The organism is Synechococcus sp. 1G10, assembly GCF_002252625.1.
Classification (GTDB): Bacteria; Cyanobacteriota; Cyanobacteriia; order PCC-6307; family Cyanobiaceae; genus Regnicoccus_A.
The window spans coordinates 53,753-109,813 of record NZ_NQKW01000008.1 but is presented as its reverse complement, the minus strand read 5'-3'; the positions used below and the strand labels follow the sequence as shown (position 1 = coordinate 109,813).

Below are 56,061 nucleotides of genomic sequence, written 5' to 3'. Positions count from 1 at the left end.
CAGCGAGCTCACCGTGGTGCGCTTCAAGATCCCGCAGTTCCAGCGGCGCGATGGCTCCCTCTCCGAGGGGCCCCGCATCGTCGATGCGAAAAAGCAGTCCTGGGATGGGGCCGCCATCGGCAACGGCTCCAAGGTGATCATCGCCTTCGACATCTACGACTGGGACGGCGAGAACGGCTGCGGCATGACCTTCCAGCCGCGGGCCATCCAGGTGGTCGAGTTCGTGCCCTACGAGCAGGTGGATCCCACCGACGGCTTCGACGAGCTCGACGGCTACTCCGCGGTCAACACATCCACCGGCTCCGGCACCAGTGACTGGGCCGCCGATGACGACGAGGAGGCACCGTTCTGATGACCCACCTCCACAGTGTCCGCGGCGGTGTTGGCGGCGGACGCCTCCAGGGGGGCAAACCCCAGCTGCCGGCCTTCTGCCGCACCCGCCGGCCCACCACCACCGTCTATGTGAGCAGCCTGCGAGACCTGTACCGGCTGGTGCTGCTGGTCCTGGTTTTCCAGCTGAGCACCCTGCTGCTGGTGATCGCTGGGCCAGTCCCGCCGCGGCTCACGCCGGCACCAACAACCTCTCGCACCTTCATCACCTCCGCAGCTGACATGGCCACCGGCGGATCCACCCCTGTCACACCGAGTCAGGTCCCATGAGCAGCAACGAATCCCCCCTGGTGCCCTTCGAGTTCGAGGGCCTTCAGGTCCGGGTCATCACCGATGAGAAGGGCCAACCCTGGTTCGTCGCCGCCGATGTCTGCAGCGTGCTGGGCATCGGCAATCCACGTCAGGCCATGAGCCGCTTGGATGACGACGAGAAGGGTGTCATTTCAACTGACACCCCTGGCGGCGAGCAGGTCATGACCACCGTCAACGAGCCGGGTCTCTACAATCTGGTGATAGGCAGCCGCAAGCCGGAGGCCAGGCGTTTCAAGCGCTGGGTCACCCACGAGGTGCTGCCCACCATCCGCCGTACCGGCCGCTATGCCATCCCCGGTGCTCTGGCCGCCCTGCCAGCAGCGCAGCAGGACAGCGTCAGCGCCCTGCTGCTGATCGGTCAGGCCGTGGCCCAGGTCCCCGGCGTGAAACCCGGCATCGCCATGGCTGCCACGCTCACCTGCATCCAGGAGAACACCGGGCTGGCGACCGAAACCCTGCGGCGGGCGCTGCCGGCAGCGGAGCAGCCGATCTGCTCCCTCAATCCCACTGGGCTCGGGCAGTTGCTGGGCATGAAGGCCAAGGACACGAACCAACACCTCGCCGCCTGCGGGCTGCAGGTCCGCAACCAGCGTGGGGAGTGGGAGCTCACCGATGCCGGCCGGCACTGGGGAGAAGCACTGCCGTATTGCCGCCAGGGGCACAGCGGCTATCAGATCCTCTGGAACCCCGCCGTTGTTGACGTGGTGCGGGAGCTGGGCTGATGGAGAGTCAGACCACACCACCCACATCTGGGCGCCAGAGGGTCTGGGTCACGACGGCAGAAGCCTGCGCAGCGCTGGGCATGAGCCGCGAAACCCTCCGCCAGCTGCGGTTGCGGGGGGTGCTCACACCCGGCAAGCACTACCGCCGCTGGGGATGCACCCAGGGCCGGGGCCCGCTGCAGTGGCACCTTGAAAACGTGGAGGCCACGATCACCGGTTGGAGCCGGCGGCATCTCCAGCGCTGAACCACTCAAACTGGATGTAGAGTCGTGTATCTACAACAGGCCGACTGCGGCCGAGCTGGCTCCTTTGGCGCAGTCCCAGCCCAGTGACCATTCTGTTGATGCCGGCCGGCACTTCCAGCAAGCGATCCGCCGCTGGGGCAACAGCCTGGCGGTGCGGCTCCCCGCCGATTGCCTGCGTCAGGCCGGCCTGCAGGAGGGTGATCAGATCGAGATCGTCGTCGGGGCCGACGGCCGACTGAGCCTGGAGCCTTTGCAGCGGCTGGATCGCTCTGCTCTTGCCGCCGATCTGCGCCAACTGCAGGCCACCATGCCCCTCACCCCATCGGTGATCGAGGAGTGCCGCGCCGGTGAGCGCTGGTGATGGCGGGCCATCAATGATTTACCTCGACACCAGCGTGGTGGTGGCCCTGCTGACCCCGGAAGAACGCAGCCCCCTGGCGCTGAACTGGTTTGAGCAGTGCCGCGAACCATTGATCAGCAGCGACTGGCTGATCACCGAGACCCACAGCGCCCTGGGCATCAAGCAGCGCCAGCATGGCCTCAGCCAGGAGGCTCGAGCGGCCGCAGGAGAGCAGTTCGAGCGACTGCTGCAGGGCGGCGTTGAGCTGCGTTCGCTGGACCGCGGTCGCTTTCGCCAGGCGGCCGAGCTGCTGCAGGATCCAGGGCTCGGCCTGCGGGCCGGTGATGCCCTGCATCTGGCCGTGGCCCTCCACAGCCGCTGCTCCCACCTGGCCAGCTTCGACGGACGGATGCAGCAAGCCGCCGCTGTCCTGGGCCTGAGTCCAGCACTGGCTTAGGGCGGTGGCCAGCAAGCGCACCCTCAACGCCAAGAACCTGGAAGCCCTGGGTGCTGCAGCGCTGGCTGAGCTGTTGATCGAGGTGAGCGGTGGCAACGCCGTGATCCAGCGGCGGCTGCGCCTTGCCCTGGCCGCTGCCGAGGGGGTCGATGGCGCCGTTCAGGAAGTGCGCAAACGCCTGACCGCGATCGACCGGGCCAGCACCTTTGTGGATTCGGCCAGACGCAAAGCCCTCGTGGCTGATCTGGAGGCGCAGCTCCAGGCGATCATCGGTCCGATCGCGGCCGGTGATCCCAGGCAGGCATGCGATCTCCTACTGCGTTTCCTTGAACTCTCCGAGGGTGTGCTGGCGCGCTGCACAGACACCACCGGGGCGGTGATCGGGGTATTCGAGCGGGGCGCCGAGCAGCTGGGCCCGCTGGCCCAGGCCGCCCAGCTGGAGCCGGAAACACTGGCGCAAGATGCCGCTGAGCTGCTGGCCGAGAACACTTATGAGCAGTTCGATGCGTTGGTGCCAGCGCTGAAAGACGCCCTGGGCGACTGGGGCCTGAAGCTGCTGGGGAGCTACTGCCGCCAGCATGGCGCCCACGACGGCAACACCCACCTTCTCCAGATCGCCGTGGCCCGCGGTGATGTGGATGGCTACCTGGCCCAGTTCACTGCGGAGGATCTGCGCTGGCGCGACATCGCCGCCACCGTGGCCCAACACCTTCTGACTTCCGGGCGGGCGGAGCAGGCCCTGGAGATCCTCGATGAAGCGACAGAAGACGCCGCAGGTTTTGAGGATTCGCAGTGGCACGACAGCCGCATCGCCGTGCTCGAGGCCCTGAATCGCCAGGTGGAAGCCCAGGAGATGCGCTGGCAGTGGTTCAGCAGGACCCTCTCGATCCCGCACCTGCGCGACTACCTCAAGCGCCTTGAAGACTTTGAGGATGTGGAAGCGGAAGAGCGGGCCCTGCAGGTGGCCGAGCAGCATCCGATCAGCCTGCTAGGCCTGCACTTCCTGGTGGAATGGCCGGCACTGGCCCTCGCCGCACGCCATGTGCTGGCCCATGAGGACGAGTGGGAGGGGGATGCCTACGCGATTCACAGCGCCGCCGCGGAACGCCTGAGTAAGGACTATCCACTCGCCGCCACGCTGCTGTTGCGGCCGATGGTGTTCTTTGCGTTGTGGATGGGGCGAGCCAAGCGCTACCGCTACGCCGCCGAGCAGCTGCGCAGCTGTGAACAGCTGGCTGCCCGCATCGACGACTGGCAGGTGCATCCCGATCACTCGGCCTACGTGGAACGCCTGTACGACATCTATGGGGCGAAGTGGGGGTTCTGGAAGCTGGTGGAGCGATGAATGATCTGATCGGTTCTGAATCGCGACCAATCAAGGAATACAAGTATGTGGCGATGTTGGCTTCAAGGCTTGCCAGCAATGCCCGAAGCCTCAGCCGGCTTTGAGCTGCTCCATCCGCTGGGCTGCCCGCTCAAATGCTGCGTCCACTTCATCGTCTCCGATCCAGCGGCTGTAAGCGGCGAGGTGTGTTTCAAGGCTATGGCCCATGGCAGCCGCCACAAACTTGGTGGGCAGCATTGAGCAGAGGGTGTGGGCGCGGTGCGCGTAAGCATGGCGGCAGGAATAGAGCACCAGCTTTTCTCCTTCGGCCTCATACCGCTGCCGAAGTTCAGTCCAAAGTCCTCGGCGGCGCATGTAGAGGCCCATGGCATCGGCTCCGAGTCCGGGTTTCATGGGCGGCAATCGATCAGCTTGGTAGTTGGCTTCAAGGTTCCACTCAGCTGCCCATGGATCGCAGGGCAAGAGCCTGAGCGGCCTGGGTTCGGTCCTGCCACGACTGGAGATCTTCGAGTAGGTGCACCACAGTCGCCCACCACGAAGTTCAAGGTGCTGCAGTTCTTCCGGTCTGAGCCCATAGGCGGAGAGCAGTTGAAAGGCATAGCGCCACTTCGAATCGGGGATCGTCTCCACAAGGGCCAGGATCTCCCCAACGGCAAGAGGCGTCGTGACGGCAGCAGCCTCCCGTTTACGCCCCACATAGGGGCTGAGATCCAGCGGCGGTGCCCACTCAGCCGGCAGGCGGCCCGTATCGACTCCCCAACGGAGGATCGCGGCGGTCTGCTGCACCTGGAGTTGCCGACCGCGACAACCAGGCTGGCTGGCCCAAGGAGCCGTGATGGCCTCCAGCAACTGCACAGGCGTCTCGGCTCGATCAACCGCAGCCAGGATCACCTTCATGCGCCGGGCGTAGATGTTGGTCCACGTCGTTGGCTTGATCTCGCCACTGCCCAGCTTGCGCTCGCGGAACGCCTCGATCAAGGCGGGCCAGCTGATGGGCCCAGCGTTGCTGATGCCGGCTTCCGGCTCCCCTGCCACGGCTTCGATGGCGACCTCAACTGGCTGGCCAGCGACAAGGCCGCGATAGATGGCGAGGGCGGCTTCTCGGATCGCATCAACATTCTCTGGTGCCCAGTCGATCGGCAGCGGCACCTGCCTGCGGCGGCCATCGCCCAGGGCCTCGGAGATATTGACCCGGGCCTTACCCCGCTTCTCATTGACCGTGATTCCGGAGCGGCAGCCCTCCTGGGAGAGGCTGTGGGAGAGACCAGCCCTCAGGACCGTTACCCAGACACTCGGGCGGGGCATGGGAGAGATTCTGGGAGAGATTCCGCCCCACAGGTTGGCATGCAGCGGCATGGACTGCCAAGAGTTGGCAGGGTGGAAAGCAGTGCTGGCAATGCTTTTTGGGCAAGATCCGAGACTGCTCCTGGCTTCTCACAGAAAGGCAAAAGCGAGCTTTGGGAGCACTAGGTCGCAGGTTCGAATCCTGTCGCCCCGATTAGTCACCGTAAGGGTTCTCGGCGAAACCGGGGGCCCTTGTTTTTTGACATGCAAGAGAAAGTGCAAGAGAAACTCGCCTCCTGTTGGCCTTTCAAGGGTTTTAGGCCGCTCAGCGGAGCCCGTCGGTGGTCGCTGGGCACGTAAGCCGGTGATTGATCTGCCTGAAGCAGCCCGGGACTTTCTCTTGCATCTCTTGCAGTTGGCCGCTCAAAAAGAAGGCGCCTCAAGAGCAGAAGGACTGAGACCACCCGGCGGCGGGGATGCAGGGTGTCACGCGGCGCAAGGGCAGGCAAGTCGGCTGCGCCGACCCTTGCGCTCGCGTGAATCTGATCTCCCCTCGCCGCCGCCGGGATGGGCTTGCTCAGGTCACGCCTGCCCAGCAGCTTTCCCGCGGCTGCGGTGCCGCCACTCATCCGGCCGGTAGGTGATAGATCAGGAGCGCCGGTGGCCTTGGGATACCTCGCGCGGCTGCGCGGCTGTCCATCAGGCCTGAGCCCCAGGCCGGCCGCAAAGATGGCCAGCTGGCTGTCACCCATTCGAGGTCCGTGAGCATGAGCCAGAACCCCTCAGATCCAAGTCATCGCAGTGTCTCTGCAGTGTCTAAAGTGCATTTGTACTGGTAGAATGTGGGTCGCGCCAAAGGCCCCGAGCCCATCGCCTGCGGCAACCTCATCCCCTGATCTCGCCATCACCGCCGCACTCTCACAAGCGGCATGATGCCCCGATCAGTTGTCACCTGCGGCAACTGATTCCATGGCTTTTTGTACTTCATCCGGGCCCGCAAGGAGCCCCGGTAGCTCCCTTGTGATCGCGGCTGGCGGCGGCCGTGATCTGGCCTGGCCCCATCAGCGGGTCGCCGCTGAGCTGCTGGCCCGCAGTGGCGGCCGGCTGGTTCATCTGCTGCTCCATGGCGGAGCACGAGGAGCTGATGCCGCCATTGCCCGTGCCGCCCATCAGCTGGGTTGGTCGGCGCTGGTCATGCCAGCCGAGTGGCAGCGCCATGGCCGGGCTGCCGGTCCGATCCGCAATCGGGAGCTCATCGAGCTGGCCGTTGCCCGGGCCGTGGCCCACACCTCACCTGGTGTCTCCACCTCGGTGCTGGTGGTGGCCTTCCCCGGCGGGCCCGGCACGGCCTCGCTGGTGAGAGAAGCCCGCCGCATGGCCTCCCGCTCCCCGGTGCCGATCGCCGTGGTCGAGGTCAGCCCATCCGCCGCTCGCTGGGCCAAGCCCGCTTCTGCCTCTTGCCCCTGAAGCCTTCCGCGCCTGTTGGCGCTTCGTTCCCCATCCCCTTTTCACTGTCATGCCTGTTCTCACCCCCATAGCCGTCGCTCCTGGCATTGCCCCAGCTGTGGCTGCTCCAGAAGCCGCCGGTCCCGCCACCTCCATCCGCCGCTCCGGCTCCCTCTGGCAGCTGGGCATCGAGGCCCGGGAGCTCACCACCGTCATCAGCCAGCTGGCCGAGCAGCTGGAGGCCGATGAGCCCGAGCAACGCAGCCGCGCCCTCGCTGAGTTGGAGGCCGCCCTTCTCGCAGACGAGGGCAACAAGCAGGCCCTGGCGGCCAAGGCCGATGCCACCTGCTGGGTGATCGAGCACCTGCGCGGCCAGGCCGCCTACCGGCAGCAGCAGGCCAAGCGGCTTACCGATCTCGCCCGCTCCGATGCCGGTCGGGCCGAGTCCCTTGAGGACTCCCTCGTTCTGGTGCTCACCCGGCTGCAGCCGGGGGCCACCCGCTTCTCCTTCCCCAACCACGAGCTGAGCAGCCGCAAATCCCAGGCCGTTGAGATCGACGACGAGCAGGCCCTGGCACAGGAGTGGCTGGTGACGAAGACCACCAGCCAACCGGATAAGGCCGCCATCAAGGAAGCACTGAAGGCCGGCCACCAGATCGCCGGCGTCCAACTGGTGTCGCGCCGCAGCTGGCGCATCCACTGAGCGGGGAGCCAGAGGCCACCTCGATACGGGTCCGCTGCAGAGGCGGGCCCATGTCATCCATTGCGAGCCATCACCACTCAGTCCGTCGCCACCTCACACCACGACAGCTATGGATCTCTCCCCCTACGTCAGCGCCAGCTCCACCACCACACCCACCAGCCCCAGGCCCAGTGGTCACATCTGGTCCACCCGCCTGGCCAGCTGGGTGGTGCCGATCACCCGCCAACCAGGCCGCCGGCCCTCCCCGGATCACATCCACTGCAGCGAACCGCCCTGCTGGGTGCTGATCGAACCGCCGCAGAAAACCGCCGCCCACTGATCCCGAACCCTGTTCCCACTCACCCCCTCGATGCCATGACCTGCACGTTCTCCGCCGAGCAGATTCAGTCCCTCTCCGCCCCCCTCGATCGCGCCAAGGTTCGCCAGCGCGAACAGGGCCGCACCAAGGTCAGCTACCTGGAGGGCTGGCAGGTGATGTCGTACTGACATGCTTTGTTGCTAGGGCGTTGCCTAGAGGCGCCACTGGCGCTCGGTCAGGCACATCGCGAAGCAAAGCAGCGCAAGCGGCAGGAGGCGGCCACCATGCCATAGCCCGGAATGCCGAGAGTAGTGATACCTACCTACTGTTACTTGTAGTGAGCAAGGATAGCCGAGGGGGTGGCACTTATAGGTTCTTCCTGAGGGTTTGTTACATGCGGGGCCCCGGCTCCTCGCTTTTTCGCTAGTGCCAGACTTTTCCCGGTTAAACTGGCCCAGTTTAACTTCTGGGTGTTAAACTGGGGAGAAGCGAATCTCCGAGGATGCTTGCCATGACTGGCCAGCTGCAGATCCCGGTCAACCCGCTGCTGAATGGTCGAGTGGATGCAGTGGCGCCGCCTGACTGCATCCAGCAGGCAGTGGTGAAACGACCGATCCGCCGCAGAAATGCGCAAGATTTCCGGCACGAGTCTGCCGTCGAAATCGTGAAGGAGCTGGAGCGCGACGGGATGGAGCTGTTTGGGTTCACCCGTGGGCAGTTCAGCTTGTCCGATCTGATTGAGGCGCTACTGGAGAAGATCGGACCGGCAAGAATGGAGATCAGCACATGGACCGCTGCCCATGCCGACGTAGAGCGGATGATGCTGCTGATGCAATCAGGGAAGGTGACCGCCTGCCGGTGGTTGGTGGATCAGACTTTTGTGAGGCGAGTGCCGGAACTGGCCGCCAGGATACGGGAGACGTTTGGAGATGACAGCATCAGGGTGACCAGGACGCACGCCAAGTTCGTGACGCTGCGCAGCGAAGAATGGGCCGTAGCGCTGCGGAGCAGCATGAACCTGAACCAGAACCCACGGCTGGAGAGCTTCCAGGTTGGACATGATCCTGAGCTGTGCGACTTCCTGAGCGCTGCCCTGGATGACGTCTGGAGGAGGCAGGACAAGAGCCTCTCCCTGGCGTCAACCAGCGACCAGCTGAAGTGTTATAGCGATCATGGATGAAATCAGCGAAATCACTGTCACTACGCCAGCCGAGCCGCCGCCGGTGGAGGCGGTGATCGAGTGGCTGCTGACTGGAGCAAGTGAACGGCAGGTAAAGGAGGCGCTGGCCCAGACCTACCCGGACGCCAACTGCGGGGCAGTGATGACAACCGTGCAGCAATATCTAGCGCAAGCTGGACAACCTAACGCCAACTCAGTGCGCGGCTGGGCGCTGCTGAGTTACAGGAGATTGTACCAGGAGATGCTGCGAGTAGGTGACTATAACGGCTGCCGGCAGGTGGTGAAAGAGATTTGCGCACTGGTGAAGACTTAACCATGCCGTGGATCAGCCAGAAACTGTTTGCAGAGAAGGTGGGATGCACCGCTGCGAACGTGACAACCGGCATCCGGCGAGGGCGGATTGCGCCGGAGTGGGTGAAACGCCAGGATCGCAGCGTATTGATCAACACCGAAGCCATACCCGACTGGCAGTCAACAACCAAAGGAAAGAAGACCGGAAGCAAGCAGCCAATGCGGCCACCATTGCCACAGCCAACAGCACCGGCAACACCCGGCCCATGGCCGCCACCGCCACCGGCAACCACTCAGCGGCAGCCGGATGAACCGCTTGATGCGGTGCCATCCCTGCTGTGGGGCCAGGTGCCAAAAGACGGGGATGCAGAGAAGCTGGCGGCTGAGCTGGATCAGGCGCAAGCGCAGGCGGATGACAGCAGCGCCAGGCAGCCACGAGCTGAATCAGAGCGCCGGTCAGCGGAGCTACGTGCGCGACTGCTGGAGATCGACCTGGCACGGGAGGAGATGGAGCTGATGGATGCGCGGGCGATCAAGAAAGCATGGTTCGAGGCAGGACGGCAGATCCTGCAGCGGCTGATGGGACTGCCGGTGCGGCTGGCGTCAGACCTGGCAGCGATGGATGACGCCGCAGAGATCGCGATCCTGCTGGAGCGCGAGATGACAACTGCATTGGAGAGGCTGGCCGGTGACATGCCCTGCTGAGGATGCAATAGGTGCCCTGATCGCAGGGCTGACGCCTGACCCGCTGCTGCCAGTGGACAAGTGGGCGGATCAGTTCCGCGTGCTGAGCACTCGGGCGAGTTCAGAGCCGGGGCCGTGGCGCACAAGCCGGACACCGTATCTGGCGGAGGTGATGCGGAGTCTCAGCCGCTCCGAGCCGGTGCAGGAGGTGTGTGTGGTGGCCGGGGCACAGCTGGGGAAGACGGAATGCGGGATCAACTGGATCGGCGCAACGATCGACACCTCGCCGGGGCCGATGCTGTGCGTGCAGCCAACGGTTGACCTGGCGAAGCGGTTCAGCCGGCAGCGGGTGACACCATTGATCGAAGAAGCGCCGCGACTGAAGGCGAAGATCCGCCCGGCGCGGGAACGGGACAGCGGCAACACCGTGCTGAGCAAGGAATATCCGGGCGGCATCATGATGATCACCGGCGCAAACAGCGCAGCGGGGTTGCGATCAATGCCGATCCGCGACCTGTTCATGGATGAGATTGATGCCTACCCGGGCGACGTGGATGGGGAAGGCGACCCGGTGGACCTGGCGATGGCGAGAACCAGGACGTTCACGCGGAAGAAAGTGCTGCTCACCAGTACACCAACGCTGGCGTCAAGATCACGCATCTGGTCGATCTGGGAACAATCCGATCAGCGGGTGTTCCAGGTGGCTTGTCCTGATTGCGGGCACCGGCAAGTGCTCGAATGGAGCCGGATCCACTACGACCCGAAGGACTTGAGAGCAGGTGCAACGCTTGCCTGTGAAGGATGCGGCGTGCTGATCGAGGAACGGCACAAGCCACGAATGCTGGCGGGCGGCCAGTGGAAAGCATTGAATCCCGGCGCCAAGATTCACGGCTACCACATCAACAGCCTTTACAGCCCACTGGGATGGTTCAGCTGGGCGGATGCTGCGGAGCTGTATGAGAAGGCGAAGGATGATGAGCAGCGGTTACGGGTGTTCACCAACACCGTGCTGGCGCTGCCGTGGCAGGAAAACGGCGAGGCGCCGGATTGGGAAGCGCTCTACCGCAGGCGAGATACCTATCAGCGGGGCAAAGTACCTGCCGGTGGCGTCGTCGTCACCGCTGGCGTTGACATCCAACGGGATCGGATTGAGCTGGAGATTGTGGCATGGGGTCAGAACCTGGAGAGCTGGAGCGTGGATTATGTGGTGTTGCCGGGTGATACTGCTGTGATTCAGATTGACCCGGTAGTGCCGTGTGTTTGGCGTGATCTGGCGGCGGAGTTGGGGCGATCGTTACCGACTGCTGTGGGAGCTTCGCTGAAGATCAGCAAGGTTGCGGTTGACTCTGGCGACCAAAGCCAGACGGTTTACAGCTGGGTGCGTAGCCAGCACGATTCAAGAATCATGGCAACAAAAGGCCGCGACAACCTGACCAGCATCCTGGGAATACCGACACCGCAGGATGTAACGATCCGGGGCAAGAAAGTGCTCCGTGGTATCCGGCTGTGGCCTCTGGGTGTGTCCGTAGGGAAGCAAGAGCTCTACGGCTGGCTGCGGCAGCCGCCGCCGCTGAACCCTGGCGACCCGTTCGCACGTGGATTTTGCCACTTCCCTGAGTACCCGGAGGAGCACTTCCAGGGGCTGACGGCGGAGGAGCTGCGCCAATCCCTGCACCGTGGGTTCCCTGTCTACCGATGGGAGAAGGTCCGACCGCGCAACGAGCAGCTCGACTGCCGGATCATGGCAAGGGGTGCCGCGGCAGCGCTGGGAATCGATCGGTGGCCGGAGGAGGAATGGAGGGCCAGGCAAACAGCACTGGAAGGTACGGCAGTGCCAGCCACCGAGCACGTGGTCGCGGTGGCGGAGCCCGATCCCCAGGAGCCTGAGGCACCCAGCAACGCTGGCCCGGAATTACATCACGCCCCCGAGCAGCGGCCAGTTACTCGGGGGCGATCGAAGAGTTCAGGCTGGCTGCAGGGGGGCAGCGGCAGGCGCGGCAGGGGCTGGCTGGGGCGGTAGGGCAAATCCTTGGCAGGCAGCTTGAATGGCGGCTCAGTGCCAGCATCGTCCTCTGGATTTAGTCCCTCAAGATCGATGCCAACCGCAGCGGCTACCAGAAACTGATCCGCTGGGCTTATGGATTCGGCAGCTGCCCGGGGTTTGCCGTAGAAGGCACCGGTTGCTACGGCGCCGGTCTCTGCCGCGCCCTGCAGACAGCAGGGTTGGCAGTGGTGGAGGTGAACAGGCCAGATCGCTCTACCCGGCGTCGCATTGGCAAGGACGATACGATCGATGCGGAGGCCGCAGCACGGGCCTGTATCGCCGGAACGGCCAGCGTCATCCCCAAGGCGGGCGACGCTTTGGTGGAGATGATTCGCATGCTCAAGGTGGCCAAGGATTCGGCCACCGCGAACCGCACTGCTGCTCTCAATCAGCTGCACGCCATCGTGGTGACGGCGCCGGCAGCGTTGCGGGAACGGCTGCAGCGGCTCAAGAGAAAGGAGCTGGTCGAAAGCTGCGCAGGCCTGCGTTCTGGCGAGATCACCACCCCTCTGGCGGCCGCCAAGATGACCCTGCGCACCCTGGCGCGCCGCATCCAGCAGCTGGATCAGGAGCTCAAGGACACCGTGGCGCAGCTGGATCAACTGACCATGCAGCTCTGCCCCGAGTTGCGCAACACCTACTGAGTGGGTGTCGACATCTCCGCCACCCTGGTCGTGGCGGTGGGCGACAACCAGGAACGGATGAAATCCGAGGCCTCGTTCGCCGCCCTCTGTGGTGTCAATCCGCTACCGGCCAGCTCGGGCAAAGTGGTGCGGCACCGGCTGAATCGCAGCGGCAATCGTCAGGCCAACTGCGCCCTGCACCGCATCGTCATCTGCCGGCTGCAGCGGCATCAGCAGACCAAGGAGTACGTCGAGCGCCGCACCGCAGAGGGCCGCTCGATGAAGGAGATCATCCGCTGCCTCAAGCGGTTCGTCGCCCGCGAGGTGTTCGGCATCCTGCGTGGTGGTCCCGCCGTTCGCACGGCAGCGGTCTGATCAGCAGCGGGCTTACTGCAGTCGCCCAGGCTCCCGGCGGAGCCGTTTCCTGCCCTCCATGGCAGGCGGCGGATCCGCCGGAACCAGAGCCGGTCGGCGGATCAACTGTCAACGGGGATCAGCACGTCGAGTAGCTCGGTCCGCAGCGGCTGACCAGCTTGCTCTGGCACGACCAGAACGACGGCCTTGGCCTCGATCAGATCGCTTTCGTCAGCCATGGCCTCGCCACCAGCATCCCAGCTCTCCAGCGCCGCATCCAGCCAGCGGGTCTTTGTTTCCAGGAAGGCGATCGCGTCGTCGGGGCTCCAGCGGGCCTCGCTGCCGCGACAGGGATAGCGCTGCAGAAGCTCCAGGATCCCGATCTCCTGCAGCTCAGGGGTGCTGGTGGGATCGCGCACCAGCACGGTGTGGGCATCGGTGGCGTTGTCGATCAGCTTCTGGATGTCGCTGCGATCGTCGTCATCTTCCAGCACCTGCCAGTCCAGGAGATTCAGCGCCCTCTCCTGAACGGCCTGCACGTCGACCACAGGAACCTGCCGAGCGGCGCTCCCTTGGCTGGGATCGTCGGCCAGGTGCAGCAAGCCATCCGCCGCTCTGCAGATCTGCTGCAGCGACAGCGATGAACCCAGAGCGGCCATCACACTCTCCGCCAGCTCATCCATAGAGAGATCAGTACCGTCTTCTGCCTAACGGACTTGGTCGATGGCCTCCCAGAGCAGCAGCTCAGTGGAGGTGGTGACGTGTTCCACGGCGTGGCCAGCGCTGGTTCACGGCCATCGTGGCCGAGCTGGTCAGATCCGGCTTCTCCTGACCCATCAGCCGAGGGGCACCCAGGGCTTGACAGTCCATAGGAGTGTCACACGGGGAGGCCCCAATGCCGGCCTCCAACGACTTGAAGTGGCGCTACCCGTATTGCAGCCATCTACTGCAGGGCAGCCAGGACATCCGCACGATCAATGAACGACTGGGCCACCAGGACGTGAGCACGACCATGATCTATACCCATGTTCTCAATCGTGTGCAGCTTGGGGTACGCAGCCCGGCGGACATTGTGTAGAGTTGTGAACAAGTGGTTCTCGGGTCCGAGAACCACGGCCAAGCTTTTGGAGATAAATGTGATAGCCTTTGATGAAACGGGGTTCTTGCTAGGCGCCCGATGCCCTTGAGCCGTGGTTCTCGGAAAGGGGTGAGCATTTCGCGGTGGTTCACTGAAGCCATCCAGTAACAAGTTAGGCCTTCAACACTTACCGGAGAGGAGAACACCGGTGGCATACAAAGTTGAATTTGTCGAAAAAATCGATAAGAATACAATGAAGAAGAACACTGACGGGAGTAATAGCAATACCCTTGATCCAAGGCGCGTTGATAATCTTACTACCCTCTGCTGCTGGTGCTATAAGATCACAAAAGAGCCTCGTGATCCTTGGTCTGGTCTTTGGGCAATCGATGTACCAAAGACAATTGACGTTAAGAATCCAGATGAACTGAAAGGATGTACTGAGTGCAATAAATATGAGCGCGTACCAGGCCAAGGTGCCGATTCTGACAAATGGATCATACTACCAACTCCGAAAACGACACCGCCTGACACTCAAAATGAGATCACAGTCTGCTTTGTGGCACCGTGTGGAGAAAACACCACAGGAGCGAATTTCAGTGCAGAGCTTCTTCCAAGCGGTGGCCATTGGACGAAGCACGGCGAGAGCCATGTGGTCGTTTCACCCCTAGCGTCCTTGCCCAGTCGGCCTGGGAAGCTCCAGTCGCCTAGCGAGGTAATGCTTGCTATCGTTGCTCACTACGAAGGCATGAAGCTTGCGAGCCTCCTGAACGAGGTACGCCAAACGGCTGAAAGCGTCCCATACAGCCTCGATCAGAGATTCGTCGACCTGGTGAGGCAGCCGGAGGCGTCAGGCGGGATGGGTGAGGGTGGTCTGGCCGAGCTGGCGTAAGCTATTCAGCTTTGCCTGGTCTAGGCGTTGGTCAAAGCTGATACTCGGCACCATGTCTCAGGAGCCGTGGCCCGGCCTAACGAACAAGGATAGATCGTGCGTAGCCACGATCTTATCCGGTGTTGGATAAGCCCTTTGACGCTTTTGAGCAGTCGCCTACGATAGATACGTCTCGCCGGAATCCAGGTCTTGTTCGGATTTTACAATCTGGATCATGGCAGGCCGTCGGTAGCGGGACCATCGTCCCGACTTGAGATCATGGATGTCAGACGCGAGTCACATCTGCACGTGCAGAGGATTTTCTTGTGGCTTCTCAAGGTTGCCTTAGAAATGGCAATATATCGAGGTCCAGAAGGATGGCCCTTGCAAATGCAACATGAAGATAAAATCCTAGACCTCTGAGAGAGGAGGCACTAGATTTCCATATTCTGGATCTGAACGATGCCACAGGAGCATGGCTTCTTCTCCGGCGAGCCCAGCACTCGGTGGATGACGGAGATTGGGTCTGATAGGAAAATGCAACTGCTTGAAGACTTTGCATTTACAGACCCTGCTGGTTTTGCCTGGGAGGTTCCATCTGGCTACAAAGTTGATGGAGCATCAATTCCCAAGGCTTTATGGTCTCTTGTGGGATCGCCATATACAGGCGACTACAGGCGTGCAAGCATTGTGCACGACAAGGCCTGCAATGATGCGGTGGGAGACATAGCGTTACGCAGAGCCGCTGATCGTATGTTTTATCATGCCTGCAGAGCTGGAGGTTGCAGCCCAGAGGAGGCAAACACTCTTTATCTTGGTGTCCGGATTGGTGCACTCGGAGATGTAGTGCCACTATGGTCTCTCGGTATCGAAAAATCATTCACACCTAAGCCGCGAACATCAATTCCTCCAAGCGAGAAACGCATAGAGGCCGACTTTCGTGTAGCGTCTGAGTTGCTTCTCAGGCAGGGAGTTACAGATGATCCATTCGAGCTTGAGCGGCGAGTTGATTCAGCAATCAATGCCGTAAGCGGACAATAGACTGCACGCCCACTAAAAGGCCCTAAGTTAGATTCCAGGTTTGCGTTCCACTTCCTGTCGCCTTTATTCTTACTAGCCTCATTCCCACAGTAAAGCCAGATGTTGAAGCTGTGCCCCAACACCAATCAAATGCTTGCAATGGCAAATTAGTGTAGTATTCTCCGCGCCAGTGGCGACCATCATCTGCCTCAGCGTAGTATGTATGGTATATGTTGTTCGTCTCCAACACCAAGGCTGACTGGCCTGGAGATAGACGGTACCAACCTCGTTTTGCCCAATCTCCCCCATCAGGGCAGCCTGGCTTGTAGTAGCCGACGACAAGCCAGAGTGCGGAAGATGATTGATTGTTGAATTTCACGTACATGATCGTGGTCTCTTACTCGTCACTCTGAAGACGTACTGAAATTGGCGCCTTTTCAGAAGTATCACCAGATGAAGATGGGGGTAGCACTTCTGTAGGCCTTCTGTCAGCAGGAACAACGTTGGTTTTTCTCGTGCCTTTGTTCGTTTTTTGAAAGAACTCTGCTCGCTCCTCTGCTTCAGCGTTTGTGCCCATAGCGGAATGTCGAAAGCTAACTGTTGGCGCGAATTCCAGGTTTTTTGAGTCAACCTCTGACGCATCTACATCATTTTTCATACAGCAATGTGCATACTCTCTCTTATGAATGTAGTCTTGCCTCTTAGGTCCGAGAAGCGCCTGTTCATAAAGCTACATCGGATACGCTGAACTGCTCATTCAAGCGATGCAGAACTATCCACACTGAGCTCCGGGCAGAGGTGCTGCTGCTGGGACGCCAGGTCGTCACGGTAGCTAGTACCAGCGGCCAGGTACCAGCGATATAAGCCATCAAGCCGGGCTGATCCAGCGGGAGGACAGTCGGCGACCCGGGATGCGGCGGCCTTGCCCCCGCTCACCCCACTCACGAGTGCGGTGGCCAGCAATAGACGCTGGGCTGTGGAGTGCCAACGCATCGTTCCTCTGCTGCCTCGTCAATTCCCTTTTCGTCGCTGAGCCACGGAATAGATGACCGCCTCGGCCACACGAGCCAAGAACTCCGGATGGTGGTTTCTGCTCTTGGGAATCGTCAGGAGCACCAGATGTGGTGGTCTGGCTGAGCAAGAGATTATCCATTGGCCTGATCCATGAAAGCCCGCCCCCCCAGCCTCCCCCTTCATGCCTGTTGACACCAGCAAGTACAGCGGCTAGTACTGATGTACTTGCTGCTCTGCCATGAGCCCTGTTTCCTCCCCATACGCAACCTTTCGCGCCGAGGATTGGATGCTTGTCGACTACGGAGTCCTCACGCGGTCACAGGAGTCCTCGACATCTGCGCATCCGTCATTTCCATCCACTCCCGCTTCCTTCAGCAATCACAGGGATTGGGGCATGAAGAGCAAGCCAGTGAGCGGGTCATCCTGAGGCGCCGCCATGGTTGATCCCCTACCCCGCCGTCTTCAGCACGGCGACATCGTGGCGGTGGCGTCCAGTCGCTGGTGGCCAGAGATGGTGGCTTGGCTCGACTTGATCCACTGGAGCACCAACCCGATCTGGGCGTCGGTGATCGACGTCGATACGGGCCAGCAGCACTCCATCCAGATCCAGCACGTCATTGGCAGGATGGACGCTTACGACCCAGCCCCAAGGGCCATGCCTGAAGCATTGCTTGGGCAGGACAAGCCAGAGGACCCGCCTGAGATTGGGGTTGTGCTTGCGAGCTGATGGCTGCTACGGCCCGGTGGGCTTCATGCACTCGCAGCGGAACTCATCCATCCCAGAGGTCGTTCACGGTTTAGGGATACCGCTTCTCTTACAGGAATTCTCGTGCCTCGACCTTCTGCTTGATTCCGCGCAGCAACTGACGGATCCAGTCGGTGTCGATGTCGCCAACGCCGCATGCCCGGGAGATTGAGTTGGTGTGGGGGCACTGGTTGAACCGGAGCATCGCCGCTCCTGCCATGCGTCTGGCCGAGGAGCTCGGTGAGTGCATCAGCGCCAGGGGTTGGGTGCTGCTCACCGGCGGGCGCGCGGTGGAAGTGATGGCGGCGGCCAGCCGCGGCGCGGCTCGGGTGGAGGTGCACCTGGTGGTGGGGGTATTGCCCGATGTAGGGAACGGTGAGGAGCGGAAGGGCACCGCGGACCTGGATCTGGCCCTGTTCACCGGCATGGGCAAGGCCCGCAACGTGATCAACGTGCTCAGCGCCGATGTGGTGGTGGTCTGCGGGGGCGAGGGCCCCGGCACAGCCTCAGAAGCCGCCCATGCGCTCAATGCGGGCCAACCGCTGATCCTGCTGGCGGTGCCGCCGCTGTGGCACGACTTCTTCTGCTCCCTCGCCGAGGGGGTGGAGAGCGCGAGCGACGTGCAGGAGTGCTGCCGGTTGATCGAGGCCCGGCCCCACGAGGCATGAGCCGACCATCACCTCGAGTCCCCCTGACCCCAAAGGAGGGCTGGTTGAGCGACGGGCGCCAGGTGCTGCGCTTTCGCCCGACCCGCTGGGAGCGCACCTACCAGCGGCTGGAGATCACCACCGGCGAGTTGCTCCCCGATCAGGAGATCCCCTTGCTGAAATCACGCCGGGAGCTGAGCCGGGCTGAGCTCATAACCGATGGCCACTTCATTGCCGATCAGCAGCAGCCACCAGCCACGGCGCTATCGCTTGGTGGATCACCACGGCCAACCCCACTTTGAGCTCGATGAGCACTTCGAGTCGATCGAGGAGGCCTGGGCGTTCGCCACCCACTGGTGGCAGCAGCAGCAACCCGCTGGCGAACCGGCCACCCTGGTTGGCCTTGGCCTGGAGGTGAGCACCGAGAGCGGCAGCTGGCGCACCCTTCGCCACCCGCAAGGCTGAAGGCTGCAAAGGTGAGCCCACAGGCCACTTCCGCCCTGACACGCCCGTCTCCCACCGATTCTGCCCAGGCCAGTCCGCAACCCACCGAGGTGCTGGCGGGATCGATCGAGCGCGTCACCTTCCACAACGCCGAGAACGGCTTCTGCGTGCTGCGCATCAAGGCCCGCGGCCATCGCGACCTGGTGACGGTGGTGGGCCATGCCGCTGAGATCAGCGCCGGCGAGTGGGTGACGGTGAGCGGCACCTGGGTGAACAACCGCGAGCACGGCCAGCAGTTCAAGGCCTCCTTCCTCAAGGCCTCGGCGCCTACAACCGCCGAGGGCATCGAGAAGTACCTGGGCTCGGGAATGATCCGGGGCATCGGCCCGATCTATGCCAGCAAGCTTGTGGCGGTGTTCGGCGATCAGGTGTTCGAGGTGATCGAGCAGGCGCCCGAGCGCCTACGAGAGGTGCCGGGTATCGGCCCGGTGCGGGGGCAGCGGATCAGCCAGGCATGGGGCCGATCAGAAGGTGGTGCGCGAAATCATGGTGTTTCTGCACAGCCATGGCGTCGGCACCGCCCGGGCCGTGCGGATCTTCAAGACGTACGGCAACGACGCCGTGCAGGTGATGGCCGAGAACCCTTACCGCCTGGCCCGAGACATCCGCGGCATCGGCTTCCGCACCGCCGATGCGATCGCCGCGCGGTTGGGCATCAAGCCTGAGGCGATGATCCGCCTGCGGGCCGGCGTCAATTACGCCCTGCTGGAGGCCAGCGGTGATGGCCACTGCGGCCTGCCCAGCGCCGAACTGCTCGAGCTGGGCGGGGAGCGGCCCAGCGGGGCGGACACAACACTTAGCAAGCTGGAATCCCCCAGCTGGGGGATGCCCATCGAATGCCGGTGCGGTGAGAGTGTTTATCAGTGTCGTTACCTGATTTTAAGCTGCAATGCGAATCAGCAAGGTATTGCCTAGAAAAACAGCAGATGGCTTGAAATCTGCTGTGACCGATCACAAAACATCTATCGCTGATTTTTCATCAAGGGGTGATGCAAAAGCACTTTGGGAAGAGTTACGTGTCGACGAGGCAATTCATAAGGAACCGTCAAGCCGACGCTTCCTTGGCTCAGCGCGGATAGATCCTACGGAAGCGAAGAGATTAATCGAAACCGTAGGTGCAAACTTTTGCCGGCTAAGCCCATTTTCTTCCTGCACATGCTCAAAAGAATATGACGTGGTCGATCCGGAGGGATATTGGTGCCGTCTAACTACCCTCGCCCTTACTGAGTTTGCCTATCAGTCTGATGACATCCGTGGCTTTTGGACAGCGCTTCAGGAGCACATGGGTCTGCCAGTCTCGCAGCTAAGTCTTCAAACCTTTCAAGAGATTCTTCGCCGAGGTTTCAGGTATCTCGACTTGGTGAAAGCCAAAGGCGTTGTCGAGGATAGAAACCTATATGTTAGCACGCTTAACCTGCAAAATGGTGTACCGGTAAAGCATCAGCAGTGTTTCGCCACCTTGCTAGGCGAACTCCGTGATGAGTATGGCTGGTGGGAAATAGCCCATGCCAGTCCGGAGGCGGTGGCTCAACTGCTCCTCAACCATTGCACCCGCCATCATCGTGGCTGGCTCACGATCAAGCGCTTCCTAGAGATGAGTTGCCCCAAGGACGATCAACCGGTGCATCCTCTCTCGGGAGAACTCACTAGCAGCCTGGCTACGATCGCCACCGAACTTGATCGTCGAGGCCTCGATGCCCGTGTCCTAGCCAACAACGCCGAGCGGGAAAGGGTTCTGGCAGGGTTCGATTTGCCTCATGCTTTCTTCCTTCGCGACTGGGCCTCTCTTGTTCCGTTGCTGCGCTTTAACCCAAAACCCGTTCATGGTCGGCGCATCAGGCTTATGCGCAGCCAGCCCCCAAAGCTTCGTATGGACCCGAATGACTGGGAAGAACTTACACTGGTGTTGCCTCCACAGCAGGTGAATGCCCCCGAGTGGAAGGCTTTGTCGAGCGGCTATGGCGTACTGGAGCCAGCTGGAGCGGAGTTCGACATCGATATCTTGCAGGGTGTGCTTGATATACCCATGGAAGTCAGCTACCTAGTGAAAGAGGCCCCTGCTCAATGTAACTGGGACTTCCGTCTTGGCTCTCAGGACGGCTCTGTTGCCTACAGCTGGTCATGCCAGGGGCCGGATCCGGATCGACCCGTGCTGATCTTTGATCCGCTCAGCGGTGAGAGATTAGACCCGGGTGCCGAACTCGGTGATGCGCAGGAAGTGGTTCTGTTTACGCCAAGGCAGTTCACACTTCTGCCTAGCGATGATATCCAAGTGATCGAGAGAGTGAGCTCATGCAGCCTCCGGGGCTGGCACGGGTTCCATGTTGAAAAAGTCTCAGCAGAAGCCTGCCTCCGATTATGCTCTAGCGACATTAAGTTCCAGCTGGAGTGGTGCCACCAGGACAAGCTCTCCCCTGAACTGCGCGGAGCTCGCCTCCTCGGCAGGCAGCAGGTTTTTACCATTGCACCCAAGTTGTGGATTCCACCGCTCGAAGAATCGGCCACGCTTCGCTTACGCATTGAGGATCTCGACAATCGGAGCTGGCTCACCAGGGACGACGAAGTCCACATCATTCCGAGAGCGGACGCTTGGCAAGCAATTGATCTCGATGCGTTTCTGACCCACTCGGGGCGCTACTCCATTGTGATTTTGGTCGAGGAAGATCACGAAACACTCCCTCGCCGTTGGCAGCAGCAGTTGCGGCTGGAACTGGATGACACGGCAAACGATCTAGTTGGCTTGTCCCAGCTGACAATCCAAAAGCTCATCAATCCCCCAATCATTGAACCTGTGATTCAAGCGTTCAACACCTCGTCCACTCCGGAGCGTGTTGATGATCCTGCCAACTTTTGGTTGTCCGTGTGGAAGGTAAGTGGGCTGTGGCCCTTTGAACAAATGCGCGTTGAGATTCGCAACGGAGAATCCAGTCATTCTTTCCTGCAAGCAGCAACGGCACGCGGCGAGGTAGTTGTTGAGACAAGTATTCTCCGCTATAGTCTTGAACCTTCTGACTGGTATCAGCTCAGCTTGCAACGCATTGGCGATGCGGCGGCGGTTCCCTTGGCTGTTCTTGGCGAGCCTGAAGCTGAGAGTATCACTTGGGATTGCAAGAGCGGAGAGCTTGGCGGCTTGCGATCAGGAGTAGTCTACGAGCTTCATGCTTGGAATCTTCTCACCCCAGAAAGGCCCTCCCAGCGGATTGCGATCCTTGCTGAGTCCCCACTCATGCTGCTTGAGTTGGAGAAGCTGCTTCCTGATCCAGAAGGGATCTTCGTCTTGGAGCTGTTCCTTGGGCAACAGCGCCTTCGTCAGCTGGGTTGGTGGTCGGGTTTGCGTGATCAGCATGATCTGGTACCCATCGGTGCAGATTCTGCCCTGCTTGAACAGTTGCTGCATGGAGCACCAGTGGAAGACTTCCCACAAGTCGCCAAAGACATCACCCCCACCTTGCCTAGAGATCGTCTGCAAGAGGCCATCTCGAATCTGAAGAACAACAAGACGCTGCAGCCCTGGATCGATTCAAGTCGTCTTGCCCTACAACTCATGTACTGGGCACAGCCGAGCGATACAGCTGGGTCTCCATCAGCTGAGCTGAAACCACCCGGCCACCGAGGAGCTGAAGGCCGCAGGGGATCCCGACAGAGAGGACCACGAAGAGGTCTCACGTATTCGCTGAGGTTTACTCCACCCGTAACTCAACTCGTGAACAAAATCAAACTTCATAAAGACTTTGAGGCTGTCATGACAAAGCTGAGGCAGGCTGAGGGGATACCAGCTGATGTCATTCGAGTCCAGAGGATTGATCATCAACTCTGGATTGAGCTTGATCAGGCGAGCCATAAGGAGGATCTCGACGGCCTGATTGTGGCGGCATCTGAGATGCTCTCCTGGGGTATCGATCTGGAGAAGATAGCGTAATGGCTTTGCAAGAAGAGTTGATTGATATCCTCTCTCGCCATAGGGCCGAAGCCGATCGGTATCGCCCTCGTCCTGTGCCTCTGCGCAGCCTATGTCTGTTGCTGCAATTGGAACGAGGCCCAGGTAGAAAGCCCCCGCAGGAGGAAGAGATTCACGATGCACTAAAAGAGCTGGTGGCTCGCGGTGAAGTAACCAATGGGCCGCGCCAGTGTTTCAGCGCTGCCCGTCCAGCCGTGGTGTTTGACGGTGAAGGCTTTGGCGAAGCCCGCTTTCTTGGAGATCGCGCCTATCTCGCAGCTGTGCATCGACAGTTGGAGACCGATCAAGAGGTAAGTGAGCCGCGCATTCGTAGCCGGCTTCCACCTGTCCGAGCCAGGGAGCGGCTAGATAACATCGGGGTTCCACTTCAGTCCTGGAGTGAACTCATTGAGGTGCTTCCGCAACCAGAACTGCCGACAGATTTGGCACTGCGTGACGGCCACTGGGACCACGATCCCTTCCACTTGTTCGATCGCATCGCCCAGTACGTTCCCACGATCGGAGCGACCCAAGTCAAACGCTGGATTGATCTGCACCCGAGGGAGAAACCGCGCTCAGCTTTACTACAGCTACCTGACCGCACTTTGCTATGGCAGGTTCAAATGAAGTATTTCTGCCTTGGACAAGAGACTGCGCTGCTTGCGATGTTTGAACTTGATCGATTGGCCTGCTGCCCCTTGTCAGTGCCATGGCATGAGTCCAGCGGCACCCTTGATCTGCAGAAGGTAGTGCTACCTGCTGCCCATGCACGCCTACTGTGGGCGCTTTCGGATCACCATCCAGAGCTCTGGCGCACACGCGTGGTTCGTCCACGCAACCGTGCACTGGTACGTGCAATCCTCAACAGTCTTGGTCTCATAGCTTGAGCAGAACGTGACAACAACTATGACTGCAGGTCTGGACGCGGTGCAGGCCGCCACAGAACCCAGGGAGAGCCTGATTCGCTACTTGCTCACCGCCTACCCCCTTCGCGACCCCCACCTGCGCTACGGGTTTGAAAAACTTCTACGGGAGCCAGGAGCTGTAGCGCAGGATCCCTATCTCGAGGGCACTCAGCCCTATCAGAATGGCGCAACCCTCCTGCAGCTCGTTGAGCAAGGTGTACTCCATCCCGGTCTGCTCAAACTTTTTGATCCCAATCGGCCTCTCTATACCCACCAAGAGCGAGCGATTCGCTCGGCTGTGCAGGATGGAGAGAATATCGTTGTGGCCACAGGTACGGGGTCAGGCAAGACCGAATGCTTTGCCATCCCGATGTTGGATCACCTTCTTCGAACACCACGACGAGGTGTTCAGGCACTGATCCTTTATCCGATGAATGCCCTGGTCAACGATCAGGTCAAGCGGCTGCGGCTGCTTCTCTCCCGCCAGAGCAGCGACCATGAGCTGATCCGCTTCGGCTTCTACACGAGTCGCACGGAGACGAAGGAGACCGATGGCGTTGCCTCGTTGAGGGCTGAGCTTGTTGCTAGCGATCGTGAAGAGCTACTGGAGCTACTGCCAACCCATGAGAGGGAGGCTTTGGCCCGTCGCCCATCCAGCGATCTTGTCGAAGCTGCGATGCAGCGCATCCTCAAAATTCAGCTGGTCTCGCGTGAGCAGATCTGGGCAAACCCCCCTCAGATTCTCGTCACCAACTACTCGATGCTTGAGCATATGCTCGTGCGGCCGACTGAGCGCACGCAGATCTTCGAGCGCTCTCCTGACTTCCGCTTGCTGGTGGTCGATGAGGCACACACCTACAACGGCTCTACCGGCACAGAAGTATCGATGCTGATCCGCCGCTTCAAGGTTGCGGTAGGCCTGAGTGAAAGCGGCGTGATGCAGGGCATAGCTACTAGCGCCACCTTGGGTGACCCCAGCCAAGCTGATACGCCCGTGAGGGTTAAAGACTTTGCTAGTCAGCTCTTTGACGAACCCTTTCAACAGGTGATCTGGGGCGATCGTATGAGTGTGGAGGAACGCCTACGTCCGCCGAGCACACTTCCTGATGGTCTGGATGAACGCGAGCTTTATGAGGTAGTCGCAGATCTCGAGCTTCCTGCCCTTGATGCGCCAGTCGAAGTCTGGTGTGAAGTGCTGAAAGCCTTCGTAACAGAGACAGATTTGGGTGCTGCCAAAAGCAAGGCAGGTGGAGATCTCAACCGGTTTCTCTGGGAGGCTTTTGTCAGTCATCCTCTGATGCACCGGCTCATCGCATGCCTTGCCATGGGCCCAAGGCCTTGGCGTCATCTAGCCGAAAGCCCAGAGCTTTGGCCGGTGCCCACATGTCTCGATGGTGCGGTGGTACCAGAAGAGGTGCCAAGGCTCGAAAAGGCATTGTCCAACCTTGTACAGATCGGTACTCTCGCCCGCATATCAACAAATCAACATCCCCTAGTCCCGGTCCGGCTTCACTTGCTGTTTCGCAGCATTGAAGGCCTACATGCCTGCGTTGATCCCAATTGCTTCGGGGCCATTAAGGACCCGAATCAAACGGAATTGAGTCCGCGCTGGGGGCGGCTCTACCTAAATAGCAAGGAGGCCTGTGAATCTTGCGATGGCCCGGTCATTGAGCTGTCCAGTTGCCGAAAGTGTGGAGAAGCTTTTGGACTAACCCTCGCCAAGGCACAGCTCCTCCAGACGCTTCCCCGCTCTCTCGAAACACTTGAGATCAAATCTGATCTGCGAGTGCTAGTCACGGTGCTCCCCGAGTCGATCACTAGTGATGAGGACAGTGGGGAGGAGGTCACTGATGCGGCAGCCGATGCCGAATCAGGCGATGTGGTGCTCAACGGTGGATGCCAGCCAACACCCGTCATCCTGACGGGGGCAACTCCGCCTGAAACTGGCTGGACGCTAAGGATCGGGCAGAAGGGGCAGGTTGAAGCAGCCTGGCCTCTCCAGTGGATTCGGCCTAAGAATGCCAACCAGCAGGAAGGCGGCATGGTGTCATGTTGCCCGGCCTGTGGTGCCAGCCGAGGACAGAGCAGTCCTCTGAGTCGCTTTGTCTCCTTTACCGATGCACCTTTGGAGGTGATGCTGGACACACTCTTTGAATTGCTGCCTGAGTCAGGCCCAGCCTCAGCAAAAAGCAGCCGCCGAAAGATGCTGACCTTTTCCGATGGACGGCAGGACGCCGCATTTTTTGCCTCTGACTTTCAGCGCACCCATACAGAGAACCTGTATAGACAAGTGGTGTGGCAATCTTTCCAGGAGGTTTGTGAGAAGGGAGGCGCATCGATCAGTGAGGTTGAAGAGGAGATCGTTCGCAAGTTTCTACGAATCTCAATTCCCCATCCAGATCGTAATGAGGAGCTTCACCACCGTAGCTATGTCACCTATGACGATGAGCATGAGAGCAGGAGACTCAGTCCAGATCGCTGTAGCAAGCTGGCGAGGCAAAGGGCCCGGGAAGTCCTGCTTAGGGAGTTTGGCTTGCCATCAGCAAGGCGCTTTTCGATGGAGTCACTTGGAATGCTTGCCTGCCACCTCTATGGATTCCGTGACACACTCGTTGAGAATGTTGTCAAGGCCTTTGATCTGAAAGGCGAGCAGGCCGAGGCGATAGCCCGCATCTTCCTGTTTACTTTCACAGATTTGATACGATTGCTTGGTGCCGTTGACATTGAAGGCTCGTCGCGATATTTTCCCGAAACAGGCGGTCAGCCAGCCCGAAGGATCCCCGCTACGTTGGACGCCGAGGGCCGCCCGCTTCTCTATCTGAAATTCAAAAGAGAATCGAAAGCAAGCGAGCCGAACGCAATGACATTGGCTCCACGGCCAACAGCAAAGGGCGGATGGCACAGTACTCAGAACAGATTGCTTACCTATGCCTCCCGCTTCTTTGGAAAGCTTCCCTCAGAGCAGGCCATGTTTGCTCTGCATGAGGCACTGGTAGAAGAGAAAATCTTCAGTCGGCGCGGGGAGCGTTTGCAGTTGAACTGGGATCTTCTCAGGCTTACCAACCAAGAAGACGGCTGGTTTCGCTGTCCCAACTGCCGGCATATCTTTCATATACCAGGCTTGGACGCCATTAACCGCAGCAAAAGCGCCAATGCATTCTCCTGCCCCTCCTACAAGTGTCAGGGCAACCTGTTGGAGCTCCAGCGTGATGCACTGCCGTCCAATCACTACAAACTGCTCATTCAGCGTACCCCGCTGCCACTGCGTTCGATGGAGCACACGGCCCAACTTGAGACTGATGAACTTTCTGACCGTGAAAACCGTTTCCGCCGCGGTCTGATTAACCTGCTCAGCTCTTCAACCACTCTTGAAATGGGAGTTGACATTGGCGAACTCCAAGTCGTGGCGATGCGAAATTTCCCTCCATTTGTAAGCAACTATCAGCAGCGTGCTGGTCGAGCAGGCCGTCGCACTGATGGTGTTGCTGTCACCTTGATGTATGGCCAACGACGGCCCCACGATCGATATTACTTTGACAATCCAGGCAGATTGATTGATGGCAGCAATCAGGTTCCCAGTCTAGACCCTCGAAACTTCGACATTCAGCAACGCCACATCCGCGCTGAACTCCTAGCTCGATTCCTACATACCAGCCTCCAGCGAGGAGCTGAGAAGGTAGATGTCATGGAGTTTATTGGTCTGCCGGAAAATCTTACTGTTTCTGAGATTGGAGTTCAGCCATCACTGTTGCTTGAGTTTCACGAGTGGCTGCAGATGCCCGAGGCCCTCAAGATGATCCGCTTCTGGCTTGACAGGCTCGGGGCGAGTGCAAGTGAGCAGAAACTGATCAATGCCTTTCGTGATGTTCTAGAGAACTTCTGCAAAGATCAGCAAGAGGCTTGGAATGATCTTGCGAAACTTCGGATGGACTTGATCAAGGAGCTGATGGAATTACTTAGCTCAAGCGATAAGGAGAGTGCAAGAAGGCAGAACGGAATGGTCAGCCGCAAGGGTGCCTTAGAGGCACAACTCCGGAAGGTGGGGGAGCGCCAACTTCATGAGCAACTGGCTACTTCCAGCATCCTGCCGATCTACGGGTTCCCTGTAGATGTTGTCCAGCTCCTCACCCAGGGCAGCTCAGATACTTATCGAGGGAAGGGGCGTCATCGTCTGCAGAGAGATCGCCGCTTGGCTCTGGGTGAATATTCACCAGGGCAGGACATTGTCGTGGATGATCGAGTCCACCGCAGCGTTGGCGTAGTCCGGGCAGGAGATATAGAAACCAATTGGTATTGGATCTGTTACGCTTGCAACTACTTCACTGCCGCCAGTACTTCTGAGGCAATTGAGGAGCGGCTAGAGCTGGATGGAGAGCGTTGTTGCCCTGTGTGTCGGGTCATGCTGACCAAGGGTTCAAGGAAGCCCAAGGCGTTCAAGGTGCCACGCGCATTCACCACCGACTGGAATGCACCGCCTTCTGTAACCCCTCACCGTAAGCCTGTTCGCCAATCCACCTCTCAGGTCTTTCTAGCCCAAGCCAACCAGGATGCCGAGCCACGGAATACTGATTTCATCGAGATCGTTACAAGCAAAGCTGGTGAGTTCTTTCTTTCCAACCAGGGGCCCAACAAGGCTCTCGGAGGATTCCAGCTTTGCACGCGCTGTGGCTTGGATCTATCCCAGCAGATCCTTCAGCGAAGGGAGGAGGCCAAGAAGAAGCGAAAGTCGGGAGCGGTAGCTGGAAACTCCACACGAATTAGCCACACAAATCCAATTACCCAGAGTCCATGTGAAGGCCGCTATGAGGAGGTGCATCTAGCCCATCGCTTCCGCAGTGATCTGGTAAGAATTCGCTTCGCAAGGCGAACCAATGCTCCAGGTCTGTACGCAACCGTCCGCCACCTCGAAGGTGGTGATGGGATTCACTCTCAACCAGATTCTGAAAGTGATGGCTCGCCTGATGAGCTAACCGGTGGGGTGGGCTTCTGGCGTTCGCTGACCTATGCCGTACTGGCAGCGGCCGCCCAGGTCATTGATGTGCCAAGGAGTGAACTCGATGGACTCTTCCGTCCTGTTGAAAATCAGGATGGAGTAACAGAACTCATCATTTATGACAACGTACCCTCCGGAGCTGGGCATAGTCAACGAATAGGTGATCGCTTCGAGGAGGTGTTAATGAGAACAATGGAGCTTGTGAGCTCTTGCAGCTGTGCGAGCAGTTGCTACGACTGCTTGCGGACCTACACCAATCAACTGTTTCACGACCAGCTAGACAGGCGAAGTGTGCAAACCTTCTTACAGCCAATAGTCGCACAGCTCTTCCCTGATGAACGGCAGATCAGTTTTGCACCGCACGCCAGCCGCATCAATCCAGACCGAATCTCAGCTGTTCTCAATCGTGCAGCTCAGTTTGCAGAACATCAGACCTTGCTTGCCCTCCAGAATATTCAGACACCCTTTTCGTTTTCGTTCTTGACCAAGACAATTGACCGGTGTAGAGATGGTAACCCACCTACATTGATACTGCGCAACCTGCCACCCTCGGGTGGCGACGAGGTTACGCGCGTGCTGCGAAAACGACTTTCACAGTGGATCGATCAAGGCCTGCTCGAATTGTTTTGCTTTGACCTGAATGTTCCTGACACGGTGGTCTTAGGATCAGATGGACCACATCGCGCTGCCATTCAACTCGTCCATCCTAAGAAGGGCGAAGTGATCGATTGTCTAGAAACTCGCAGCCCTGAAGGCGTGAATATTGTTCTCAGCAGGCTCCTTGAATGGCGCAGCAATGCTCGGATGGTGGGTATTGATGAGCTTGCAGATGAGGATACCCGGATTGTCTTCCCTGGCCCCAGATCAGAAGAGCTTAAACCCTATGTCACGGCCGCACAGTTGGCTGACTTCATCGGACTACCATCCCTATTGAAAGGACGGAGATTAGTACATGCTGAGTACACCGATCGCTATCTTGACAACCAGGATACTGGGTCCGGCGAGCTGCTTGTAGGACTTCTTAATGGCCCCTGGCTTAACAAAGACACGACAATCCTGGTACACACTGCTGAAACGGAGGAAGAACATCGTTATGGAGTCACGTCCCGTCGAACTAGGCTCAATACAGCGCTTCAGTCGTTTCCACTCTCTCTCTCTGCTCATCTCGATTGGCGGCACTACGCACGTCGACGTTATGAGCCACGACTGAAGCATGCTCGTGAACTATCACTGAAGGTCGCTGGGGGCGAATCATTCCGAGTACTATTCGATCGGGGGCTTGACTTTGCTCGACGCCATAACGAAGGTTACAAGGTACGGGACGAGTCCTATGTGGTTATCACAAGGGATCGGTTGGGGTGATAGCAGTGGACTTTCCCCGGTTCAGTAAACAGGTCGCTAATTGTCACGCCATGACCACCGGACTGTCCATGAATGACCAAACCCACCAAGACCCGGCGCCGGTTCACGGCGCAGCAGAAACAGGAGTATGTCACCTTCTGCCTTCAGGAGGGCCTTCCCTGCTCTGCTGTTGCCCGGCGGCTTGACCTTCCCTCCAGCAGCCTGGCCAGCTGGGTTCGCCAGGCCCGGGTCGAACGTGTTGACAGTGGCCCGAGGGACCAGGGCCTGCTGACCACTGAGGGGAGCGTGCTGAGCTCAGTCGGCTCCGCCAGGAGAGCCGAGAGCTCAGGTGGGAGAAGGATTTTTTCAGGCTGGCGGCAGCGCACTTTGCAAAGGAGCAGCTGTCTGCCCGGTGTCAACTACGTAGGCGGGCAGCTACCTAATCGTCGCCGAACAAGCTGCCGCCGAGAGGTTTCGCCTGATCAACCACCTGGAAGGCCGCTGCTCCGTCTCCTGGCTGTGACGGCAGATTGGCGTGGCCTGCAGCGGTTACTACGCCTGGCGACAGCGGCACAAGGCGCCGGGACAGCGGGCGACCCAGAACGCCGATATCACAGCTGAGATGCAGGAGGTGTTCCAGCTGCACCGAGGCTTCTACGGCTCCCCGCGCGTACACCAGTAAACCAGGAGCTGGCTGCTGCCGGCTGCAAGGTCGGGCGTATGGCGCCACCGTGTGGCCAGGCTCAAGCTGCAGGCTTCCGCGCTGCGGTTGCAGCCTTCCCAGCTGCACAGAGGCATTTATTGCCACATCGGAGCACAGATCCCCATCCGTCTCCCTGTCATTAGGTCGCTGGATGCCGTAGCCGTAAGTGAGGCCATTCAGCAGGCCAGCCTCAGGATCCCCCTGTTCGCCGACAATCACGTTGAGCGCCGGACAAGGGGCTTGACGCGGGACATCCCCCTATCGGGGGATGCACAACTGGCGGTGGAGCGGAGATCGTGAAGAAAGCAAGGGGGTAATGGGGCACCACGACCCACTCATGCGCCGATAAACGATGGGACCACCAAATCGTTGGCGCGACGCCTGATCACCCCGGCCCGCCCTCGAGAGCATCGGGGCTTCCACCCATACCAACCTTATGACCGTGCCAACTGACAGCCGCTACTCAGAGCTCTGGGCGCTCCAGCGCCAAACCGTCGCCTACCCAGCAGGGATGCTGCTCGTTCCCAGGCCGAACCCTGGTCGTGCCTTCTCCCCCGGCGGCTACGGCCGCTTCTCCGCCAACGCCTGCTTCACCGCTGGCGGCGTGATGGTCGTCGGACAAGACTTCGGCAACGAGGTCATGCACAACGACGCCCTGGCTCAGGGTGCCGAGCCCAGCAGCAACCCCACCTGGCAGGGCATCCTGCCCCTGCTTCAGGTGGCAGGCATCAGACCTCCCATTGCTTCTTCAACAACTTCTCCCTGGGTCTTCGCATTGGCAACTCGAAACCGACAGGTCCGTCGCCAGGGCAGATATGCCCCATCTTCACCAGGCACTGCGGGCAGGTGCTACTGGAGCAGATCCGCACCCAGCGCCCCCGTCTCATCGTGCTGATGGGCGTCGAGATTCCACGCTTCATGGCGCCCATGTCGCCCGAACTGGAGTGCATCGTCAGCGCCAGGAAATTCGCTGAGGTCGATGCAGCTGGTCCACTTCAGCGGGGCGTGACGTTTCCTGGGGTTGATGGGTTGCGCTCAACGGTGATGGTGCTGACCCACCCGAGCCTTCGCCATCTGAACATCGACCGCAGGAGGTATGCAGGGCAGCAAGGGCATTCTGCTGAGCTGGCTCTGCTGCGCGACGCCACAGCCTGAGCCACCACCACCATCGCCAGATCATCGACCCATGACCCGTACTTTCGTCTCATCCCTCATCGGCGCCCTGCTGCTGTCCGCCGCAGCGCCAGCTATGGCTCGCGGGTGGCATCACTCCCCCTATCACTCCCGCTGCTACGCGTGCTCCCATCGCAGTAGTTCAGCCCGCACTGCCTTCAAGCATCAGACCGGCTGTCCCCACGGGTGCCCTGGCTACGTCATTGATCACATCGTCCCGATCAAGCGTGGTGGCTCGGATGCACCGAGCAACATGCAGTGGCAGACGAAGGAAGCGGCTAAAGCAAAGGACGCCGGGAGTAATCCACCAGCTGGCAGAGCCTGCCCAGAACCAGACAGCGCCACCTGCGGAGGTTGAGCAGATAGATGCCGCGCAGACGTTTCAAAATTGGGAACCCGACGGTGATGCGTTCAATGCGAGTTGTAGACACACTCGGTCCCGACGCTTCCAAGGCTCGTAAGTACAGCAACCAATTCACACCACTCTCTACTACAACCTCCACCCAATTCTCAATCATGACCCTCACCCGTTACCACGACCCCACTGAGGTTGAGCTAATCAACCCCTACGACACTGAGCCAGGCGAGCTTGAAGTCATCATCCACCGCTACTTGAGTGGTGAGACCCCCGGCCATCTCGCTGAGGTGTACGGCGTACGCGCCGCCGTCATGGCAAGCCGCATTGCTCGGGCTGGCTTTTTACGTGCCAACACCGGTAAGCACAACACTATGCAGGATGTGCTCGACAGTGCTGGCCGCTTCAAGGTGTCCTCTTGACTTGAGAGACCTATCTGTACCTGTTCAGGATGAGGCGCTACAGCGACACCCATTGCAAGGTTGGCATTTCATTCGATCCTGCTACCAGAGCCGCCAGATCACAAGGGGAGTACGGAGATGAGCAACTGCGGATCTCTTTAGCCAGCCGCCGCGATGCATTCCTCCTGGAGCAAGCGGGCCTCGATGGCACCCGTGACAGTAAAGAATGCCCAGCCGACATGACCCGCTGGATTGGTCCCAGCGAGATCCGCACCATACCCACCGAGGACATGGTGCTGGTCATCAAGTGGCTGCACAACGAGATGCAGAAGCTGGGCCCTTGGGAGTTTTCCGCACGCTACAACCGTATGTGGCCGTCTCAGCTTGTCATCTGCCAGCAGAAAGCCGTTATGGCCACCACGCCATAAACCGCCTCATCCACCCAATCCACCCAACCATTCACCATGCCGCTCTCAGACTCACAGCTCATTGCTCTCAACTCCAGGGTGTTCGCCTCATACCAGGTCGCCAAGCTCAACAACACACAGCGCACCATTGACCTCATGTTCCATCGGCTGATGGCCCATGGGCCTCTGACCGTCATGGCGCTGTCAGCAGGTCTCAACCACCGAACCAACAAGGTGTCACTTCAGGGAAAGCCACAGGCCACCATCGACAGGTCATTCGTCAGGTATGCCGTCAACCAGCTCAAGCTGTTCCGGGCCATCTGACACCAGCTGGCAGCGCCTGCCCAGAACCAGACAGCGCCCCCTGTGGAGTTTGAGCGGGTGGATGCCGTGCAGAAGGTTCAAGAGTGGGCACCCGATGGTGATGCCTTCAACTGGGTGCGGTTGCGGCCCGGATGCAGACTCATCCAAGGCTCGTAAGCCCAGCCCAGCCACCAATTCACTCCCAATCCCATCCAATCCAATCCACGATGAACATCGACTCTCTCGATGAATGCCCCCGTACCCCTGGATTCCACCGGGAGAAGGCCGAGCTTGCCTGGTACGCCATGCGCCCCAGCCCCGCCGTCGCCTTCAAGGCCGCGACCCACGGCGTCATCAAATACGCAGGTACGATCCACGACTACTTTCACTGCTGCGAGCAGCGCGGGCAGTTCAAGAAGGACTGGCGCCAAAGCTACCGGAACCCATCCGGTCGACCAACGCTTACGCCTCCTGGGAGAAAGTTACTGACCTCCAGCAACGGTGGAGTAGTGAGTGAGTGAGTGAGTGAAGCAATTACACCTGCAATAGCGTCGGCAGCTTTGGCCGTGCTCAGGAGCTGCTGCGGCAAGGCCACATCTATCTGGACCGCAATGGGGATGGGGGGGTGGCCTGTGAATCGCTTCTCTGATCAGCCTGACCTGTGGGATGGGAGTGGTTAATGATGAACGAGCTAGACCTACGGCTGGCCCGTCTGACGGTGTTGCGCCAGCGCCTGCCTGGACTGGTGCGGGGGATTCAGGAATCTTGGATCACACCCGAGCGGAAGGCTGAGCTGGCAGCCGACTACGAGCAGACTCTTGGTGATGTGCTGGCCCTGGCTGAAGAAGTGGAACCGCGGTGATCGAACGTCCAGGCCAGCCTCATGAACCACGAGCAGAAGCCTTGCTCAGCGCTTCTGAAGCCGAGGCATCCCCCCAGAGGCTGAAGGCCGGGCCGGTGTTCAGAGCAGCTTCCAGTGAAAGGATCCCCAGGGCCACGCCCAGCACGGCGGCATGGGTGCGGTCGCGGGCCTGGAGCTTGCTGATCACATTGCCGACGTGGGTCTTCACCGTTTCCGCGGAGACGTACAGCCGCTCGCCGATGTTTCGGTTCGAGAGCCCGAGCATCACCCCGGTGAGTACCTCGACCTCCCGCTCGGTGAGGCTCTCGAGCTGGGGAGCATCCTCCCTGCGATGGCTTTGCTGCCGCAGGACAGCGGCGGCTTCCTTCGGGTAGTAGACGCCGCCGCCGGCGACGATCCGGAACACGGGTGTGAAGTCTTCTGTCTCGAAGCAGATCGCATCGCAACCGGCCTCCAGCGCCTCGCCGATCACGGCGGTGGACTCCCGGTTGGTGATGAGGATGGTGCGGGTGTCTGGGTGGAACCGTTCGGCCCGCCGCACCAGCGACACACCTGCCCCCTCATGCAGGCTCTCACTCACGAGCAGGAAGTGGGGCCGGTGCTGCAGCACGTGATGGAAGCCCTCCTCCTCGGTGGTGGAAGCCCCCACCACGTGCTCAGTGATCGGGTTGATGCAGATGAAGGCGCCCAGCCACCTGGTGTTGCCGAGGCAGGCCACGATGGTCTTCCCCTCAAGGAGCTTGCCGTACTCATCCAGCAGCGTCGGGATGTTCTGCAGGAGAGGGGTCAGATCCATCCTTGGACCAGGATTTCGCGGATCCTAGGAAAGGAAGCGGCGGAGCGATGAAACCATCCTTGTTCCCACCAAGCTGGCAAGGGCCACAGAAGGTGATTCACTCCCGTTCAGGCCTCCCTAGATATTCAGCCTTGGCATGCAGAAGCGCCATGCAACCTGGTTACAGGTGTTGATAAAGCACTAACGTGTTGGACAGCAACAGTGTTACCACTGATCGGACACGACCTCATAGGGGTATCAATTCGTCCGTCAGAATACCGGTCCCGGATCAGCTTCCATGTCTTCAGACTGCTGGATGTCTAAATCAGCAATCAATGGGTCACTCCGCCGGCAAGACTCAATATCCCCCGAATGGGGGATGTGGCGCAACCGCTTGGCGGAGATGCTTAAGGGGACAACGGCAGTACTGCCTTCACACTTCAGGAGCAACTAATCTGTAGAGACAAGACTCGAATATCTAACGTTCCAATCACCATTCACACTACCGTGAGCATCAACGCCCCTTACAAGATCTCTTCACCTCGCGAGTACCTGACTGATCACGCTTGGAAGGAAGAAGAAGAGTTGTTGTACTACGCCAGGCGCGAATCCTTCATACAGGCAGTCAAGTACTCAACCTGCGGGAAGATGCCATACGGCACCCACAGCCACTTCATCGGCCGTGCGCAGTCAAACGACTGTTGGAAGCCGGCCGGCTGCGCCAACGCTGCTCGCGCCATTGCCAGGCGAGGACATCAGATCCAAGCTGCCAAGAACTTCCACGGGCTTTGGCTGCAAGTTCAGATGGCGCTCACTTCTGGTCCAAATCAGCATATGAGTGCAGCGAGCGCAGCGAAGTCAGTCTGCGTGTTCGACATCGCCCTCTGGATTGGGTCCTACCTGGGGCTTCAGCCTGAGTATGTCTACCTCCATGCAGGCACCCTTGCCGGTGCTGAGAGGCTGCTAGGACGTTCGCTGAAAGGGTGTTCCCATCTACGAATGTCAGAATTGCCGGAGGAGTGGTGGTCCCTACGCCCGTACCACGCAGAGACGGCATTATGCGCCTACAAGTCCTGATAACCATTAGATCTATTCGCAGACTCTAACCATGCAGGATTACAAGGAGGGACTCAATTCGGAGCAGCTGGCAGCGGTCACTTCCTCGTCGCCAAACATCGTGGTTGTCGCTGGAGCTGGTACAGGGAAGACAAAAACGATGGTGGCACGGATTTGCCACCTGTTGGAATGTGGATCAGCACCGGAGCGCATTCTTGCCATTACATTCACGCGCAAGGCAGCCGCAGAACTTGTAGGACGAATCGCCCTTTATGCCGGCAGTGATATTGGCAAGAGGGTCAACGCGTCTACATTTCACTCTTGGTGCTCACGCATCATTGCGAATGATGCCAATGGCTCATACACAATCATTGACCCCGAAGATCAGAAAGACATGATGAGCATGATCCGCGGGAGGAGACCCAAAGATTTTCCTAAGGCCCCTGAAATGCGCTCTATCTATTCCTTCTGCCGAAACTCATCCAAGAAGCTTAGTGATTATATTGATCAGTATCTACCTAAGCACAAGCAGTTGTATGAGCAGATCAAGCAAGTCTTTATTGAGTATCAGGCTGCAAAACGTCGACAAAACCTTCTGGATCTCGATGACGTCTTGGATGTTGTTGCTAAAAATCTAGAAAGCCTAGACGTGGCCAAGGCCATTGGAGCTTCTTATGATTCTATCTTGGTTGACGAGATGCAAGATACAAACCCGCTCCAGTGGAGACTCCTCCAACCTTTGATTGGCCACGTCAATCTCTTCTGTGTAGGCGACGATGCTCAAGCGATCTATGCCTTCCGTGGATCAGACTATCGCTTTATCCACGACTTTACTGAGTTGGTTCCCAATTCCGAGAAGCTTGCCCTGACCCAGAACTATCGTTCTCCCAATGAGTTCTTAGGTATTTCAAACTGGCTTCTTCGCGACAGCTCCATCAACTACGGCAAAGAGCTATGGTCTGAACTCCGCGGAGGGAAGCCGATCATGCGTGTCTTCTCAGATCCGTTTGAAGAAGCTGAGTACATCGCAGAAAAAATTAAGGAGGATCATGGTAGGGGCATACCTTATCGGTGTAATCTTATTCTCTTCCGCTCATCAATCTGGCGAAAAGCCCTTGATTCTGCTTTGATTAAAAGAAAGATACCTGTAGCCTACTATGGCGGCTTCTCATTCCTCCAAGCTCGGCATGTTCGTGACATTGTGTCTACACTTCGGATTCTCCATAACCCGATAGACGAGATTGCCTGGTTGCGATACCTCCAGATCTTCTCAGGAATTGGTGTTGAGAGTGCATCTGAAATGGTGAATATGCTAGGCGCGTCTACAGCTCTTTCTGAGCGGATCAACCTTTTGATGGCTTCGGAATCTAAGTTCAGACGACCAGGATCTGCAATTAAGAAGATATCTCAGCAAATCTCTAGTAATATCGCCAGCCTTATTGGTTACATCGCAGATGTTCTCTCGGATGAGTTTGCACAGCTGTATCGAGACGAATGGGGAAGCCGAAAGTCTGACATTCCAATCCTGCAGACCCTTGCAGAGCGCGAAGAGAGTATTTCGACATTCCTTGAGAGTTATGCTTTAAATCCATTCACTGAAGGATTTAGGAGAGATAACGATCCCAATACCGATCACGTCATCGTATCGACAATACATTCGGCCAAGGGCCTTGAATCTGATATTGTCTATGTCCCCGCCCTACAAGCAGGCCATTACCCACCTTCTTATTCGAAATCAGAAGAAGAGTATGAAGAGGAACGGCGATGCCTCTACGTGGCTTTGACGCGAGCGAAGGTAGAACTTAATCTCTCAAAAGCACTGATCGCTACATATCAGCGGATTCCCAATGGATCTGCCTATTTTCTTCAGGGCATGCCAGAAAGCCTTGTTGACCTCGAGGTAAAGCACACTGAATCGGTAAAAGCTCCTTCTCTCTCAATCAATATTGATGCGAGTTCATATGGAATAGAATTCTAGCTCAACTAAACCGCTTTGGCAGTCGCCGTCATAGCACAAGCCTGTGGCATCAGACATACTTCCGATCGCAATTAATACTCTGTATTTATTCCATTGACTCGCCTGAAATAATGACAACTCCGTATTCCAATGATCTTGAGATAACTGCATCATGGCATTGTCGGCGTCTGATATAAGCCGCTATCAATCACTATTGGAATACAAGTTGAGGTGGGGCGCAGCAAGTCTGGATAGAGACGAACAACTCTTCCTCTGTGGGAGTCGCGGAATTCTGGACCAGGGCCGAGAGGCAAACACATTGGCGAGTCAGCACACCACTGAGAGGTTTCCGCTACAACGCTGCTCACCACACCCTGAAGTTTGTCAATACCACCGAGGAACGTCTGCGCTGCCACACCATCCCATACCGCACCGCACCGCACCGCGTCAAATGCGTGCTGCGCCGTCCCATCGGATACGCGCTCACTATCGGTTGGGGGTCATAGCAGCGACGGCACAGCGGCCATCCATTCCTGACATGACTTGCACCATGGCAGCCATAGTGTCCCAGGATCACTGCCTGCTCCCTGCAGCATTGCGCGGATTAAAGCCAGCCGGTTTGCTTCATGGATGATGAGCTTGCCGGCCTAGCGGAACCTGACTCCGCCATTGACGTTGAAGACCGAATCATCCATCACAACCGGTAGGTTCGTTGCTTCCAGTCCACCCGGCTCAGCCATTCCTTCAACGCCATAGCCTGCTCGGCATTGCTCATGTAGGAGCCTCGCGTCCAGTCCTGCCGCCCGCTATGCGTAGAGGAGCAGACTGGAGAAGCGCCTCGACGCTTGCAACCTTTTCCTCCAGCGTTTGGTCCCTATCGGTACGGATGTTGACCTTCACGGTGGTGAAGATGCGGGGGGCGCCCATGGTGTGCACGGCCGTATGGCAAGCCTCGATGGCTTGGAAGACGGGCGCCCACTCGCCCTCGATCGCGGTGCCGTTGGGGTGCAGCTGGATCTTGAGGCCGGCGTCCAGCAGCACCCGCTCGTAGGCAGCGATGTAGGGGGCCAGGTTGACGCCGACCCCGATCGGTACAACACAGAGATCGACGATCACCTTCATCGACATGCCTCCGGAGGCTTCATTGAGAGGCACTCATCCTCCTGGCCCCTCCTCCGTTCAGGGTTGAGCCGGTGTCCGGCTTCTCCTGCAGAGCCCTGCCCGCTTCGTTGGCCAGGCCTAGCGTTTGGGCCATCCCGCCGGGTGGGCCATGGCCGGGTGAACCGCTGCGCGGTGGGGATCTACCCCGCCCAGCAGCTGCTCGAGTGGGCCAGGCAACTGGATCTGGATCTGGATGTCGATGCAGCCGACGCCAGGGAGCCCTGCCTTTACTTGATCCCCGACTACGACACGGTTGAGGAGGCCGAGGAGATCCTCGAAGAGGTGTACGAGGCGATCTTTGAGGCGGAGCTGGATGTCTGGCACCGTGACACCGGCACCTGGCCTGCGGAACGCACCTATGCCGTGTTCCGCAAGTGGTTTGAGGTGCGTTTCTACCGCCTGATCCAGGACCTGGTGGGCGAGGAACTCACCGCCACCGAGGTGGATGAGGAGTTTCTCGGCAGCATGCGCACGGCGCTGGAGGGGCTAGAGCACAGCCCCTGAGTGGGGTCGGGAGGCAAGGGCGATGGCCCCGGCTGCGGTGGCTGCCCCCGAAGACCGCGCCATGGTGATAACGCCCGGGGGGGGATTTGTTCCAATCATGAGGCTCCATGGATCCTTTTGCCGAGATCAAGGAGACCGTCGCCACCTATTCGGCAAGGAGCGTGGAACAGCGCACTCACTGGTACTCCCCGGCTGCAGCGGCCTATGCCGCCACCCGGCCCCGGTACCCGCAGCAACTGGTGGAGGAGGTGGTGGCTCGATCTGGCTTGACGGCTGCATCCACGCTTCTTGAAGTGGGCTGTGGACCGGGTACGGCCACGGTGTCGTTCGCAGAGCTGGGTTGCCGGATCGTGGCCCTTGAGCCCAATCCGGAGTTCTGCCTGCTGGCTCAGGAGGCCTGTCTGCGGTTCCCGAAAGTGGAGCTGGTGGCGACTTCTCTGGAGGAGTGGGAACCTCGCCAGGAGCGGTTCGATGCCGTGGTGGCGGCCACCTCGTTTCACTGGATCCTGCCGGAGATCGCCTATCCGAAAGCGGCCGGTGCTTTGCGGGAGAACGGCTGGTTGATCCTGCTGTGGAACAAGGAACTGCAGCCATCGAGCCAGACGCATGAGGCCTTGCGAGCGATCTACCGCCGCCATGCCCCTGAGCTGGAGCGCCCCTATGAAGATGCCGACGCTGTGGCAGGGATTCTCGCGGCCTTGGGTCAACTCTTGCTGGAGTCGCCGTTGTTTCACGGCGCCCGGCAGGGTCAATGGCTGGTGGAAAGCCTCCTGACGATCGACGACTACCTCACCCTTCTGACCACCTACTCGCCGTTCCTGGCCCTCAATCCGGCGGTACGGGAAGCTCTCCTGGCTGAGTTGAGACCGGCGCTGGAGAAGTTGCACGGGGAGTCGGTGCCACTGACCCACACCTCGGCGTACGTCATGGCGCAACGGATGTCGACTGGACCGGAGATCGAAGATCAATCTGCAACGCCTTGAAGTGGGCACCCTTGCGGATTCCCCTCCGGCCAGACCGCAACCTGGCCATGGCTCATGGAGTTCTCGTGGCGGCACTGCTGTGGAGTGGGTCGCTGGCGGATAGGGGCCAGGCGGCAGGCGATCGCGCCACGGTTCTCTAGATCGGTGACGGCGACACGATCCGCGTGCAGCAGGGCCAGCAGCGGATCACGGTGCGGCTGGCCTGCATCGATGCGCCCGAGATGGCCCAGGCCCCCCATGGCGCCCAGGCCCGCAGCTACCTGCAGAGCCGCCTGCGGCTGGGCTCCAGCGTGACCATCAGGCCCCAGACAGTGGATCGCTACGGCCGCACCGTGGCCGAGGTGATCAGTGGCGTGAACATCAACCTGGCCCTGGTGGAAGACGGCATGGCCTTTGCCTACCGGAAGTGGCTGGGCCAGTGCGATGCCAAGGAGTACCTGGATGCCGAGTTCCGGGCCTCCCGCAGCCGCTACGGCGTGTGGCAGGTGCCCGGCGGCATCACCCGCCCCTGGGACTTCCGCCGTGGCCGAACAGCAGGGCGATCAGCGAGCGCAACTGGATCGATTCCTGGTGGCCGGAAGTATCGCTGCAAGGAGATCGGCTCTTATCAGCAAGCTCAGGTGCTGTTGCGCCAGGGACACACCTATCTGGACTCCAATGGTGATGGCGAGGCCTGCGAAAGCCTTCGATGAAGGGACGGGCACCCGCACCTTCTTGCTCTGGCAGCGATCTGGCTGGTCGTTAGGGTCCAGCCAACAACGCCTGCGCAACATGGCTCTCACTGGATCTGAACTGCTCGCCAAAGTCAAGGAGCTTGGTGATGCCTCCAAGTCCGATCTGGTGCGAGCCGCCGGCTACCTCAGCACCAAGAAGGACGGCAGCGAGCGGTTGAACTTCACGGCCTTCTATGAGGCGCTGCTGGAGGCCAAGGGCGTCAGCCTCGGAGATGGCGGTGGCAGCGGCAAAGGGAAGGCCGGCCGCAGCTTGAGCTACGTGGCGACAGTGCAGGGCAACGGAAACCTGTTGGTGGGCATGGCCTACACCGGCCTGCTCGATCTCAAGCCTGGCGATGAGTTCGAGATCAAGCTGGGTCGCAAGCAGATCCGGCTGATTCCAGTGGGTGCGGCCGACGAAGAGGAGTGAGCCGGGTGGCAGCGAGGCCTCACCCAGGTCGATGAAACGGCTCGCATGACACCAGGAAGCCGGTGACATGGTCGGGCCACTGGGCCAGCGCCAACAATTCCCGGGGCTCGCGGGCAAACCCCTTCTGGGAGAGGGCGGTGAACTCGGCCAGGTTGTCATGGGAGACCAGGGGCTTGCCCCGCTTGGCTGCTTCGCAGGCGTCGACGAACTCCTGCCCCTGTTCAGCCAGGCACTGGACGTAGGCCTCATCAAAGCTCACTCCTTGATCCTGCAACCGCACGAATTCATCGAGCTCGGGGGGGAGGTGCTCCAGCCAGAGGGGAAGACTCCTCACCGGCCCGATGGTGACGGCACCGCTGTGGAGGTGCATCAGCACCACGGTGGCCTCCAGGGTCCAACTGGGCTGGGCCAGCAGCTTGTCGGCGGCGATCACCATCGATTCCCGGTAGTCCTCGACCAGGGTCTGGTGGACATCGCTCAGGTTCTCCATGGGTCAAGGGGACTGCACAACAAAGCCCGGTGACGAGGCCACCGGGCTCTGAAGCAGTTTGGTTGGTTGGGGCGGAGCTGCTGACGCTGGCACCTGGGGCCAGTTGACAAGTGGGACCTCCCGTTGGGTCCGGGGCACCTGAGGCAGAGCCATTAACGGTGCAATGGACGGCGACAACGTCACACGCCGGGGAGGTCAGTGATCCGTCGAGAGTGTTGGAGCAGGGACCGGATCGTCAGCTCGCTCCTGACACCTGACCCGGGGGAGTGTCATCCATCGAAGGGCCTCCGAAACCTATGCATCAACGATCGGATGGCCTGCTGGCCAGGGCAATAGGGGTTTATGCCTGAGACAGCCAGCCCCGGATCCGGGCCAGCCGGCCTGCTTCCTGGACCGCCTCGACGCAGCGCTTGGCCCTGCGCTTCAAGTCGTCTTGGCCCTGGGCCCGCAGCAGGTAGGCCTCCATCGTCTCGGGCGTTTCGATTACCGCCAGCTGCCCGTAGATGCGATCACCGATGGAGGGATCGTTCAGCAGGCGGCTTACCAGGCTCAGCTCCCAGAGTTGCGCTCCGCAGCCGCCGGGTTGGAACAGCTGCTGGTGCAGCACGTTCAGGCAGCTCGCCTTGAGCGCGTCTAGTTGACCGGGCCTGAGGCGGCGACTATTAGGCAGGTCTTCTGCGGGGCCAGCGGGGATGGCTGCGCGACGACCGATGGGCTCGCCTCCCTGCTCGACGCTCCAGCTCAGACCGGTGCCGGGCAGCCCCACCGTGGTGCGGGCGCCGCCAGAGCGAGCCACCGGGATGTTGAAGGAGGCCCCACGGCCACCGACAGAGATCGAGCTGAGGCCAGATTTGGCGAAGTTGAAGCGCAGCGGGCCCAGACGGGTGCTGCGGCGGAAGCGGAAGGACATGGGGTTCGGATTCTGCTTCCGAAGGGAAATTCTCTAGATGTGTGCATGTTGGCCCCACCGGTACACACGCCTTGGCACACTGCCCGCTAGAGGTGTCTCTCCTGTCATGCCGATCACAGCCCATGCCCATGAGGGCTGCTGGATCGGTCGGCCGGAAGTCGAGGCTTCATGACAGCACGACTGGAGGATCTCAAGCCCGACGCCCAGGTCACGGGCCTGGTGGGCCGCGAGGCGGTGCGGATCGTCAACACCCAGATGATGGGCGAGGCGTGTCAGGTCTTCTATCGCGACGGCCAGGGCAACCTCCACTCCCAGATCGTCTTCCGCGACAAGGAGGCCGATCTTGAGCTGGTCTCCAGCGGCCGCCGTTGGAGCTTTGAGGGCGATGGCGACAAGTTCCGGCTGGTGAGCGAGGCCGAGCGGATCCGCATGGCCTGGCTCTTCGACCCCTATCTAGCGGTGAGCAGCAGCACGATCGACCCGCTGCCCCACCAGATCAGTGCGGTGTACGAGCACATGCTGCCCAGGCAGCCGATGCGCTACCTGCTGGCCGATGACCCGGGCGCCGGCAAGACGATCATGGCCGGGCTCCTGATCAAGGAGCTGCTGATCCGGGGCGAGCTTGAGCGCTGCCTGATCGTGGCGCCGGGCTCACTCACCGAGCAATGGCAGGACGAGCTCAAGGAGAAGTTCGATCTGCAGTTCGAGCTACTAACCCGTGACCTGATCAACGCCACTGGGCTTGGCAATCCGTTTGCCGAGAAGCCGCTGCTGATCGCCCGGATGGACATGCTCTCCCGAGACGAGGAGCTGCAGAGCCGGCTGGAGCAGGCACCGGAGTGGGATCTGCTGGTGTGCGACGAGTCGCACCGCATGAGCGCCCACTACTTCGGCAGCGAGCTCAAGACCACCAAGCGCTATGCGATGGGCCGGCGGGTGGGGAACCATGCCCGCAACCTGCTGCTGATGACGGCCACGCCGCACAACGGCAAGGAGGAGGACTTCCAGCTGTTCATGGCCCTGCTGGATGAGGATCGCTTCGCGGGACAGGAGAAAGACGCGGTGCACCGCAGCGATCCGACGGATCTGATGCGGCGGCTGGTGAAGGAAGATCTCTACACCTTTGAAGGCAAGAAGCTGTTTCCTGAGCGGCGCAGCTACACGGCTCAGTACGAGCTCAGCCCGAGCGAAAAGGTGCTCTACGAGCGCGTCACGGAGTACGTGCGCGACGAGATGAACCGAGCCGAGCGCAATGCCAACGCCGAAGGTGGCGGCAAGCGCCGCGTGAACGTGGGCTTTGCGTTGATGACCCTGCAGCGACGGCTGGCGAGCTCACCGTTTGCGATCCACCGCTCGATCGAGCGCAGGCGTGAGCGGCTGGAGGCTCGGCTCAAGGAGGAGCGTCTGCTGCTGCAGGGCCGGCAGGCGGGTGAGCAGCTGCAGCTGGATCGCAAGCTGGGCAACCTCGATCTCGACGACATCGAGAACCTCTACGAAGAGGACACGGCCGCCGAGATCGAGGAAACCGAGAACGCCTTCATCGACAACGCCACCTCGGCCCAGACCCTGGCGGAGCTGGAGCTCGAGATCCAGACCCTCAAGGAGCTGGAAGTGCTCAGCAAGAAGGTGGTCAACTCAGGCACTGATGCCAAGTGGCAGCAGCTCGACCGGATCCTCGATGACCCGTTGATGGTGGATGAGAACGGCGGGCGGCGAAAGCTGGTGTTGTTCACCGAGTTCAAGGACACCCTGACCGATCTGGCGCGCAAGATCCGCAACCGCCTCGGCCGCGACGAAGCGGTGGTGGAGATCCATGGCGGCGTGCCGCGGGACCGCAGACGGCAGGTGGTGCACGCCTTCATGAATGACCCCCAGGTGGTGGTGCTGCTGGCCAACGACGCCGCCGGCGAGGGCGTGAACCTGCAGCGGGCGCACCTGATGGTGAACTACGACCTGCCCTGGAACCCCAACCGGCTGGAGCAGCGCTTTGGGCGCATCCACCGGATCGGCCAGCAGGAGGTCTGCCACCTCTGGAATCTGCTGGCCCAGGACACCCGCGAAGGGGAGGTCTACATCCAGCTGCTGGAGAAGCTCGACAACGCCCGCAAGGCTCTGGGCGACAAGGTGTTCGACGTGCTCGGGCAGCTGTTCACCGGCCGTTCGTTGCGGGAGCTGCTGATGGATGCGGTGCTCTACAACGCCGATCCCGCCGTGAAGGCGCGGATGCAGGAGATCGATGAAGCGGTGAACTCCGACCACCTGCTGGAGTTGCTGGAGCGCCGCGCCCTGGTCAAGCAGGGCATGGACACCAGCAAGGTGCGGGACCTGCGGCAGCAGATGGAGCGGGCGATGGCGCGTCGCATTCACCCCCACTACGTGCACGACTTTTTCCTGGAGGCCTTCCGGCGGCTGGGCGGCAAAGCCTTTCCACGGGAGGAAGGCCGCTATGAGATCACCCATGTGTCGCCGCAGCTGCTGGATCGCGACCAGCAGATTGGCGTGGGTGTGCCGGTGCAGCAGCGCTACGAGCGCATCTGCTTTGAGAAGGAGCACGTGGGCCAAAGCCCAAGGGCTGAGCTGGTGAGCCCGGGCCACCCCTTGCTGGAAGCCTGCCTCTCATTGATCTGGGAGCGCTACGGCGAGGTGCTGGGCCAGGGGGCGGTGCTGATCGACGACAACGATCCCGGCGCTGAGCTGCGGCTGATGTTCTGCCTGGAGCACGGGCTGCAGGACGGCCGCAAGGACCGCCATGGGCAGCAGCAGCTGATCTCCAACCGGCTGCAGTTCCTGGAGATCTCCCGCACCGGCGGTGTGAAAACCGCCGGCTCAGCGCCTTACCTGGATTACCGGCCGCTGCGGGAGGGTGAGCAGGAGCTGATCCAACCTCTGCTGGCCGATGACTGGCTGAACCAGGACTGGGACCAGCTGGTGCTGGCCCAGGCGATGCAGACGCTGGTGCCGGAGCACCTTGAGGAGATCAGGCGTGAGCGGCTGGAGCGCATCGAGAAGGCAAGGCAGGAGATCCAGGCCCGGCTGCAGCGGCAGATCAATCACTGGATCCGCCAGTACGAGGAGCTCAAGCACAAAGATTCCGCTGGCAAGAAAACCCGTCTGCCGGCCCAGGTCGCCAAGGAGCGGGCGGAGCTGCTGGTGAACCGGCTGGGCAAACGCATGGCGGCCCTGGATGCGGAAGCCCAGATCAGCGCCCGAGTGCCGTTGATCAAGGGTGGAGCCTTGATCGTGCCGGCGGGCCTGCTGCGTCAGATCCGGGGAGAAACCCCCAATGCCAGCGTCGATGCAGAAGCCAAGAAGCGGGTGGATCTGCTGGCGATGGCAGCGGTGTTTGCCGCTGAGCGGGCTCTCGGCCGCATCCCGATCGACAGGAGTGAGCAGCGCGGCATCGGCTACGACATCGAGTCGGCGGGCCCCGACGGCAGCTTGGTGTTCATCGAGGTGAAGGGCCGGGTGGAGGGGGCCGACTCGGTGACCGTCACCACCACAGAGCTCAAGTGCGGCAACAACAGGCCGGAGAGCTTCCGGCTGGCGATCAGCACCATCTCCGGTGATCGCGCCTCACCACCGCGGTACGTGAGCGGGGTCGACTGGGGCCGCCCCGGCTTTGGTTCCACGGGCCAGAACTTCTCCCTGGCTCAACTGCTCTCCGTTGCCGTGGGGCCCCATTGAGCATGGACCGCACCCCCACCCCTAGGCTTGCAAGCACTGCTTGCACTGCTAGCGGAGGAACCGCCGTGGCCACCCTCACCATCCGCAATCTCGACGACGCCACCAAGGCACAGCTGCGGCTCCAGGCGGCCCGCCATGGCCGCTCCATGGAGGAGGAGGTGCGCACGATCCTCCGTGATGCCGTCTCCGGCGGCAGCACCAGCACCGCATCCACTAGAGGCCTCGGCAGCCGCATCCACGACCATTTCGCTCACCTAGGGGGTGTGGAGCTGGCAGTTCCCGAGCGCACCTCCCTGCCCCAACCCGCTGGCTTCGGTGGAGGGGAGGCAGCGACGTGATCGTGCTCGACACCAACGTGATCTCGGAACTGATGCGGCCGCAACCGGAGCCCCGGGTGCTGGCCTGGGCCGACGGCCTGGATCCAGACGCGGTGGCGATCACGACCATGAACGAGGCCGAGATCCTGCATGGCATCGCCCGCCTGGGCGATGGACGCCGCAAGCAGGCCCTGCGGCAGAGCTGGGAGGGTCTGATCACCGAGCTGTTTGCCGGGCGGGTGTGGGGCTTCAGCAGCGAAGCGGCTCACTGGTACGGCGAGCTGCTGAGCCGCCGTGAGCGCCTGGGCCGGCCCATGGCCACCGCCGATGCCGTCGTGGCCGCCACCACGCTGGCCCAGGGCGCCCAGCTGGCCACGCGCGATGACGCCGACTTCGCCGATGTCGGCCTGGAGCTGATCAACCCTTGGAACGCCCGATGACCAGCGACCACCCCATGCATCACCGCAAGAAGCTTGTCGAAGTCGCCATCCCGCTGGAGGTGAACCCTGCTGCCCTGAGCGCACCTCTGGAGGGCTTGCCTGGGATTAAGCCTTGGCTGCCTTGCACGACCGCGAGCCCCATGACTTGGGGCGGTCAGAACTGGCTGGGACCAGTGGACCGGGTGCCTTCATGACGGAACAACGAGCCCTGGGCAACCTGCTCCTGGAGTGGGAATTGCCGATCAAGCGCTGCATGAATGCTCGATTACTTGCTGTTGATGAAAACAGATTGCTACTGGCGAACGATGAGCCAGGCTGCTATCTGCTCGATGTTGAGCAGCAAACTTGCATAGCTCAACCCTGGAAGAGACCCGACTGGGCCAGCAGGCACGATGTTTCACCCTACCCCTATTCACTATCTGTCTCGCGATCAACGGAGCATTCGCGCCGGGTCGCCGCCGCAGGTGGCGGCGCCTTCTTTGTTCACTGGGACCTGGATAACGGCCAAGAGAAGATTGTTGAAACAGAGTCAGCCGTGCAGTCTGTCTCTGTCAGCCATGACGGATCCTTGATCGCCTGTGGGTTGGGACAGTACCCACTTGGCCCATCAGACGTTCAAGCACAGGTCGAACTACGGAACCCGTTCAATGGATCGTTGGTGAAACAAAGAACGCTGCTCGGCGTTGCCACTTCTGCCGTGCAGTGGCTGGATGGCAATGAGGATCGCGTCTATCATCCCGACGCCAATCCAGGCAATGGTGAAGTGATTGTGGCAACAACCTGCATGCGAAGCCAAGATCGAGGCCACTTATGGCTTCTCGATGCCGCCAACTTATCAATCTTGGAGGTGCTTGATCTCGACTATGGACCCTTGCATGAAACGCTGAGGGTTTGGCCGGATGAGGGCTGGATAGAGACAGGAAGAAGTAAGAAGAAGGCGATCGATGCCTTTGATCTTCATGGCGGGGAAGAGTACGACACCGACGATCTAGGCGGCACCCTCTGCACCAGTGCACGGCTACAGAAGGCTGAACTGCCAGCTGGAAGAGTCGCCGTGCTTGTTCCAGGGGACTCGGGTGCTGTGGTCTTGAAACTGCACGAGTGCCTTCGATGACAGCAAAGACCATGACCTGCGACCACCCCGTCAAACGCCGCAAGAAGCTGATCGAGGTGGCCATCCCTCTGGAGGCGATTAATTGCGAATCTGTGCGTGAAAGCTATATCTACAAGGGCAATCCATCATCAGTTCACAAGTGGTGGGCCCAACGCCCTTTCGCCGCTTCAAGGGCCGTTCTTTTTGCTCAACTTGTAGACGACCCTTCAAATCGAGTCGAAGATTTTGCAACGGAACAACTGCAAGATGCAGAACGCAATAGGCTCTTTGAAATCATCCAAAGATTAGTCGTTTGGGAAAACATCCATGACGATAATCTTTATACGGAGGCGTCAAAGGAAATTCGCGGCTCATTTGCCCGCTTCTGTCAAGATAACCCTGGCTTGGGCCTCGATGCAGCGAGCCTGCCGACATTTCTAGATCCTTTCTCAGGAGGAGGCACAATACCAGTAGAAGCTCAAAGACTTGGATTTAAAGTACAAGCAAGAGACCTGAATCCGATACCTGTCCTAATTTCAAAGGCTCTGATCGATCTTCCGCACCGGCTGGCTAGCATTTCTCCAGTAGGTGAATACAATCAGTTCAGCGACTCCTTGACTCAAAAGGGTGATCTTTCAGCGCTTCAAAAGGATATCCTTTATTATCGGGATAGAGTAATGGAGGAGCTTAAGGAGACCAGAGATGCTCTGTATCCAGAGTTGATAATTGAAGAATCAATGCTTCCAACTGGGAACGAAAGCTGGGCACATTATCAGTTTGTCCCTGGGCAGGTAGTGCGTCCTTTCGCTTTTTTGTGGGCCAGAACAGTGCCTTCGCCAAATCCTGGTTACTCACATAAACAGATACCGCTATTGTCGACATTCACACTTTCTTCCAAGAAAGATAAAGAGGCATGGATTGATATAGTTATTGCCAATGGCGACTTGAATTATGATATCGTTTTGGGGAGGCCGGTTGACACCCAGGGATGCAAGACCGGACTGAAGTTAAAGAGAGGCGGCAACTTTAGATGCCCACTTTCGGGAGATATTGTCACCGATAAGTATGTCAAAGATCAAGGAATGAAGGGACTGATTGGCTTGCAGCTTTTAGCGATTGTTGTTCAAAATGGGCGAAATAGATGTTATCTAAAGCCGTCTCGGCAATGCCAAGAAATTGCATTCTCAGTGGGCAGAGCCTGGGACATAGAAACGGCCATTCCGAACGACAAACGGTCAATGTTTACTCCGCTTTACGGCTTGAATACATTTGGCTCTCTCTATACTGATAGGCAGCTCAAGGGGCTAAAAAGCATAGCTGATAAAATCATTAAAATTAAAGATACGATAAAAAGAGACGCCAAAAAGAAGCTTAAGCTCAGATGTGACGCTGATGAGATTTCGAGTGAGTACGCAGGGCTGATAACGACTTACCTGGCCTTCGCATTATCAAAATGCGCTGATTATAACTGTTCACTTGTTACATGGTACACAAGGGAGGATAGGCCAAGTCATCTATTTACAATGCAAACTATACCCATGGTATGGGACTTTGTTGAGCTGAACATCTTCTCTGAGATAGGAGGATCTTTTGCAAAGTCTGTTGAGATTGTCGCTAGTTCACTTTCTGGACTTCCTGTTAACGTAGAGCCTGGTGAAGCATTTCAGCAATCGGCTCAGGCGTTGGCCACGGAATCTTCTTCTAATCAATTTATCATTTCAACAGATCCTCCGTACTATGACAATATAGGCTACTCTGACCTATCGGAATTCTTTTATGTGTGGATTAGGTACATACTAAGGGACTCATATCCCGATCTCTTGGCAACTATTACCACGCCAAAGCACGAAGAGCTGGTCGCTAATCCCTATAGACAGATTGGCAAAATGGAGGCTGAAAAGTTTTTTCTTGATGGAATGGCCAAGGCTTTATCAGGTGCGGCAGAGATTTCACATCCATGGGCGCCTATCACTATTTATTATGCTTTCAAGCAGTCGGAGGTTAAAAAAGGCGAGGGAGCAGCAATTACTGGATGGCAGATCTTTCTTGATGCCCTTGTGAAAAGTGGATTGAAGATACTCGGCACTTGGCCGCTACACACTGAGCGCAAATCAAGATCTATTGGCCAGAATGTAAATGCCCTTGCTTCAAGCATCGTGCTCGTATGCGAGAGAAGAAGCAACGATGCCCTGTCCCTTTCTCGATCTGAATTCAGGCGAGAGCTGAGGTCAGCCCTGCCCGAGGCTATAAAAAGGCTGGAGTCGGCCAATATAGCCCCAGTAGATGTTCGCCAGGCGGTAATAGGCCCCGGCATGTCTATTTATAGTCAGTGCAGAAGCGTTTTGAATGCTGATGATAGTCTAATGAGCACTCGCGAGGCTTTGCAGGAGATCCAGAGCGTACTGGATGAATGCCTAACAAAAGAGGATGGTCTGCTTGATAGCGATACGAAGTTTGCTCTCACATTTTTTGAGAGTTTTGGATATGACGAGAGGCCCTATGGGGACGCCGAGGGTTTAGCCCTCGCTCTTAACGTATCAGTAGAAGGAGTTTCAAAGTCTGGAATATTAAATGCGTCGGCGGGAAAGGTTCAGCTACTGCGTCGAAGTCAGCTTCCTGCTTCATGGGATCCCTCAGGTGATGCCAGATTGTGTATTTGGGAGGCAACTCAATACCTTATCAAGCGTTTGGATGAGGGAGAAGCAGCAGCATCTGCTCTCATCAACCAATTGGATGCTGTTCGTGGTCATGGAGATCTCGCCTCCAGTTGCCGTTCCCTGGCTTATCGCCTCTATAACCACTGCGAGAAGACCAAGCAGGCAGAGGAAGCTCGTGCCTACAACGGCCTCGTGATCGCCTGGCCCGAACTCGAAAAGCTGGCGGCCGTCGCGGCCAGTCCTGTTCAGCCCTCCCTGCTCTAACCCCCACCCCGTTCCATGGCCCTCTCCAACAGTGAGCGCGTCGGCAAGGCGCTGAATGAACTCCGCGATGGGCTGCTCCCCTACATCAGCCGCGAGCTTTACGACAAGCTCGGTCCCAGCTGGCAGGAACGCCTTGATCCCGGCGCCAACCTCAAGGACGTTTCCGTGCTCCTCGGTCTGTTCATGGAGCATTGGAGTGGGGTCTTCAAGCAGCTGCTGAGCCAGGAGGATCGGGCCTATGTGAGTGAGCTCAAGGTGGCCCGCAACAAGTGGGCCCATTCCGAACCGATCACCTCAGACGACACCGACCGCTACCTCGACACCGCCGTTCGTCTCTGCCGCAGCATCAACGCCGTGCAGCAGGCGGAAGCCATCCGCGACCTGCGCTCAGAGCTCCAGCAAGTGGTGTTCACTGAGCGCGCCCGCAACAAGATCCGTTACAAGACCACCACCGAAAACCAGGTCAAAGCCGGCCTGCTGCCCTGGCGGGAAGTGATCACCCCGCACCCCGATGTGATCACCGGTCGCTACCAGCAGGCCGAGTTCGCCGCCGACCTCGACCAGGTGCGCCAGGGCAAGGGAAGTTCGGAATACACCGATCCGGCGGAGTTCTTCCGCCGCACCTACATCACCGGTGGGCTCAAGGATCTGCTGCGCATCGCCTTGCGTCGCCTCAACGGCCAGGACGCTGACCCTGTGATCGAGCTGCAGACCAACTTCGGTGGCGGCAAGACCCACTCAATGCTGGCGCTCTATCACCTCTGCTCCGGCACCCCCCTCAACCTCCTCTCCGGCCTCGAGGAGGTCTGCGCCGAGGTGGGAATCAAAAGCGTCCCCAAGGCCAACACCGCCGTGCTGGTGGGCACGGCCTTCAGCGCAGCAGAGCCCACCACAAAAGCCGACGGCACCGTGGTGAACACCCTCTGGGGCGAGCTGGCCTATCAGCTGGGTGGACCTGAGGGCTACGCCATCTTGGCCAACAGCGACCGCGAGCGCGTCTCCCCCGGTGCCCGCGACCTCGCCGAGCTCTTCCGCCAGAGCGCCCCCTGCCTCGTGCTGATCGACGAGTGGGTGGCCTATGCCCGCAACCTGTTCGGCAAGGCCGATCTGCCTGCAGGCACCTACGACTCCCAGATCTCCTTCGCGCAGGCACTCACCGAAGCCGCCAAGCAGGTGCCCAATGCCCTGCTGCTGATCTCCGTGCCCCAGAGCACCAACGAGATCGGGGGCTCTAATGGCGAAAAGGCCCTGGAGGGTTTACGCAATGTGCTGCAGCGCATTGCGACGGAATGGCGCCCTGCCAGTCCAAACGAAGGTTTCGAGATCGTGCGTCGGCGCTTGTTTGAGCCGATCCCCACCGATCAGGCCGGGGCCCACCGCGATGCCGTGGTGCGCTCCTTCAAGGAGATGTACGCGCTCAACAAGAACGAGTTTCCCGCCGAAACCCGCGAGGCCGACTACGGAGACAAGTTGACGGCCTCCTACCCCATTCACCCCGAACTCTTCCAGCGCCTCTACGACGACTGGAGCACATTGCCCAACTTCCAGCGCACCCGTGGCGTGCTGCGCCTGCTTGCCAAGACCATCGAAGATCTTTGGGAAGGCGGCAGCAAGGATGTGATGATCATGCCGTCCTCGATGCCGCTGGATGACATCAAGGTCAAGAACGAGCTGCTGCGCTATCTGCCAAACGAGTGGGAGCCGATCATTTCCCAGGACGTCGACGGCGAAGGCTCAATCCCCGTTCGTATCGATGCCGCCAACAGCAACCTGGGCCGACTCAGCGCCTGCAAGCGGGTGGCCCGCAGCATCTACATGGGCACCGCCCCTGGCTCCGGTGCGGCCAAGCCCGGCATTGGCGACCAGCGCATCAAGCTCGCCTGCGCCATGCCCGGTGAAGCCCCGGCCGTGTTTGGCGACGCCCTTAGGCGCCTCGGTGACCAGGCCCGCTTCCTCAACCAGGACGGCGACCGCTACTGGCTCGATACCAAGCCCAACCTCAACCGCACCGCCGACGAGCACAAGCAGAGCTTCCTCAACGACCGCGCCAGCCTGCTGGTGGAGCTCAACCAGAAGCTCGATCGCGAGGGCAAGACCCGCGGTGCGTTTGCCGGGCTGCACCTCGCCCCGCCCAATAGCGCGGCCGTGCCCGATGAACCGGCTACCCGCCTGGTGGTGGTGCCCTCCCAGTACCCCCACAAAAAGGGTGGAGACAGTGCTGCCCTCACCTGGGCGCGGGAGGTGCTCGCCTCGCGTGGCTCCAGTCCGCGCCAGTACCCCAACACCCTGGTGTTCCTCGCGGCCGATGAGCGGGCTTTGGAGGATCTTGTGGACGCTTACGCCTCCCAGAAGGCGTGGCAGCGCATCACCGACAACCGTGAGGAGCTCGATCTCACGCTCAGCCAGGTGAACCTGGCCGCCAAGCGCATCAAGGACGCCACCGATGCGATTGACGTTCGCATTCCGGAGACGTGGTGTCATCTGCTGCTCCCCCACCAGGCCCAGCCCGGCAACCAGGGCCCGTCGTGGGATGAGTTCCGCCTCACCGGCGGTGAACCACGCCTCGCTGATCGGGTCTCAAAAAAGTGCACGGAAGAGGAGGCCATCTACGTGGAGATCGGTGCCAGCCGCCTCCGCCGCAACCTCGACAACTACCTCTGGCCGAACCGTGATTCGGTCAGCGTGCAGGAGCTGGTGGATTGGTGCCACAAGTACCTCTACCTGCCTCGGGTCAGCAGCGACGCCGTGCTCCTCAACGGCCTCACCAATGCCCAGGCCGCCCTGCAGGGCGATGCCACCTTCCACCTGGCCGACGGCTTCGACGAGGCCAGCGGCCGCTACCTCGGCCTCAAGCCCCAGGGCCAGTTCCAGAGCGCCGCCACCATGCGCATGATGATCGTCAAAGACGAGGTGGCCAAGAAGCAGCTGGCAGAAGATGCTGCTGCAGCACCACCTCCCGCCAGCACTGGTTCTGCAACTGGTACCGGTGAGCCACCCGCGCCAGGGGCCAGCTCCTACGCGCCCGAGAAACCGGGCCCGGGATTGAGCTTCGGCCCTGGCCGTGACATCACAGAAGCCACCCCGGCGACGCCCCAGCAGCGCACCACCTTCACCGGCTCCCTCAAGCTCGATCCCGTGCGGGCCGGGCTGCAGATGGGCCAGTTCCTGGAGGAGGTGATGAGCCACCTGCAGGCCCTGCCCGGGGCTGAGGTGAAACTGTCCGTGGAGGTGCACGTCAAGGCACCCAACGGCATCGACGACCAGACCTCCCGCATCGTGCTGGAGAACGCCACGGCCTTGAAGATCGACAACCCGCAGATCTACTGACGATCCCAAATCCCAGATCGAATTATTCATGCCAAACTCAACAGGGATATTTGCCATGGACCGCGGCGACATCCGAGTACTACCGCATGTAAGCCTACCTACCCGTTGCGATGCTTCACTTGCGCTTACCTGGAAGTTCAACCAACTAGTCGTATGGGCATCATGAAAGTCTACGCTTACAAGGTTTCTCTACGAAACGACTGGACTCATCCTATAAATCAGGCATTTAGGGTGGCAAGCGAAAAGCCATTGGAGACGAGACTCATTCAACTATCTTCGTCAAGGATTAGACTTGAGGATGCCATCTTCTCCGGGGGGCAAGTATTCGCAAACTTTGCTCTCTTTCGATCAGGTTCCGGCCCGGCAATAGTGTCAGAATCGACTCACTTGTCTGAGGTAGATATACGAGATGATCAGTTCTTTGGCGAAGACACGGCTTGCCTCTACGACCCTTTATCCGGCTACATTCTTGTCCAGTACAATCACCACGGCCCCAAGGCGTCTGCAATTCAAGAGTATCTTTCCTTTGCTAATGACGGACTAGTTCACTCTTATTTGTTTACACCTAAATTGTCCCCAAGCAGCGAGCAGCAGATACAAAGCCTGGCCGTAGTCAGCAGGGTTGAGGTGTCATTTGCTATCCCTAATTTGACAAGTCATCCTGGCGCGAGCGGTCTTTCTTTTGGGAGTGCTGTGGATATTGCAAGCGCCAATGGAGCAGAAACCCTTTCATTGGTTATTGGCAACAGGCGCGGACTGACACTCTCTGCAGCTAAGGACTTGGCACTTAGCTTGTATAGAGCATTTTCTTGCGGCGAGGGAATTAAGAGACTTGCACTTAAGGCCCAAGTAGATGACGATTCTCCGCGAGAAACTATCGACTTGATTGCTGAGCGCCTCTGCGGCGAGGAGGATGTGCCCCTAGGGGTAGGCAGGAGATATTCTGTGCAAGATAGATGGAGTACAATGGCAAGACTTCTCCGGTCCTGGAGAGATACAGGGTTCCTAACATAGCCAACGCAATGATTCTTTCCACTTTTTTTGAGAAGTTTATTCCTTGGCTTGTGGCCGTTCCCCTTGCTGTCTTTGCCTACATGCATCCCTTCCTTATCTCTGAGACTCGGGTTGGCGATTTTGTAAACAGCTCCCTAACTGTTTCAGCTCTTCTCATGGGCTTTCTCGCTACTAGCAAAAGCATCCTTATATCTTACAGAGGTTCACGAATATTTATCCAGCTAAAGCATACTGGACACATCGACTTAATGGTAAGGTACATTATGTGTGCGATATTTGCGTCTCTGTTCTGGTTGTTAGTGGGTTTTG

General features: G+C 59.5%; 58 protein-coding genes and 1 pseudogene (1 of these 59 running past the window's edge). 50 read left to right on the top strand and 9 right to left on the bottom strand.

Translation table 11 applies throughout. The features are described from left to right. The 7 genes from CJZ82_RS09200 to CJZ82_RS09175 form a co-directional block, all read left to right on the top strand. A protein-coding gene (locus CJZ82_RS09200; protein ID WP_094555480.1) for a hypothetical protein crosses the window boundary here: on the top strand, nt 1–352 show its 3' portion. 242 nt of this gene lie to the left of the window's left edge; only the last 352 of its 594 coding nucleotides appear in the window; its start codon lies off the left edge, out of view; it ends in the stop codon at nt 350–352. Beyond that, complete coding sequence (locus tag CJZ82_RS09195; RefSeq protein ID WP_094555479.1) at nt 352–660, top strand: hypothetical protein; 309 nt, start codon at nt 352–354, stop codon at nt 658–660. Before CJZ82_RS09200 ends, CJZ82_RS09195 begins: the two co-directional genes overlap by 1 nt. Next, entirely contained in the window at nt 657–1,424 is a 768-nt protein-coding gene (locus CJZ82_RS09190) for a Bro-N domain-containing protein (RefSeq protein ID WP_094555478.1), read from the top strand. The genes CJZ82_RS09195 and CJZ82_RS09190 overlap by 4 nt, the downstream gene beginning before the upstream one ends. Next, nucleotides 1,424–1,669, top strand: a complete 246-nt coding sequence (locus CJZ82_RS17835; protein WP_143593600.1) for a helix-turn-helix domain-containing protein — start codon at nt 1,424–1,426, stop codon at nt 1,667–1,669. Before CJZ82_RS09190 ends, CJZ82_RS17835 begins: the two co-directional genes overlap by 1 nt. 64 nt (nt 1,670–1,733) lie before the next feature. Then, nucleotides 1,734–2,030: an AbrB/MazE/SpoVT family DNA-binding domain-containing protein gene (locus CJZ82_RS09185; protein ID WP_094555477.1), complete on the top strand. Its 297-nt coding sequence runs from the start codon at nt 1,734–1,736 to the stop codon at nt 2,028–2,030. Continuing rightward, nucleotides 2,017–2,466, top strand: a complete 450-nt coding sequence (locus CJZ82_RS09180; RefSeq protein ID WP_233130157.1) for a type II toxin-antitoxin system VapC family toxin — start codon at nt 2,017–2,019, stop codon at nt 2,464–2,466. Before CJZ82_RS09185 ends, CJZ82_RS09180 begins: the two co-directional genes overlap by 14 nt. Before the next feature lie 4 nt (nt 2,467–2,470). Beyond that, on the top strand, nt 2,471–3,811 hold the full coding sequence (locus CJZ82_RS09175) for a DUF6880 family protein (RefSeq protein WP_094555475.1): 1,341 nt from the start codon (nt 2,471–2,473) through the stop codon (nt 3,809–3,811). Nucleotides 3,812–3,901: 90 nt separating this feature from the next. Here the strand turns inward: CJZ82_RS09175 and CJZ82_RS09170 are convergent, their stop codons facing one another. Next, nucleotides 3,902–5,116: a hypothetical protein gene (locus CJZ82_RS09170; protein WP_094555474.1), complete on the bottom strand. Its 1,215-nt coding sequence runs from the start codon at nt 5,114–5,116 to the stop codon at nt 3,902–3,904. 948 nt (nt 5,117–6,064) lie between these two features. Between CJZ82_RS09170 and CJZ82_RS09165 the strand changes: the two genes are divergently transcribed. The 10 genes from CJZ82_RS09165 (at nt 6,065) to CJZ82_RS09125 (ending at nt 12,739) form a co-directional block, all read left to right on the top strand. Beyond that, nucleotides 6,065–6,562, top strand: a complete 498-nt coding sequence (locus tag CJZ82_RS09165) for an SLOG family protein (RefSeq protein ID WP_143593599.1) — start codon at nt 6,065–6,067, stop codon at nt 6,560–6,562. Between the two features lie 49 nt (nt 6,563–6,611). Beyond that, entirely contained in the window at nt 6,612–7,244 is a 633-nt protein-coding gene (locus CJZ82_RS09160) for a siphovirus Gp157 family protein (RefSeq protein WP_094555472.1), read from the top strand. A 109-nt stretch (nt 7,245–7,353) separates the two neighbouring features. Next, complete coding sequence (locus CJZ82_RS09155; protein WP_094555471.1) at nt 7,354–7,563, top strand: hypothetical protein; 210 nt, start codon at nt 7,354–7,356, stop codon at nt 7,561–7,563. Between the two features lie 35 nt (nt 7,564–7,598). Next, nucleotides 7,599–7,730 (top strand): RAD52 family DNA repair protein, encoded by a 132-nt coding sequence (locus CJZ82_RS18945; protein ID WP_233130156.1) that lies wholly within the window; start codon nt 7,599–7,601, stop codon nt 7,728–7,730. A gap of 323 nt (nt 7,731–8,053) precedes the next feature. Next, on the top strand, nt 8,054–8,722 hold the full coding sequence (locus CJZ82_RS09150) for a hypothetical protein (RefSeq protein ID WP_143593598.1): 669 nt from the start codon (nt 8,054–8,056) through the stop codon (nt 8,720–8,722). After that, on the top strand, nt 8,715–9,035 hold the full coding sequence (locus tag CJZ82_RS09145; RefSeq protein ID WP_094555469.1) for a hypothetical protein: 321 nt from the start codon (nt 8,715–8,717) through the stop codon (nt 9,033–9,035). Before CJZ82_RS09150 ends, CJZ82_RS09145 begins: the two co-directional genes overlap by 8 nt. 302 nt (nt 9,036–9,337) lie before the next feature. After that, complete coding sequence (locus tag CJZ82_RS09140; RefSeq protein ID WP_094555468.1) at nt 9,338–9,718, top strand: hypothetical protein; 381 nt, start codon at nt 9,338–9,340, stop codon at nt 9,716–9,718. After that, nucleotides 9,702–11,717, top strand: a complete 2,016-nt coding sequence (locus tag CJZ82_RS09135) for a phage terminase large subunit family protein (protein WP_094555467.1) — start codon at nt 9,702–9,704, stop codon at nt 11,715–11,717. The genes CJZ82_RS09140 and CJZ82_RS09135 overlap by 17 nt, the downstream gene beginning before the upstream one ends. 71 nt (nt 11,718–11,788) lie before the next feature. Next, on the top strand, nt 11,789–12,385 hold the full coding sequence (locus CJZ82_RS09130) for a transposase (RefSeq protein WP_094555466.1): 597 nt from the start codon (nt 11,789–11,791) through the stop codon (nt 12,383–12,385). Continuing rightward, on the top strand, nt 12,386–12,739 hold the full coding sequence (locus CJZ82_RS09125) for a transposase (RefSeq protein ID WP_094555465.1): 354 nt from the start codon (nt 12,386–12,388) through the stop codon (nt 12,737–12,739). A 101-nt stretch (nt 12,740–12,840) separates the two neighbouring features. Here CJZ82_RS09125 and CJZ82_RS09120 read toward each other — a convergent pair whose 3' ends face one another. Further along, nucleotides 12,841–13,401, bottom strand: a complete 561-nt coding sequence (locus CJZ82_RS09120; protein WP_094555464.1) for a hypothetical protein — start codon at nt 13,399–13,401, stop codon at nt 12,841–12,843. 212 nt (nt 13,402–13,613) lie between these two features. On the opposite strand from CJZ82_RS09120, the gene CJZ82_RS09115 reads away from it, so the two are divergent. From CJZ82_RS09115 to CJZ82_RS09110, 3 genes are all read left to right on the top strand, one after another. Next, complete coding sequence (locus CJZ82_RS09115) at nt 13,614–13,796, top strand: tyrosine-type recombinase/integrase (RefSeq protein ID WP_094555549.1); 183 nt, start codon at nt 13,614–13,616, stop codon at nt 13,794–13,796. Between the two features lie 208 nt (nt 13,797–14,004). Beyond that, entirely contained in the window at nt 14,005–14,688 is a 684-nt protein-coding gene (locus CJZ82_RS17830) for a hypothetical protein (protein ID WP_143593597.1), read from the top strand. Between the two features lie 441 nt (nt 14,689–15,129). Continuing rightward, complete coding sequence (locus tag CJZ82_RS09110) at nt 15,130–15,708, top strand: DUF1353 domain-containing protein (protein WP_094555463.1); 579 nt, start codon at nt 15,130–15,132, stop codon at nt 15,706–15,708. 22 nt (nt 15,709–15,730) lie between these two features. Here the strand turns inward: CJZ82_RS09110 and CJZ82_RS19600 are convergent, their stop codons facing one another. Both CJZ82_RS19600 and CJZ82_RS17825 read right to left on the bottom strand, forming a co-directional pair. Further along, nucleotides 15,731–16,072: a DUF1036 domain-containing protein gene (locus tag CJZ82_RS19600; protein WP_094555462.1), complete on the bottom strand. Its 342-nt coding sequence runs from the start codon at nt 16,070–16,072 to the stop codon at nt 15,731–15,733. Between the two features lie 368 nt (nt 16,073–16,440). Beyond that, the gene (locus CJZ82_RS17825; protein ID WP_143593596.1) at nt 16,441–16,680 is read right to left on the bottom strand and encodes a hypothetical protein; all 240 of its coding nucleotides are present in this window, start codon (nt 16,678–16,680) and stop codon (nt 16,441–16,443) included. Nucleotides 16,681–17,137: 457 nt separating this feature from the next. Here CJZ82_RS17825 and CJZ82_RS09100 point away from each other — a divergent pair, with 457 nt between their 5' ends. Then, nucleotides 17,138–17,428, top strand: coding sequence for a hypothetical protein (locus CJZ82_RS09100; protein WP_094555461.1), 291 nt, complete (start codon nt 17,138–17,140; stop codon nt 17,426–17,428). Between the two features lie 88 nt (nt 17,429–17,516). Here the strand turns inward: CJZ82_RS09100 and CJZ82_RS19355 are convergent, their stop codons facing one another. Then, complete coding sequence (locus CJZ82_RS19355) at nt 17,517–17,651, bottom strand: hypothetical protein (protein ID WP_255380877.1); 135 nt, start codon at nt 17,649–17,651, stop codon at nt 17,517–17,519. A 13-nt stretch (nt 17,652–17,664) separates the two neighbouring features. Between CJZ82_RS19355 and CJZ82_RS09095 the strand changes: the two genes are divergently transcribed. The 16 genes and pseudogenes from CJZ82_RS09095 to CJZ82_RS09020 all read left to right on the top strand — a co-directional run bounded on the left by CJZ82_RS09095 (nt 17,665) and on the right by CJZ82_RS09020 (nt 33,977). After that, nucleotides 17,665–18,114, top strand: a complete 450-nt coding sequence (locus CJZ82_RS09095; protein WP_094555460.1) for a hypothetical protein — start codon at nt 17,665–17,667, stop codon at nt 18,112–18,114. A gap of 44 nt (nt 18,115–18,158) precedes the next feature. After that, nucleotides 18,159–18,395 carry a DUF1651 domain-containing protein gene (locus CJZ82_RS09090; protein ID WP_233130155.1) on the top strand — a complete coding sequence of 79 codons (237 nt, stop codon included), beginning with the start codon at nt 18,159–18,161 and terminating at the stop codon, nt 18,393–18,395. Next, nucleotides 18,367–18,558, top strand: a complete 192-nt coding sequence (locus CJZ82_RS09085) for a hypothetical protein (protein ID WP_233130154.1) — start codon at nt 18,367–18,369, stop codon at nt 18,556–18,558. The genes CJZ82_RS09090 and CJZ82_RS09085 overlap by 29 nt, the downstream gene beginning before the upstream one ends. 347 nt (nt 18,559–18,905) lie before the next feature. Further along, nucleotides 18,906–18,995: pseudogene (locus tag CJZ82_RS18940) on the top strand (hypothetical protein); the annotation flags it as partial. Nucleotides 18,996–19,083: 88 nt separating this feature from the next. Further along, the gene (locus CJZ82_RS18935; RefSeq protein ID WP_233130153.1) at nt 19,084–19,512 is read left to right on the top strand and encodes a helix-hairpin-helix domain-containing protein; all 429 of its coding nucleotides are present in this window, start codon (nt 19,084–19,086) and stop codon (nt 19,510–19,512) included. After that, nucleotides 19,487–22,516 (top strand): hypothetical protein, encoded by a 3,030-nt coding sequence (locus tag CJZ82_RS09075; protein WP_143593594.1) that lies wholly within the window; start codon nt 19,487–19,489, stop codon nt 22,514–22,516. Before CJZ82_RS18935 ends, CJZ82_RS09075 begins: the two co-directional genes overlap by 26 nt. Nucleotides 22,517–22,590: 74 nt before the next feature. Beyond that, complete coding sequence (locus CJZ82_RS17820; protein ID WP_158218525.1) at nt 22,591–23,421, top strand: hypothetical protein; 831 nt, start codon at nt 22,591–22,593, stop codon at nt 23,419–23,421. A 19-nt stretch (nt 23,422–23,440) separates the two neighbouring features. Beyond that, entirely contained in the window at nt 23,441–29,794 is a 6,354-nt protein-coding gene (locus tag CJZ82_RS09065; RefSeq protein ID WP_094555456.1) for a DEAD/DEAH box helicase, read from the top strand. Between the two features lie 72 nt (nt 29,795–29,866). Continuing rightward, a complete protein-coding gene (locus tag CJZ82_RS19595; RefSeq protein ID WP_094555455.1) occupies nt 29,867–30,394 on the top strand; it encodes a transposase in 528 nt (175 codons plus the stop codon). Between the two features lie 518 nt (nt 30,395–30,912). Then, nucleotides 30,913–31,371, top strand: coding sequence for a hypothetical protein (locus CJZ82_RS17815; RefSeq protein ID WP_143593592.1), 459 nt, complete (start codon nt 30,913–30,915; stop codon nt 31,369–31,371). After that, on the top strand, nt 31,371–31,631 hold the full coding sequence (locus CJZ82_RS09050; protein ID WP_143593591.1) for a hypothetical protein: 261 nt from the start codon (nt 31,371–31,373) through the stop codon (nt 31,629–31,631). The genes CJZ82_RS17815 and CJZ82_RS09050 overlap by 1 nt, the downstream gene beginning before the upstream one ends. Before the next feature lie 534 nt (nt 31,632–32,165). Continuing rightward, complete coding sequence (locus CJZ82_RS09040; protein ID WP_094555452.1) at nt 32,166–32,426, top strand: hypothetical protein; 261 nt, start codon at nt 32,166–32,168, stop codon at nt 32,424–32,426. A gap of 29 nt (nt 32,427–32,455) precedes the next feature. Continuing rightward, nucleotides 32,456–32,833 (top strand): hypothetical protein, encoded by a 378-nt coding sequence (locus CJZ82_RS09035; protein WP_094555451.1) that lies wholly within the window; start codon nt 32,456–32,458, stop codon nt 32,831–32,833. Between the two features lie 36 nt (nt 32,834–32,869). After that, nucleotides 32,870–33,136, top strand: a complete 267-nt coding sequence (locus tag CJZ82_RS09030; protein ID WP_094555450.1) for a hypothetical protein — start codon at nt 32,870–32,872, stop codon at nt 33,134–33,136. 206 nt (nt 33,137–33,342) lie between these two features. Beyond that, nucleotides 33,343–33,636, top strand: coding sequence for a hypothetical protein (locus CJZ82_RS09025; RefSeq protein WP_094555449.1), 294 nt, complete (start codon nt 33,343–33,345; stop codon nt 33,634–33,636). 158 nt (nt 33,637–33,794) lie between these two features. Next, nucleotides 33,795–33,977, top strand: coding sequence for a hypothetical protein (locus CJZ82_RS09020; protein WP_233130152.1), 183 nt, complete (start codon nt 33,795–33,797; stop codon nt 33,975–33,977). A 19-nt stretch (nt 33,978–33,996) separates the two neighbouring features. Here the strand turns inward: CJZ82_RS09020 and CJZ82_RS09015 are convergent, their stop codons facing one another. Further along, the gene (locus CJZ82_RS09015) at nt 33,997–34,773 is read right to left on the bottom strand and encodes a response regulator transcription factor (protein WP_094555447.1); all 777 of its coding nucleotides are present in this window, start codon (nt 34,771–34,773) and stop codon (nt 33,997–33,999) included. A 486-nt stretch (nt 34,774–35,259) separates the two neighbouring features. On the opposite strand from CJZ82_RS09015, the gene CJZ82_RS09010 reads away from it, so the two are divergent. Then, nucleotides 35,260–35,829 carry a hypothetical protein gene (locus tag CJZ82_RS09010; protein WP_094555446.1) on the top strand — a complete coding sequence of 190 codons (570 nt, stop codon included), beginning with the start codon at nt 35,260–35,262 and terminating at the stop codon, nt 35,827–35,829. Nucleotides 35,830–35,860: 31 nt separating this feature from the next. Beyond that, nucleotides 35,861–37,786 (top strand): ATP-dependent helicase, encoded by a 1,926-nt coding sequence (locus tag CJZ82_RS09005; RefSeq protein ID WP_094555445.1) that lies wholly within the window; start codon nt 35,861–35,863, stop codon nt 37,784–37,786. 750 nt (nt 37,787–38,536) lie between these two features. Here the strand turns inward: CJZ82_RS09005 and CJZ82_RS09000 are convergent. Further along, nucleotides 38,537–38,887 (bottom strand): MTH1187 family thiamine-binding protein, encoded by a 351-nt coding sequence (locus CJZ82_RS09000; protein ID WP_094555548.1) that lies wholly within the window; start codon nt 38,885–38,887, stop codon nt 38,537–38,539. Between the two features lie 171 nt (nt 38,888–39,058). Between CJZ82_RS09000 and CJZ82_RS08995 the strand changes: the two genes are divergently transcribed. The 4 genes from CJZ82_RS08995 to CJZ82_RS08980 all read left to right on the top strand — a co-directional run bounded on the left by CJZ82_RS08995 (nt 39,059) and on the right by CJZ82_RS08980 (nt 41,556). Next, nucleotides 39,059–39,430: a hypothetical protein gene (locus CJZ82_RS08995; protein ID WP_233130151.1), complete on the top strand. Its 372-nt coding sequence runs from the start codon at nt 39,059–39,061 to the stop codon at nt 39,428–39,430. Nucleotides 39,431–39,537: 107 nt separating this feature from the next. After that, nucleotides 39,538–40,413: a class I SAM-dependent methyltransferase gene (locus CJZ82_RS08990; protein WP_094555443.1), complete on the top strand. Its 876-nt coding sequence runs from the start codon at nt 39,538–39,540 to the stop codon at nt 40,411–40,413. Between the two features lie 164 nt (nt 40,414–40,577). Further along, entirely contained in the window at nt 40,578–41,105 is a 528-nt protein-coding gene (locus tag CJZ82_RS08985; RefSeq protein ID WP_233130150.1) for a thermonuclease family protein, read from the top strand. A 79-nt stretch (nt 41,106–41,184) separates the two neighbouring features. After that, the gene (locus tag CJZ82_RS08980) at nt 41,185–41,556 is read left to right on the top strand and encodes an AbrB family transcriptional regulator (protein WP_094555442.1); all 372 of its coding nucleotides are present in this window, start codon (nt 41,185–41,187) and stop codon (nt 41,554–41,556) included. A 19-nt stretch (nt 41,557–41,575) separates the two neighbouring features. Here the strand turns inward: CJZ82_RS08980 and CJZ82_RS08975 are convergent, their stop codons facing one another. Together CJZ82_RS08975 and CJZ82_RS08970 are read right to left on the bottom strand one after the other, a co-directional pair. Then, nucleotides 41,576–42,046 (bottom strand): hypothetical protein, encoded by a 471-nt coding sequence (locus CJZ82_RS08975; RefSeq protein WP_094555441.1) that lies wholly within the window; start codon nt 42,044–42,046, stop codon nt 41,576–41,578. Nucleotides 42,047–42,386: 340 nt separating this feature from the next. Then, nucleotides 42,387–42,956 (bottom strand): DUF4236 domain-containing protein, encoded by a 570-nt coding sequence (locus tag CJZ82_RS08970; RefSeq protein ID WP_094555440.1) that lies wholly within the window; start codon nt 42,954–42,956, stop codon nt 42,387–42,389. Between the two features lie 168 nt (nt 42,957–43,124). Between CJZ82_RS08970 and CJZ82_RS08965 the strand changes: the two genes are divergently transcribed. The 7 genes from CJZ82_RS08965 (at nt 43,125) to CJZ82_RS17800 (ending at nt 55,752) form a co-directional block, all read left to right on the top strand. After that, nucleotides 43,125–46,640: a helicase-related protein gene (locus tag CJZ82_RS08965; protein ID WP_094555439.1), complete on the top strand. Its 3,516-nt coding sequence runs from the start codon at nt 43,125–43,127 to the stop codon at nt 46,638–46,640. Between the two features lie 65 nt (nt 46,641–46,705). After that, nucleotides 46,706–46,978: a plasmid stabilization protein gene (locus tag CJZ82_RS08960; protein WP_094555438.1), complete on the top strand. Its 273-nt coding sequence runs from the start codon at nt 46,706–46,708 to the stop codon at nt 46,976–46,978. Further along, nucleotides 46,975–47,397: a type II toxin-antitoxin system VapC family toxin gene (locus tag CJZ82_RS08955; protein ID WP_094555437.1), complete on the top strand. Its 423-nt coding sequence runs from the start codon at nt 46,975–46,977 to the stop codon at nt 47,395–47,397. The genes CJZ82_RS08960 and CJZ82_RS08955 overlap by 4 nt, the downstream gene beginning before the upstream one ends. A 190-nt stretch (nt 47,398–47,587) precedes the next feature. After that, a complete protein-coding gene (locus CJZ82_RS17805; RefSeq protein WP_143593590.1) occupies nt 47,588–48,511 on the top strand; it encodes a hypothetical protein in 924 nt (307 codons plus the stop codon). After that, nucleotides 48,508–51,411 (top strand): DUF1156 domain-containing protein, encoded by a 2,904-nt coding sequence (locus CJZ82_RS08940; RefSeq protein ID WP_094555434.1) that lies wholly within the window; start codon nt 48,508–48,510, stop codon nt 51,409–51,411. The genes CJZ82_RS17805 and CJZ82_RS08940 overlap by 4 nt, the downstream gene beginning before the upstream one ends. A 15-nt stretch (nt 51,412–51,426) precedes the next feature. Continuing rightward, the gene (locus CJZ82_RS08935) at nt 51,427–54,738 is read left to right on the top strand and encodes a DUF499 domain-containing protein (protein WP_094555433.1); all 3,312 of its coding nucleotides are present in this window, start codon (nt 51,427–51,429) and stop codon (nt 54,736–54,738) included. Between the two features lie 162 nt (nt 54,739–54,900). Further along, a complete protein-coding gene (locus CJZ82_RS17800; RefSeq protein ID WP_143593589.1) occupies nt 54,901–55,752 on the top strand; it encodes a DUF6731 family protein in 852 nt (283 codons plus the stop codon). Nucleotides 55,753–56,061: the final 309 nt, after the last annotated feature.

Excerpts from the sequence above, each read along its gene's own strand:
- CJZ82_RS09195 (WP_094555479.1), top strand. The coding sequence starts at position 352 with ATGACCCACCTCCACAGTGTCCGCGGCGGTGTTGGCGGCGGACGCCTC.
- CJZ82_RS09190 (WP_094555478.1), top strand. The coding sequence starts at position 657 with ATGAGCAGCAACGAATCCCCCCTGGTGCCCTTCGAGTTCGAGGGCCTT.
- CJZ82_RS17835 (WP_143593600.1), top strand. The coding sequence starts at position 1,424 with ATGGAGAGTCAGACCACACCACCCACATCTGGGCGCCAGAGGGTCTGG.
- CJZ82_RS09170 (WP_094555474.1), bottom strand. The coding sequence starts at position 5,116 with ATGCCCCGCCCGAGTGTCTGGGTAACGGTCCTGAGGGCTGGTCTCTCC.
- CJZ82_RS09165 (WP_143593599.1), top strand. The coding sequence starts at position 6,065 with ATGGCTTTTTGTACTTCATCCGGGCCCGCAAGGAGCCCCGGTAGCTCC.
- CJZ82_RS09160 (WP_094555472.1), top strand. The coding sequence starts at position 6,612 with ATGCCTGTTCTCACCCCCATAGCCGTCGCTCCTGGCATTGCCCCAGCT.
- CJZ82_RS09155 (WP_094555471.1), top strand. The coding sequence starts at position 7,354 with ATGGATCTCTCCCCCTACGTCAGCGCCAGCTCCACCACCACACCCACC.
- CJZ82_RS18945 (WP_233130156.1), top strand. The coding sequence starts at position 7,599 with ATGACCTGCACGTTCTCCGCCGAGCAGATTCAGTCCCTCTCCGCCCCC.
- CJZ82_RS09150 (WP_143593598.1), top strand. The coding sequence starts at position 8,054 with ATGACTGGCCAGCTGCAGATCCCGGTCAACCCGCTGCTGAATGGTCGA.
- CJZ82_RS09145 (WP_094555469.1), top strand. The coding sequence starts at position 8,715 with ATGGATGAAATCAGCGAAATCACTGTCACTACGCCAGCCGAGCCGCCG.
- CJZ82_RS09120 (WP_094555464.1), bottom strand. The coding sequence starts at position 13,401 with ATGGATGAGCTGGCGGAGAGTGTGATGGCCGCTCTGGGTTCATCGCTG.
- CJZ82_RS09115 (WP_094555549.1), top strand. The coding sequence starts at position 13,614 with ATGCCGGCCTCCAACGACTTGAAGTGGCGCTACCCGTATTGCAGCCAT.
- CJZ82_RS09110 (WP_094555463.1), top strand. The coding sequence starts at position 15,130 with ATGCCACAGGAGCATGGCTTCTTCTCCGGCGAGCCCAGCACTCGGTGG.
- CJZ82_RS19600 (WP_094555462.1), bottom strand. The coding sequence starts at position 16,072 with ATGTACGTGAAATTCAACAATCAATCATCTTCCGCACTCTGGCTTGTC.
- CJZ82_RS17825 (WP_143593596.1), bottom strand. The coding sequence starts at position 16,680 with ATGCGTTGGCACTCCACAGCCCAGCGTCTATTGCTGGCCACCGCACTC.
- CJZ82_RS09100 (WP_094555461.1), top strand. The coding sequence starts at position 17,138 with ATGGTTGATCCCCTACCCCGCCGTCTTCAGCACGGCGACATCGTGGCG.
- CJZ82_RS19355 (WP_255380877.1), bottom strand. The coding sequence starts at position 17,651 with ATGCTCCGGTTCAACCAGTGCCCCCACACCAACTCAATCTCCCGGGCA.
- CJZ82_RS09095 (WP_094555460.1), top strand. The coding sequence starts at position 17,665 with ATGCGTCTGGCCGAGGAGCTCGGTGAGTGCATCAGCGCCAGGGGTTGG.
- CJZ82_RS18935 (WP_233130153.1), top strand. The coding sequence starts at position 19,084 with ATGGTGTTTCTGCACAGCCATGGCGTCGGCACCGCCCGGGCCGTGCGG.
- CJZ82_RS09075 (WP_143593594.1), top strand. The coding sequence starts at position 19,487 with ATGCGAATCAGCAAGGTATTGCCTAGAAAAACAGCAGATGGCTTGAAA.
- CJZ82_RS09065 (WP_094555456.1), top strand. The coding sequence starts at position 23,441 with ATGACTGCAGGTCTGGACGCGGTGCAGGCCGCCACAGAACCCAGGGAG.
- CJZ82_RS19595 (WP_094555455.1), top strand. The coding sequence starts at position 29,867 with ATGACCAAACCCACCAAGACCCGGCGCCGGTTCACGGCGCAGCAGAAA.
- CJZ82_RS17815 (WP_143593592.1), top strand. The coding sequence starts at position 30,913 with ATGACCGTGCCAACTGACAGCCGCTACTCAGAGCTCTGGGCGCTCCAG.
- CJZ82_RS09050 (WP_143593591.1), top strand. The coding sequence starts at position 31,371 with ATGGGCGTCGAGATTCCACGCTTCATGGCGCCCATGTCGCCCGAACTG.
- CJZ82_RS09040 (WP_094555452.1), top strand. The coding sequence starts at position 32,166 with ATGACCCTCACCCGTTACCACGACCCCACTGAGGTTGAGCTAATCAAC.
- CJZ82_RS09035 (WP_094555451.1), top strand. The coding sequence starts at position 32,456 with ATGAGGCGCTACAGCGACACCCATTGCAAGGTTGGCATTTCATTCGAT.
- CJZ82_RS09030 (WP_094555450.1), top strand. The coding sequence starts at position 32,870 with ATGCCGCTCTCAGACTCACAGCTCATTGCTCTCAACTCCAGGGTGTTC.
- CJZ82_RS09025 (WP_094555449.1), top strand. The coding sequence starts at position 33,343 with ATGAACATCGACTCTCTCGATGAATGCCCCCGTACCCCTGGATTCCAC.
- CJZ82_RS09020 (WP_233130152.1), top strand. The coding sequence starts at position 33,795 with ATGATGAACGAGCTAGACCTACGGCTGGCCCGTCTGACGGTGTTGCGC.
- CJZ82_RS09015 (WP_094555447.1), bottom strand. The coding sequence starts at position 34,773 with ATGGATCTGACCCCTCTCCTGCAGAACATCCCGACGCTGCTGGATGAG.
- CJZ82_RS09005 (WP_094555445.1), top strand. The coding sequence starts at position 35,861 with ATGCAGGATTACAAGGAGGGACTCAATTCGGAGCAGCTGGCAGCGGTC.
- CJZ82_RS09000 (WP_094555548.1), bottom strand. The coding sequence starts at position 38,887 with ATGAAGGTGATCGTCGATCTCTGTGTTGTACCGATCGGGGTCGGCGTC.
- CJZ82_RS08990 (WP_094555443.1), top strand. The coding sequence starts at position 39,538 with ATGGATCCTTTTGCCGAGATCAAGGAGACCGTCGCCACCTATTCGGCA.
- CJZ82_RS08980 (WP_094555442.1), top strand. The coding sequence starts at position 41,185 with ATGGCTCTCACTGGATCTGAACTGCTCGCCAAAGTCAAGGAGCTTGGT.
- CJZ82_RS08975 (WP_094555441.1), bottom strand. The coding sequence starts at position 42,046 with ATGGAGAACCTGAGCGATGTCCACCAGACCCTGGTCGAGGACTACCGG.
- CJZ82_RS08970 (WP_094555440.1), bottom strand. The coding sequence starts at position 42,956 with ATGTCCTTCCGCTTCCGCCGCAGCACCCGTCTGGGCCCGCTGCGCTTC.
- CJZ82_RS08965 (WP_094555439.1), top strand. The coding sequence starts at position 43,125 with ATGACAGCACGACTGGAGGATCTCAAGCCCGACGCCCAGGTCACGGGC.
- CJZ82_RS17805 (WP_143593590.1), top strand. The coding sequence starts at position 47,588 with ATGACGGAACAACGAGCCCTGGGCAACCTGCTCCTGGAGTGGGAATTG.
- CJZ82_RS08940 (WP_094555434.1), top strand. The coding sequence starts at position 48,508 with ATGACAGCAAAGACCATGACCTGCGACCACCCCGTCAAACGCCGCAAG.
- CJZ82_RS08935 (WP_094555433.1), top strand. The coding sequence starts at position 51,427 with ATGGCCCTCTCCAACAGTGAGCGCGTCGGCAAGGCGCTGAATGAACTC.
- CJZ82_RS17800 (WP_143593589.1), top strand. The coding sequence starts at position 54,901 with ATGAAAGTCTACGCTTACAAGGTTTCTCTACGAAACGACTGGACTCAT.